Source organism: Capnocytophaga sp. G2, assembly GCF_035282625.1.
In the GTDB taxonomy this organism is placed as follows: Bacteria; Bacteroidota; Bacteroidia; order Flavobacteriales; family Flavobacteriaceae; genus Capnocytophaga.
This window is the reverse complement of the sequence record NZ_JAYKBU010000009.1, coordinates 1-57,671: the sequence shown is the minus strand read 5'-3', so window position 1 is coordinate 57,671 and position 57,671 is coordinate 1. Positions and strand designations below refer to the sequence as shown.

The window sequence follows — 57,671 nt, the reverse complement described above, 5'->3', positions numbered from 1 at the left end:
TCTTGGCTTTTGTAGGATTTATTATGTACTTCTTTGTCATTACTCTTATTGATAAAAAGTATGATCATGAACTGGTAACAGAGGATTATTATGCACAAGAATTGGAATACCAAAAAAATATAGATACAGAAAAACAGACCCTTGCTCAAAATATGCAGGTAGAAATCACCTATACCAAAGGTGCAAACAGAGGAATTCTCTTTGATTTTCCGGTATCCGTAACGGGCAAACCTGTAGTAGGAGTTATTTCCTTCTACCGTCCCTCTGATAAGAAGAAGGATTTCTCTCTTCCCATCACCTCCCTTGAGGAATGTTCCCTTATGGTTCCTGATACATTACTTTCACAAGGGCGTTGGAATATCCGTGTAGAATATGCCTTTGAAGGGAAAAATTATCTCACTCATTTTGATAAAGTAGTTTACTAATGTTATACCTTGCCTTCCTTCTGGGACTGGTGGGGAGCCTTCACTGTGTAGGTATGTGTGGTCCCATTGCCTTGTTACTCCCTTTGCAAAAAAAGCGAAAAGGATTTCGTTGGGTACAAATAGGAAGCTATTTTTTAGGAAAAACCTTATCTTATAGTGCTATGGGAGGACTTTTCGGGCTCTTGGGTGAAGGTCTTTTTATTGCCCATTATCAACAGGAGTTTTCCATTTTTATGGGACTGCTTATGATATGTATGGGTGCTTTTTCATTGCTAAATATCTCCATAAGGTTACTAAGTAATCCCTTTTTGAAGGGATTCTCTCATCTGAAAAATGCTCTAGGCAAACAGTTAAGCAAAAAAACACTGAGTGCCTGTCTCTCTATAGGTTTTCTCAATGGATTCCTCCCTTGCGGACTGGTGTATACCGCTCTATTCAGTGCTCTTGCGCTGGCAAGTATATGGGGAAGTATAACTTATATGTTCGCCTTTGGGATAGGTACTATCCCACTAATGCTCCTTATGTTGCTCTTGGGAAACTTTATTCCCATTCCCATTCGCAGGAAGCTTAATCAATGGCTGCCTATTATCATAATCCTTGTAGGAGTATTATTTGTATTACGTGGGTTAGGTTTAGGGATTCCTTACCTCTCTCCCGCCGATACCCATTTACTTCTACATTCTAAGGCTGACTGCTAACCCTAATAAATGAAATATTTCTATCTATTATTCTTTATCTTTTTCACTTCTTGTGGTATTTTTCACAAAAGAATAGTCCCACCCAATGTCTCCATGTATCCTGCAGAGATTCCCTTAATACATAAGGAGAAAGATTCCCTATACTACTTCAAGGACAATTACCTTATTCGAAACAAACAAGGAATCTGGGAATTATACCTCTCAGGGAATCCCCTGCAATTAGGACTCAACTCAGGAGCTCTTACTCAAAGGCTCTATCACCGGCAAGATAGCTTATTTTTTAATAAGTTAACAGATTTTGTTCCATCTGAAAGACAGCAGCACTTCATCTACAAATTTCTTAAATGGTTCAATCGAGATATTGATAAGAATATCATCCCCGCCTATAGAGCAGAACTTTATGGACAATCTCGCTATTCGGATACGCTCTTTGACTATATTGCTCCCAAATATGAGCGTAGTCTTTATCTACATTCAGCTCATGATATTGGGCATGCCTTGCAGGATTTAATGTTAGTGGGATGCTCTTCTTTTGCAGTATGGGGAGAGCATACCCAAGGAGAAAAACTTCTTATTGGACGTAATTTTGACTTCTACCTATCAGACGATTTTGCTACTGAGAAAATTATCCGTTTTGTACGCCCTGATAAAGGTATTCCTTTTATGTCCTACGCTTGGGGCGGTATGATAGGAGTAATGTCCGGTATGAATCTGGAAGGACTTACCGTAACGATTAATGCCGGAAAATCCAATATTCCCCTTAAGGCTCGTACCCCCATCTCTCTCCTATGCAGAGAGATATTAGAGAATGCCTCCACCACTGAACAAGCTATTGCTATTGCTAGGAAACGGAAAGCATTTGTATCCGAAGCAATTATGGTTGGAAGTGCCAAAGAACACAAGGCAGTAATTATAGAAGTTTCCCCAAAGAAGTTTGGTGTATATGAAGCTACAAATGGCATGCTTCTCTGTACCAATCATTTTCAAAGTATCCCTTATGCAAAGGATAAAAAAAATCTTAAACAAATAAAGCAAACACACACTGCTTATCGCTATAAAAGGATGCAGGAATTAATAGCAGAGAACGACAAACTTACTCCTAAACAAATGGCAGCTATACTCAGAAATACAGAAGGGCTAGGGGGAAAAGCTATAGGATACGGCAACGAGAAAGCTCTGAATCAACTCTTGGCTTACCATAGTGTTATCTTCTCTCCTGAAGAGCGTATTGCATGGGTTTCTACGAGTCCCTATCAGCTGGGAGAGTTTATTGCCTATGACCTCAAGGAAATTTTCAAAGGGAAAACATATCCCCTCCACTCGGTATATCCTCAATCAAACCAAAATATTCCCTCAGATACCTTCGTTAAAGAGAAAGCATATAAGAACTATGAGCAGTATCGGCAATTAGAGCAGCAGCTTACAAAGCAATTAAGGGAGAAAAAAACTGTACGTCCTGCCGATTACCTTCACTTGGTACCTCTTAATCCTAATTATTGGAAAGGATATTACCTGTTGGGAGAAGTATATTGGACAAACCATCAATATAAAGAAGCAAAAGAACAATATGAAATCGCCTTAACAAAGGAAATTCCTTATACAGTAGAGCGGGAACGTATAGGAAAACGACTCAAAACAATAACAAAGTTGCTTAGAAAAAAAGAGAATTATTAGAAGTATTCTATTTGTCGTTCAATAATAGTTTTAGGCTTGCCATCTTGGTATTCAAAACGTCCAATCCAGTTACCATTTCTATCATATTTGTAATGAAAAGTATTTTTTTGTGCAAAATTTCTATTAAGCAAGGAAAGTATCCGGTCATAATCCCCATGTCTATTATAACGATATTTAGCTTTGTTAAGAATATTTTCTCCCTTATTCACTATATGTTGGTCTTGTTCTAAAAGTCTACCCTTATGATCATAAGTAGAATTTATCTTAGCAGAAAAATCCTCTCGAAGAAAGTTACTTTCCAAAGGAAATCCTTGCTCATTATAGACAAAGAAAGCAGAATATTCCAGTTCTCCATTCTGGTTGTATGTTTCTTCCTTAGTAATGCTTCCCTCTCCATTACAGTTGAACAAAGTAAGTCCTACTTTCTCACGTTTGGGATTAAGGTGTAACTTATATTTTTTCACTCCTTGTGCATTATACACGTATTCATAACGAAGAGTTTCCGCATTTTTATCATCAAAATAGATTTCTAAGATAAGATTCCCTTGTGAATCAAAGGTTTTCTCTACATTCATCTCGGCTATAAGGGCTCCCTTTTCAGCCATTGTACCATTTTCTTTGACATGATAGCCTTTTATACGAAGGGTTTTTATTCCTTTATGGAGCCTTTCCCTACTCCAGTCGGTCTTATGTTGACCATAAAAAATAGAGACTATCCCCCAAAATAAGAGAATGTATAGAAATTTGCATGTATTCATTATTCAAAAAAACAAGTTATTCTTTTTCTCTGCGATTTTGTATCATTTTGATTCTTTTCAGCCTCACCATGACTTCTTCCCGGTGAAGTGCCCCCTTAGCAACCTTCCCTATTGTAAGTCCCTGCACTAAGATAGAGAAAAGCACCACAATATAAGTGATTTGTAGCAAAGTTTCCTTAAACCCTCCATGATCTTGGGGAATAGAAAGTACCAAGGCGATAGAAACTCCTCCCCGTACTCCACCCCATACCATAGTGATTAGAGAGCCCTGTGAATAAGTGCTTACCTTTCTAAGGATTGTCTTGGCAGGAATATAAATTGCCAGAGCACGTCCCAGAAGACAAACAATAATAGCTATTCCTCCTAAAAGAAGTTGTTCATTGAGGTTATCTATCAGAAGCATCTCAAAACCAATAAAGAGGAACAGAATAGCATTCATAATTTCATCTACAATCGCCCAGAACTTACTTAAATAATCCCTATTTTCTTCACTATTAGCCTTTTTCCCTACATTACCTATGAAAAGTCCTGCAATAACCATAGCCAGTGGAGAGGAGACATGAGAGTCCTTTGCTATGAGAAAACCACCCATAACCACCGCCAAAGTCACCAGAACACTTACATGGTAGTCATCTACCTTTTTCATCATCTCAGAGGCGACCCAACCTAAGAGAACCCCTAGAAAAACACCTCCACCTGCCTCTATCAAGAAGAGTTTAGTAATCGTATTAAAAGAGGGCTCAAAAGAAGTATCGGTAGCAAGTTTAAGCACTACTGCAAACATCACTACAGCAACTCCATCATTAAAGAGGGATTCACCTGTTATCTTAGCTTCAATACGTTTAGGTACATTTGCCTGCTTGAGAACACCTAAGACCACAATAGGATCAGTAGGCGAGATAAGAGCTCCAAAGAGTAGACAATAGATATACGGAATATGAATCCCTACTAAAGGTGCTATATAAAACAATAGTGCTGAAATAAAAAATGCTGAAAGTACAACACTTACAGTAGCATAAGTAAAAATAGGAAGTTTATATTCCTTTAAATCAGATATATTAATATGCAATGCCCCTGCAAAAAGTAGAAAATTAAGCATAGCACTCATCAGAATTTCTGTAAAATTAAAGCCTTCCAAAAGGGTTTCAAGTTTATGAGAAAGTCCTGTGAAAATAGTCTCCCCAAAAAGGCGTATCCCTACCGATACCATCATAGCAATAACCATAATTCCGATGGTCATTGGAAGTTTCACATATCTTACATTCACATAGGAGAACAAGGCTGCCAATACAATAATTACTGAGAAAGCATAGTATAATTCCATATCTTTTTTAATTTGGGCAAAAATACAAAAATTTTTTTATTCCTTATTAGCGAAAAATAGCTATTTTTGCACTTGATTTATATAAGAAGAAATGCTTAAGAAACTCTCACAAATTCTCATTTCCACACGACTTATGGCAGTACTTTTCTTAGCTTATGCAGCTGCCTTAGCCATAGGTACTTTTGTAGAAACTCTTTATAATACGGACACTGCCAAAATATGGATTTATAATGCTTGGTGGTTTGAACTTATTATGGCTCTCTTTGTGGTAAATTTCATCGGGAATATAGATAGATATCGCCTCTTAAAACGGGAAAATTGGGCAGTATTTGTCCTACATGCCTCTTGGGTATTTATCATTATAGGAGCAGGAATTACCCGATACCTCAGTGATGAAGGAAAATTAGCCTTACGTGAAGGAGAAGAAGCTGATTTCTATACCTCCGAACAGACCTATATCACCGCCCAAGTGGATGGTACCTTCGAAGGAAAACCTTTGCGTAAAGCCAAGCAAGAACCAGTTCTTTTCTCAGAATTCACTTCTAATTCCTATAGTTGGGACTCCGATTTCAAGGGGAAGGATTTTCATATAGAACTCACAAAATTTATTGCTAATGCTGAAGAAACCTTTGTAGAAGATTCCAATGGAGATGATTATCTCAAGATTGTAGAAAGCTCTGGTGATAGTCAGGGACATGAGCATTACCTTAAAGTAGGTACTACCTTATCCCTACATGGAATCCTGTTCTCCCTGAATAAACCTACCTTTGGAGCTATCAACTTACAGATTACTCCCGAAGGAAGCTATATCAGTAGCCCTTTTATAGGGAGTTATATGACTATGAGCGACCAGAAAGTATACGAAGTGGCTAAAGATAGCATGCAAGCCTTACAATACCGCTCCCTGTATAACTTAGCGGGTATGCGTTTTGTATTTCCTCAACCTCTGAAAAGGGGGAGAATGCAACTTACCTCTATTCCAGAAAAAAGAAGATCTCCTTCGGATGAGAGCGCTATTATCCTAAAAGTTACTTCATCAGGAGAGAGTAAAACTATTGGTGTCTTGGGTAGGCGAGATGTAATTAATCCGACTACTTCTGTAGAGGTTGGTGGACTTACCTTTCACTTTAACTATGGATCGGTACGCACTCCCCTACCCTTTAAGATTAAGTTAAATGATTTTATTGCCGAAAAATACCCAGGTACCGAGCGCAGTTACTCCTCTTTCAAGAGTAAAGTAACGGTAAGTAGTCCCGAAAAAACTTTTAAATATGATATTTATATGAATCATATTCTTAACTATAAAGGATATCGCTTCTTTCAAGCTAACTTCTATCCTGATGAAAAAGGAACTGTCCTTTCTGTCAATCATGACTATTGGGGGACCCTTCTAACTTATATCGGTTATACTCTCCTTTATATAGGTCTTATAGCTAGTATGTTCTTTGGGAGGACACGTTTTGTCCAGCTAAGCCAAAAGCTTAGAAAACTCCAAGAAAAGCGTAAAGGACTCATGACCCTCTTTCTCCTATTATTCTCCGTAGGAGTATATGCACAACATGACTCCTTTGAACTGACTTCCAAGCAAATAGATTCTCTTCTAAAAGCTAATACTGTAGATAGAGTTCATGCAGATAAGTTTGCCCACTTAGTCATTCAGGATGAAGATGGTCGTATGAAGCCCATCAATACCTTTGCCTCCGAACTGCTTAGGAAAGTAAGTAAAGCGGATTCCTTCCGTGGCTTGGATGCTAATCAGGTATTTCTTTCCATGCTCCTAAACCGCCAGCTATGGTACAATGTGGATTTCTTCTATATTAAAAAAGATAATGACAGCTTACACAAGATATTAGGGGTAGAAAAGGGACTTAAGCGTGTACGTGCTTTAGATTTCTTAGATAAGGATTATCAGAACAAATTAGAACCTTATCTCAGAGAGGCTTATGCCACCAATAACCCTAATCAATTCCAAAAGGAATTCAAGGAAGTAGATATGAAAATTCACCTTTTGGAGCGTGCCCTCTCAGGGAGTATGTTGCGTATTTTTCCTCTAAGAGATACACTGAATAACAAATGGATAGCTCCTTTGGATCTCTATGAAAATCCCTCTTATGTCAAAGATTCTCTAGAAGAGAACTTTATCAAAAATTCCTTCCGATGGTATCTCACCTCTCTAAAAGAAGCTACCCAAACAGGTAACTATACTCAAGCGGATCAAATACTAAAACTACTGAAGGAAAATCAAAAAGTAGTAGGACGGAATGTTATACCTTCAGAGGAGAAAATCAATGCAGAAATTCTTTATAACAAATATGATGTCTTCAAGAGCCTTTTTAGTTGGTACTTATATGTGGGTACCTTTATGTTCGTTATCTTGATTATTCGTATCTTTAAGGAACGAAAAACCTTGCGTATTCTTTCTAATATATGTACCATTTTGCTTTTCTTCCTCTTCACTTTGCATACCATAGGACTTGCTTTTCGCTGGTACATTTCAGGGCATGCTCCATGGAGTGATGCTTATGAAAGCATGATTTATGTAGCTTGGGCGACAATGGGGATAGGGCTTTGTTTTGCTCGGCGCTCACCCTTGAGCCTTGCTTCTACTGCTTTTGTTACCTCCATGATTCTGATGATTGCCCATTGGAATTGGCTGGATCCCTCCATAGGTAACCTACAGCCTGTACTCAATAGCTATTGGCTTATGCTTCACGTTGCAGTAATTGTAGGTAGTTATGGACCCTTCACCTTAGGAATGATACTGGGAATTATGAATCTGTTCCTTATCATTTTCACAACCCAGAAGAACAAAGAAAAAATTAAACTTGTTATTGATGAGCTTACCATCGTCAATGAACTTTCCTTAACCGTAGGGCTTATTATGCTTACCATTGGAAACTTTTTAGGAGCTCAATGGGCAAATGAAAGCTGGGGACGTTATTGGGGTTGGGATCCTAAGGAAACATGGGCTTTAGTAAGTATCATGGTATATGCTTTTGTTATTCACATGCGTATTGTCCCCTCTTTGCGTGGGGTATGGGGGTTCAATTTTGCTAGCGTTGTGGCTTTTGCCAGTATCCTAATGACCTATTTTGGAGTAAACTTCTACCTCTCTGGACTGCATAGCTATGCCAGTGGAGAGAAGGTAATTACCCCTAACTTCGTATACTATGCTATAGCATTTGTACTTATTTTGGGGATAGTATCTTTTGTTAGGAAGAGAAAAATAACAATAGAAGCCACTACTTGAGAAAATAACCTGAAGATATATGTTCTTTAGAAAAATTTACTGAATAGAAAGAAATAATTCTCTATAGGAATTTTAAGGTACTACAAACGATTGATAAATTGACAATTATTTTGTATTTTTGCAGAGACAAAGTTCAAACTTTTATCTTATTAAATCTATGAAATATACACAAAAAAAACCAGCGATTGTTCTCTTGGAGGATGGTACTCTCTTCTATGGGAAAGCAGAGGGAAAGGTAGGAAGTGCTTTTGGCGAGATCTGTTTTAATACAGGGATGACTGGTTATCAGGAAATTTTCACTGACCCTTCATACTTTGGACAAATTATGGTAGCAGCTACTGTTCACATTGGTAACTATGGAACTCTTGAGGAGGAAAATGAATCCGATGGGGTAAAGATTGCTGGCTTAGTATGTCGTAATTTTAGTGAATTTGGCTCACGCTCTGCCTGCGAGTCCTTAGGTGATTTCTTAGAAAAACAAGGCTTATTCGTCATAAGTGAAGTAGATACACGTGCCTTGGTATCCTACATACGTGACCACGGTAGTATGAATGCTGTACTCTCCACCGAAGTTGACAATATAGAGGAGCTCAAAGCCCAACTCAAGGGGCAACCTTCCATGAAAGGTTTAGCCTTAGCTCCTAAAGTTTCTACTAAGGAGCCTTATTTTGTAGGAGAAGAACATGCTAAATATCGGATTGCAGCATTGGATTTAGGAATTAAACGCAATATATTGCGAAATTTAGCTGCTCGGGATGCTTATATCAAGGTCTTCCCCCATACTGCTACCTTTGAAGAGCTTACTTCTTTTGCTCCTGATGGTTACTTCCTCTCTAATGGTCCTGGCGATCCTGAACCTCTGACCGAAGTAATAGCTCTTACCCGACAACTGATTGAAAGTGGCAAGCCTATATTTGGAATTTGCTTAGGACACCAACTCATTGCGCTCTCTCAAGGGGTACCTACCTACAAAATGCGCAATGGACACAGGGGAATCAATCATCCTGTGAAAAACCTCCTTACGGGGAAAAGCGAGATTACCTCTCAAAATCATGGATTTGCTGTTAATAAGGAATTAGCGGAGAAAAACCCTAATATAGAAATCACCCATCTACATCTGAATGATGGTACTGTAGCGGGCATTCGCCTTAAGAACCATCCTGTATTCAGTGTACAGTATCACCCTGAAGCCGCTCCAGGTCCTCACGATGCCAGCTATCTCTTTGATTTATTCATCAATAATATAGAAACTTACAAAAATAGTAAGAAAATATAAGATTACTTAAGTTTCTTAAGAAATTCATTTAGTTGATTTAACCATTCAGAATAGTATTGGAACCTATCGTTCTCTCTTATCATCCTTTCTGAATAGTCTAGGGCATTCATTTCTTTTATTATTTTTTCAGGAGGAGTGTAACTTTTTATTAATCTATCCAATCTTTTTTCTATAGTATTATTTTTTAGGGAATCCTCTGGCTAAGAACAAAAATTACAGAGTAGTATATCCCCCACTAATTATAATTGTGAGATGTGCTACTTTTACATTTGTAACCCTTGTTTTTAGGAGAGAAAGGACTCTCATTATTCTCTTTCAGAGAGTTGTCTTTGCATATCCATAGTAAGGCGATAGCTCTCCTCCATAGGAACTACTTTTCGGCTAAGAGTCTCTATCTGTTTACCTTCTTTTGTCCAAAGGAAAGGAAAAAACGAAAATGCTTGATTCCCTCTGAGCTTAGTGACTTCCTCCCGCCATCCTTTCCAATAGAAAGGCTCATAGAACTGGTGTACATTTCCTTGTAAAGTCCAGTTAAAGAACTCTGAATAACCACAGTTCATAGGCTCCCAAGAAAGTGTATCTGGAGCTAAGTAAAATATTTTTCCCAAACCTTCTTGACCAAAAGCACCACCATTAATTGCAAATAACCCACCAAGAACATCATCTGCAACCAATAAAAATACAGGAGGTTCTCCATAATGTTCAAAAGTTTTTCCTTTATTCCACTCGAACATACCTCTATTTAATCTTTCAGAGCCGGAGCCTAAGATACGTATCCAGCCACTATCAATAAGAATTCCTCCTGTTTGATAAATAATAGCTCCCATGGGCGAACGTGTAGTTACCTGTGCATTAAGCAGTTCTTTTTCCGCACGCTTGGTATCCCGAGGGAGTACTTCATAGGGATTCGTAGCATTCTGTAACCACTCTTGCACCAAGTTCCAACCAGGCTCTTCTTTATTTATCAGTTCTCCTAATGTTCTCATTCTCTTAGTCTTATAAAAATATTGCCTTACAAGGGTGGGTGTAAGGCAATATTCTATTGATATTAATATAATAATATTCTATTTTACATACTTTTGTGCTACTTCTTTGGCTACTTTGTCCAATACAGCTGTGATTTCATCATTAATTTTCCCAGCTTTAAGCTGCAATAGAGTTTCCTCATGAGTAGCTCGAAGGGTCTCCAAGAAATCTTTTTCAAATTCACGTACACATTCCACAGGCACTTGGCGAAGTAAGTTTTTAGACCCTACATAGATAATTGCTACTTGGTCTTCTACCTTATAAGGGTCATTGGACGACTGCTTGAGAATTTCTACATTACGCTTTCCTTTCTCAATCACATTACTGGTAGCGGCATCCAAGTCAGAGCCGAACTTAGCAAAAGCTGCCAATTCGCGGAACTGTGCTTGATCAAGTTTAAGAGTACCCGCAACCTTCTTCATGGATTTGATCTGAGCGGAACCTCCCACACGGGATACAGAGATCCCCACATTAATAGCTGGGCGCACTCCTGAGTTAAAGAGGTCAGATTCAAGGAATATCTGTCCGTCAGTAATAGAAATCACATTGGTTGGGATATAGGCAGAAACGTCCCCTGCTTGGGTTTCAATAATAGGAAGTGCTGTAAGGGAACCTCCTCCTTTGACAAGATGCTTAATGGATTCAGGGAGATCATTCATATTACGTGCCACATTATCATCCTTAATCACCTTGGCTGCACGTTCCAAAAGGCGAGAGTGTAAGTAAAATACATCTCCAGGGTAGGCTTCTCGTCCAGGTGGACGACGAAGTAAGAGCGATACTTCACGATAAGCCATTGCTTGTTTGGAAAGGTCATCATAGATGATAAGGGCAGGGCGACCTGTATCGCGGAAATATTCCCCAATAGCAACTCCTGCAAAAGGAGCATACACCTGCATAGGAGCAGGGTCAGAAGCATTGGCTGCCACAACAGTGGTATATGCAAGTGCTCCTGCATCCTCTAAAGTCTTAGCTATTCCTGCTACTGTAGAGGCTTTCTGTCCAATGGCTACATAGATACAATATACAGGATTGCCTGCATCATAGAATTCTTTTTGATTAAGGATGGTATCAATACATACTGTTGTTTTTCCTGTTTGTCGGTCACCAATGACAAGTTCACGTTGTCCTCGTCCAATAGGAATCATTGCATCAATAGCTTTAATTCCTGTCTGTAAAGGTTCATTCACCGGTTGGCGATAGATAACCCCAGGAGCCTTACGTTCAAAAGGCATTTCATAGAGTTCTCCTAAGATAGGTCCTTTTCCATCAATAGGTTCTCCTAAAGTATTGATAACTCGCCCAACGATTCCCTCTCCCACTTTGATAGAGGCAATAGTCTTGGTGCGCTTTACTATATCTCCTTCCTTTATCTGTGTGGAAGAGCCTAAGAGTACTACCCCTACATGGTCTTCTTCAAGGTTAAGCACCATTCCTTCTTGTCCAGATTCGAAGTGGACAAGCTCTCCATTTTCTACCTTGGAGAGACCAAAAATACGAGCAATCCCATCTCCTACTTCTAACACCGTCCCTACCTCTTCCAAGGATACAGAAGCATCAAAGTTTGCTAATTGTTTTTTAAGAATCGCTGAAACCTCAGCCGCCTTTATTTGTGCCATTATTTCTATTTATGAATATTCTTCAGTTATGATTAATTATACTCTAACGTATCTTATAAAAGATAACGTGCAAAGATACAAAAAAAAATCATATAAAACATAAAATTAATCAATTGTTTCTTTACGCCAATTCAATCATAAAAAAGGGCAGTTGCAAAATTGCAACCACCCTTCACAATTATGAAAACATCTTTTTACTTATTGTTTTGCAAAAATAAGTTTTTGACCAATAAAGTCTCTATCTCCCATACCCATATCTTTCAAAGCCTTTCGGAAATTAGCTAAGTTAATATTTTTATAAGTCAATGGATATTGAAGGCGTTGAGGAAAATCCACTCCTGATACCAAAGAGGTAAATGTATAAGTGGTTACTACCTCATGTGTTTGAGCATTTGTTACATTCTCTAACAGAGGATTCACATCTCCATTCTTTATAAGAATATTAGGATATCCTGTACGTCGGTATTCAGTCCAAGCCTCATTTGGATTCATATAAAGAGCAATGTACTTTTGAGTCATCACAGTTTCCTCTGTAGCAGCAGGAAGCCTATTTACAAAAGCAGTAATCTTAGTAGCATCTACTCCCCATTTTTCCATAGAAGCCCTTACTCCTTCTTTATATTTGGCATCATCCCAAGCACCTCCTAAAGCATAAGGAGCTTCAGAGAGCAAGAAACATACTTCTGAATATTCCATAAATACTTCTGCATAATTAGGATTAAGGATTTTGGAAGCAAAAAGAGAAACAAGCCTTCCTGAACTGAACTGAGAATCACTATAAGATTCATTTATTCCATAAGGCATTCCTGCATACTTGGTAAGATCATCTGTTTCTTGATAAGAACCTGCCTTTATCACGCTCAAGGAAGTATTCTTAGGAGCACAATATTTCTGCAAACGAGGGTCTACTCCAAAACCTAAACTGGCTCCTCGGGTTCCCTTAAGTATCTCAACAAGTGTATTGGAAGGAGAATAGTCAGTTCTTCTATCTACGAAATAGTTCTTATAAATAGGAGAAGGATTGGTATCATTACTTTCATAAGGAAGTTCCACTGTATCTGCATTGGATTGCATTACAGGATATTTAGCAGGATTGGTTACTGTTATTTCCCGAATAGTTTCCAGAGCCTTATTCTTAAGCTCTGTATCCCTTACTCTTGAAAGATGCATGGCAATACGCAAGCGTAAGGAATTACCAAATCTTTTTAATTTTTCAGGAGTTCTGAAAAGATCATCTCCTGCAGTAAATACATTCTTAATAGCTCTACCATCAGCATCTGTAGTTTTGATTTGGTCTACAGCCTCTTTAAGATCCTCTAAGATATCCATATAAATATCCTTTTGGTCTGCATATTCAGGAGAGATGTATTTCTCCAATTGTAAAGCCTGAAATTTAGGATTATCCTTTCCATGCCAAGAGTAGTAAGGTACATTTCCATAAGTTTCTGCAAGCAGACTAAAGACATATCCCATCAAGATACGAGATGCTGCAATCTGGTTATCATTATTTCCATAGAGAGCTGTCTTCACCTTTGTTGCAGGATCCATATTAAGTTCTATAATTTCCTTATAGTCTCCTGCTACTTGATAACAGAAGCGCCAGATATAGTCTCCTGAATAATCACTATAAAGGAATCGGCTTTCCTTAGTATAAGCGGTCTGTGCAGTATACTGCATCCAAGAGCGCATAAGCTTTCCAGAAGTAGTGGAATAACGAGTGTAATCCATAAGCCTCTTATTAGAGCCATTGAATAAAGCATAGGAAAGAGAGGCTTTAGGCTTATTAGGATTGGTATTGATTTGTTCAAAATCCTTTTCACAACTGGTGCTAAGCAATAATCCTGCTCCAGATAATATAATAGATAATATTCGTTTCATCTTCGTTGTCTATTTTGTTATTATAATTTTAAACCTATACTCATACCAAAGGAACGAGTAGAAGGCAAGGATGTCTCTCCAATACCTTTGTTAGAGGCAGCAATTTCAGGATCCATACCATCCCAGTCAAGACCTGTAGTCCAAAGGTTATTTCCAAAGAGAGAGATATTAAGACCTTTGATATGCTTCTTTTCTGCAAGTGGTACATCATAAGAGAGTGTTACACTTCTGAGCTTAAAGTAAGTAGCATCAAAAATATTCTGAGAGTCCACTCCGCGATAGAAGAGGCTTCCATAGGTTTTAGGACTTATGGATTTATCATTAGGTTGCCCTGCTTTAGGAGTTCCAGGAGCGAATACTCCAGGTACAACAATTCCCCTTTGATCCTTTGTTCCATTTTTATCTATTATATCACGCATACCCTGAATAGTAGTTTCACGTAAAGTACCTGTATACATACCAAGCATATAAGCATTAGCAAAGTATTTTCCTCCTTTTTGGAAATCAAATAAGAAAGATAAAGTTACAGGACCATATTTGACAGAGTTCTTAAGCCCCATAGTATAATCTGGGATGATAGAGCCTAAAGCCTTAGGTTCTGAAGTAAGGTATTTACCATTGGCATCAACCAATCTATTTCCTTTACTATCATACACGAAGTCTCTACCAAAAAGCTGTCCATAAGCCTCTCCTTCAATAGCATAAAGAGAAACTAATCCTGAACTATCATTGGTAATTTTGTAACGAGTGGTTCCTGGATAAAGTTTTAACAATTTGTTATTATTCTTAGCAAAGTTCCAACTTACATTCCAAGAGAATTTACCCATTTTCACAGGAGTTGCTGAAAGAGATACCTCTATCCCTTTATTGGACATTTCTCCACTGTTAACCATCTTATATATATATCCGTTAGCTCCATCCACAGGAAGTGGAATAATAAGGTTCTTAGAAAGAATATCATATACAGAAACATTGGCTGAGAGGCGATCATTAAAGAAACGCAATTCCAAACCAGCTTCTTTGGTTTCCTTAATTTCAGGTACCAAGTTAGGATTATTCTGTGTAAAAGGATGTAGGTAATTAGGATTTCCATTAAAAGGCAACCCTATAGTAGGGTAAGTAACCAACTGGTAAGGAGCGGTATCATTACCTGCCTGAGCCCAAGCTGCACGTATTTTACCATAAGAGAACCAAGAAGGTTTGCTTTTCCAAGCAGAGGTAAACACGAAAGAACCTGTTACAGAAGGATAGAACACAGGTTCAGATACTGTAGAAAAGTAATCCTTACGCCCTGTAGCTTCTACGAATACCATTCCTTTGTAACCAAAAGAAACCATTCCAAAGATACTATTGGTACGTCTCCAGTTACGGTAATTAGTAGAAGAAGGTTTTTCCACACTGTTTTCCAAGTTATAGAAATTAGGAAGGACTAATCCACCATTGGTTTGCCCCTTTACCCACTGATATCTTCCTTCACGACGTGCTAATCCTACAAAACCGGTCAAAGTAAAATCTTTACCAAGTTTTGGTGTGTAGTGCAAACGTGTTTCATAGTTGAAATCAGAATTGGTATAATTAGCTGTTTCATAAGAAGATTGTTCCTTAGAACCTACTGCCACTCTTTTTTCTGTATTCAAGTTATAGATATCTCCATAGATTTTTCCTACCCAATAGAGGTTATCTGTAAAATTATAAGTAAATCCTATATTTCCAAAGAAACGATGGCGCTTATCATTACTTGTATTTTCATACAGTGTCCAATAAGGGTTATCGGTATAACGAGGCGATCCATCAGCTGCTGATTTTCTATTCCATGTACGTTGGTTTCCGTTAGGATCTTTATAATAATTCTCTAAGTTTTTCACGTCCAATTGACGTTGACTCCAAGCATAAAGCACCTTAGAGATAGGATTCTTCATTGTATAAGAGTTCTCTGGGTTATCACGAGAGGTAATAATATAGTTAAACCCTCCTTCACTTTTCAATTTCTTGGTTAAAGTAGAATTAAAACTGAAAGATACATTTGTTTTCTGAAGTTTAGTATTGGGAACAACTCCTGTTACTTCATTATTTCCTAAAGAGAAACGCAAGTTTGTACCTCCTATAGCACGGGATACAGAAACAGAGTTAGCTACATTAAGCCCTGTTCTAAAAAGCTTATCTACATCATTCTTAGGAGCTCTCCAAGGCACTTCCTTCAAGTAATGCTGAGGGAGGTATTCCTTATCAAAAGCGTACCAAGGAAGGTATGGTTGATTATCATATTTAGGACCCCAACTTTCATCACTTTCATAAGCGGGTACATTATAATCTCTCCCGTTCACAGTATAAGTACGGAAAGAAGGAGATCTACCTCCACCATACTCATTTTGTAACTTAGGAGCGATGTAATTTCTTTCAAAAGAAACAGAAGATTTTACATCAATAGCTGTCTTTCCTGCCTTACCGGATTTGGTAGTATAGATAATTACTCCGTTTCCACCACGACTACCATAAAGGGCAGTAGCTGCTCCTCCTGAAAGGACTGTTACAGATTCAATATCCTCAGGGTTAATATCTCCAGCAGCATCCCCAAACTTACTATCAGAATCTCCCACGGTTGCCATAGGCACTCCATCAATAACGATAAGTGGTTGGTTACTACCGGTAATACTTCCTACTCCACGAATAGTTACATTGGTATTCCCTCCCATAGAAGAAGTTGTAGAGGTTTGTACCCCAGCAACATTACCGGAGAGTCCCTGGTCAGCTTCTGTTTTCTGAGTGGCATACCCTACAGCGTTTTTATCACGCTTAATTCCTAAGGCTCCTGCTTCTCCACCATCTTGAGCTACAGAAGGAAGGAGTACAGCATCAATAGTAGAGGAAAGTCCTACCTTAACTTCTACACTTTTATACCCTGCTAAGGTGAATTGTAACACTTCCCCCTCTTTGGCAGAAATGGAATACACCCCATCAGTGTTAGTTTTAGCCATGCGGGTAGTTCCAAACACAGTTACATTGGCACCCGCTACAGGTTTCCCTGCACCATCTTTTACGCTCCCAGAGATCTTCTGTTGAGCGAAGGTCATTGTCGTTACGACAAAGCAAAACAATAAGAATAATTTTTTTAAATTCATATCTCTTGTATGTTCATTAGTGGCGCAAATTTACGATTTTTCTACCAAATCTGAAACCTTAATCACATATTTTTTTGATATAAAATATTGCGTTAAATAATATAAAAATATATAAATATTTTATAATTTATAACTATATTTTTTAGAAGGATTCTCTTGAATAACTATAAGTTACTTTCATCCTTTATAATTTACCTTTTCATTACAAAAGATTATTAATGAATCCATATTTCTCCATTAAAAAAACGGGTTATTCAAGAAATTGAATAACCCGGCTTTTATTAGCTTAAATTGATATGATTATTGAACACTTAGTACAGAAAACATTCCTTTACTATCCACTTTATGTGCATCTGAATTCACAACCACAGTATTATCAGCTACATTTTCCAAATCAACATCTGGAGATACACTTGTATCTTTAATTTTTCTTATACGGATACCTTTATTACTAAGGCTATTTCGACCTCCTATGTTATTCATGATACGTAGTGCCATATCCATATTCTCTTGACCTTCAGGAATCTTTGCATTTAAGGTTATTTTATTAGCTCCATTGAGAAGCTTATCCAAATCCGCCTTAATAGTAATTTTAGCATTTCCTCCTTTGGCAAGAGAGAAGTTATCGGGCAAGTCCAAGACAATATAACGGAAAGCATTACGGCTACTTTGTTTCCATTTTCTCTTTACTTCTTTGCCATTAACTATATTCACATCTACCCTATCTATTCCTTCTTTGGCATTCCAAGTAGAATGTAATTTCTTTCCTTCTTGTCCATTTCCTATGAGGACAGCAAGATCATTGCTACCTCCATAAGTACCCTTAATCTTTGCGAAGAGGAAATTATTTGACCATGCCCATTGCATATCTTGTTCTTGGGAAAGGCGATAGAAAGCAGGAAACTTAGTTCTAGCTTCTTCAAGGTCATTCAAGTTTTCCTTTATTCCTAATCCAAATCGGATTGTTTTGTATTTAGCTGCCGCCATTGTATCTAGGACGAAGGTCTGAGAAGCCTCAGCTGCTTGACTGATAATATATCCTGCTTTATCTAAATTCTCTTGATTATATACCACTTCTGTACCATCCTTGGTTATCATAGAGATATTAGTAATTACATACTTTACTTCTGAAAAAGAAACCTGTTGTCCGTTAGAGGTGTAAGAATGATTAAGTTGAAGAGGTTCATTCCCAAAATAATTCTTAAATTCCAATGTTACTTTTCCTACATCTTGTACAGGAGGTAGTGTATAGTCCTCTTTAGGGTCCTTATTACAAGAAGAAAGTACTGTAGCGGCTGTCGCCACTGCAAAAAATATTTTTAAATTTTTCATTATCTTTCAAATTAATTTGTTTTTAATTTTCTTCTATATATATTTGAATACCTGTTTAATAAAAGAAGCTGTTTTCTTTTATCCAGCTTCTTTTATTTCATTATTTAGCGGCGAATACCTCTATCAAAAGCGAGCCTTTTGGTCATGATATCTGTAGTCATTCCCATAGATTTCAAGGCATTATCATAATTCTCTTTATTGATTACTTTATATGCCACAGGGTAGTATATACGTTCAGGAATATCATTTACATCTGCTACTAAGGACTTAAACACATACTTTGTTTGTCCTGCTTCTGTAGGAATATTCAAGTCTGTTTCTTCTCCTACCTTTATCAAAGTATGAGGATAACCTGTACGGCGATATTCTGCCCACGCTTCATTAGGATTCATGTAAAGAGCAATATACTTTTGAGTAAGTACATTTTCTTCATTGGCTGCTGCGAGTGTACTTAAGAAACTTGTTCTTTTTGCAGTATCCACGCCCCATTTTTCCATAGAAGCTTCTACTCCTTTTTTATACCAATTATTATCCCATCCATTGGCTTCAGAGAGTAAGAAACATACTTCAGAATACTCTATAAATACCTCTGCATAATTTGGTTGAAGTATTTTACTACTGAAAAAAGAAACCGCAGCTCCTGATTTGAATTGGAAGTCAGCCATACTTTCATCCATACCATAAGGCATTCCTATATAATCATCTAAGTTATTACTTTCAGTATACCTTCCATCTCTGGCTTGATATTTAGTAATTCCTTTAGGAGCAAAATATTTTTGCAAACGAGGATCTACTCCAAAATTACCTCTTTGTCCTTTTAGAAGTTGTACAAAGCTATTGGATGGAGAATAATCCACACGATTATCTACAAAATATTCTTTATAGATAGGAGCAGGGTTGGTATCGTCACTATCAAACTGTAATTCCACAGTATCACTATTGCTTTGCATTACTGTAGCTCCTCCTTTAAGTTCATTGAGAGCTTCATTAGCTAATGATTGAAGTTCACCATCTTGAGCATTATGTAAACGTACGGCAAGGCGCAAACGTAAGGAGTTAGCAAAACGTTTCATTTTCTCTGGAGTTCCAAAGATGTAATCACCTTCTTTGAATACATAAGCATCATCTACTATTTGAGCAGCGGCATCCTTCAACTCTTTAAACAAATCTGTATAGATTTCCTTTTGAGTAGCATATACAGGAGAGATATGCTCATTGAGTTGTAATGCTTGGAATCTTGGATTATCACGGCTTCCCCAAGAATAATAAGGAACATCCCCAAAGGTTTCCACTAAGATGCAAAAAGCATAAGCCATCATGATACGAGCAGCTGCTATTTGATTCTCATTTTTCCCATAAGCAGCCATGAGTTCCTTCGTTTTAGGATTGGTATTAAGTTCTATGATATCCTTATATCCACCTGCCACTTGGTAAGGGAAACGCCATAAGTAGTCCCCTGCATAATCACGATATAGGAAACGGCTTTCCTTAGTATAAGTATCCTGAGCGGTATATTGCATCCAAGAACGAAACATCATTCCTGATGTTGTATAATTTCGCGTATACTTAAGCAGAAGCTTATTAGAACCATTGAACAAAGCTGTTGGAAGTGGCTGTTCTGGTTTATTAGGATTGGTATTGATTTCTTCAAAATCCTTCTCGCAACTACCTAAAAGTAGTCCGACTCCACATAAAATAATTGTTAATATTCGTTTCATATCTTGTTCTATATTATTTTTTATAATTTTAATCCCACACTCATACCGAAGGAACGTGTGGTAGGAAGAGAGATTTCTCCAATACCTTGGTTAGAAGCAGCTGTTTCAGGATCCATACCATCCCAATCCAATGCGGTAGTCCAAAGGTTATTACCAAAGAGAGAAACATTCAACCCTTTGAGATGTTTGGTGCTTGGTAGAGGTACATCATAGGAAAGAGATACACTTCTAAGTTTTAGGTAAGTAGCATCAAAAATATTCTGCTTATCTACAGCTCCTTGGAAGAATCCTTCTCCAAAGGTTTGTGGGTCAATTATCTGATCATTAGGTGTTCCATCTCTCTTAACTCCCTTGAGGATAAGCCCTCTCGCCTCTGTTATTCCATTTCTTCTTATGAGTTCACGTATTCCGTTGGCAGCTGTTTCTCGTAACATCCCTGTACTCATCCCTGTCATGTGAGCTGCTGAGAAATAATCTCCTCCTTTTTGGAAGTCAAACACAAAGGATAAATTCAAACGACCATAAGTGAAACTATTGGAAAGTCCCATAGTATAGTCTGGAATAATATTTCCTAAAGATTTAAGTTCGGAAGTTGCATATTTCCCATTAGAACTTACAACTCTTTTACCATCTTTGTATACAAAATCTCTACCATAGAGTTCTCCGAAAGGACGACCTTCTATCGCATAGAGAGATACTTGTCCATATTTATCTGAATTTACCTTATAATTCTTAATCCCTGGAGCTAATTTTTCTAGCTTATTTTTATTTTTAGAGAAGTTCCAACTTAGGTTCCAGTTGAATTTTTCAGTTTGTATAGGGGTAACAGAAAGCGTTACTTCTACCCCTTTATTGGACATTTCACCACTATTTACATACTTCCAGTTATATCCGTTAGCTGCATCCACAGGAAGTGGTATGATAAGGTCTTTAGAAAGAATGTTATATACAGAAGCATTAACAGATACTCGGTCATTAAGGAAGCGAAGTTCCAATCCTACTTCTTTGGTTTCCTTAATTTCAGGCACCAAATCAGGATTATTAGCTGTGTTAGAACGAGTATAGTCTGGGCTACCTCTAAAAGGAGGATTTACTGCAGGATAGTTTATTAAGCGATAAGGTCCTGTATCATTTCCTGCTTGTGCCCAAGCTACCCTTACCTTACCATAAGAGAGCCAGGAAGGTTTGCTCTTTATTGCAGAAGTAAATACAAAAGAACCTGTTACAGAAGGATAGAATACAGGCTTGGAAACTGTGGAGAACCAGTCCTGACGTCCGGTAACTTCCACAAAAGCCATACTCTTAAATCCAAAAGAAGCCATTCCATAGACACTATTGGTACGTTGCCAAGAAGCATAGTCAGAGGCACGAGGAGTTTGCTTACTATTAGCCAAATTATAATAATTAGGTACTACCAAGCCTCCTACGGTTTGTCCTTTTGACCAGCCATATCTGCTTTCACGTCGGGACATTCCTATAAATCCTGTCAAGGAGAAATTATCGCCTAATTTAGGTGTATAGTGCAAGCGAGTTTCATAGTTGAAATCGGAATTAGTATATACTGTTTTTTCATAGGAAGGTGTGTCATAAGCACCAACTGCAGTTCTTTTTTCCTTAGTATAAGAATAAATATCTCCATATATTTTACCTACTAAGTACAAATTTTCTCTGAAATTATAAGTAAGTCCTATATTTCCGAAGAAACGATGTCTTTTATCATTACCATAGTTCTTATATACTTGCCAATAGGGGTTATCTGCGAACTTAGGATCTGCATTATTCCAAGCAGTTCTGTTCCAAGTACGTTGTCCACCGGCAGGATCTATATAATATTTTTCCAAATTCTTTACATCCAATTGTCGCTGGCTCCATCCATAGAACACATTAGCCAAGTCATTTTCTACGGTATTAGCAAAGTCAGGATTGGTACGTGAGGTAATCACATAGTTAAATCCTCCTTCACTCTTAAGCTTATTGGATAGTTTTGAAGTAAAGCTAAAAGAAAGGTTTGTTTTGTGAAGATCAGTATTAGGTACAATCCCTTTTACTTCATTATTTCCTAAAGAGAAACGAATGTTAGTTCCAGACAATGAACGAGAAACAGAGAAAGAATTAGAAAGCCCTATCCCTGTACGATAGAATTTTTCTATTCCGTTTTTAGGTGATTGCCAAGGCACTTCTTTAAGGTAATGTTCTGGCAAATACTTTTTATCAAAAGCATACCAAGGGAGATATGGTTGCCCTTTATATTTAGGACCCCAGCTTTGGTCAACAGCATATCTGGCAAGATTATATTGCTGTCCATTAATAGTTGCTCTTTCAAACTGTTGAGAATCCCCACCTCCATATTCATCCTGTAGTCTTGGTGCAATATAGGCAGTTTCAAAAGTAACTCCTGATTTTACTTCAATAGAAGTTTTTCCGGCCTTACCGGATTTGGTAGTGATAAGGATTACCCCATTTCCTCCTCGGCTACCATAAAGGGCTGTAGCAGCACCACCGGAGAGTACACTTTGGGATTCAATATCCTCAGGGTTGATATCACTGAGAGCATCCCCTGCATTCTTAACATTTGTACCATCTCCTACAGTTGCCATAGGTACCCCATCAATTACAATCAAAGGTTGATTACTACCGGTAACGGTACCTACCCCACGAAGAACAATATTAGTATTTCCACCCATAGAAGAGGAAGTACTGGTTTGCGCTCCTGCTACAGCACCAGAGAGGTTTTGTCCACCTTCTGTATTTTGAGTATTATACCCTACGGCGTCTTTATTTCGTTCAATCCCTAAGGCTCCTACCTGTTGCTTTTCATCTGAAGGAGGAAAAACGGCATTGATTGTGGTGGAGAGTCCCACTTTGATTTCTACATTCTTATACCCCTGAGCGGAAAAAAGCAATGTTTCCTCAACCTGTGCTTCAATAGCATACATCCCCTCGGAGTTAGTGGTTGCATTTCGGCTGGTACCTACCACTTTTACAGTAGCTCCTGCCACAGGCTTCCCTGCACTATTTTTCACGCTCCCTGAGATAGTCTGTTGCGCAAAAGCCATTGTTGTAGTGGCAAGGAAGAACAATAAAAATAATTTTTTTAGGTTCATATCTCTATATGATGTTTGATTAGCGACTCAAAGATACGTTTTTTTTCTTATAAATGAGAAACCTTTTATAAAAAAACAAAAAATATATATTATAACGCATATTTACAGATTTATATTCTCAAATATATGAATTATTCTATACTAATTATAAGATTATTTCATCTTTTATATATGTTATACTTAATCGTTCAACTCTTATAATTTTCATAAAAACAAGAAAAAGCAGCCGGTTTTGGCTGCTTTCATGAAATAAAGTTTTATTTTCTTAGTTAATTCCTTGTAGCAAAGATCAACTTATGTCCTCTTAAATCCTCTAAAATACCCATATCTTTAAGAGCTTGTTTATAATTAAGATTAAGTCCTGTATAAGTATCAGGGTAACTCAAGCGGTCAGGTATCCCTGATACATCCACCGCTGAAGGATCCTTTTGGAATACATAGAAAGGAGGGTTAGCAGCAGGGAGATTGGCTCTTACCCTTTCTCCTACCTCAATAAATGTTTTAGGATAGCCTGTACGGCGGTATTCTGCCCACGCTTCATCAGGGTTCATATAAAGAGAAATATACTTTTGCGTAAGTACATTTTCCTCTGTAGCTGCTGGAAGAGTGCTCATATAATCGGATTTTCTTGTTCCAGTTATTCCCCATTTGTCCAAAGAAGCCTCCACAGCTTTCCTATACAAAGCATTGTCCCAACCTCTGATTTCAGAAAGGATAAAGCATACTTCACTATAATCCATAATTACCTCTGCTGCGGTAGAGGCTAATACTTCTTGCGAAAAGAGAGAAACTGCTTCTCCACCTTTATATTGGTCTGCTGTAGCTCCTTCCTGCATTCCATAAGGCATTCCCACATATTTGGTGGTATCAATAGGGGTGGACTGATCCAATGTATAACCATAGTATATATCCCATTTTCCTAAGCCCACAGGAGCAAAGTATTTTTCTATACGAGGATCTACTCCAAAATTCAAACCTCTATTATTGGCTTTCTTATTGTTTCCAGCAAGAAGCTTTATAAAGTTACTGGACGGAAGGTAATCCACACGATTCCCTACATAATAATCATAATAGATAGGTGCTGGATAGGTGTAATTATCTTCAAAAGATAATTCTACACTTTTGAAAGTAGTATCCAACAATTCATCTTCATGTCCTGCCCTGTAATAATCTATAATGGTTTTCACCTTACCAGCTAATTCTGAGCCCAACACTGCCTCATTGGCTCCTTTTAAGTGGTTAGCAATACGCAAGCGTAGGGAATTGGCGAACTTTTTCAAGTTCTCAGGCTTTCCGAAGAGAAAATCTCCACTGGAAAACACGTAGGAATCAGGCTCTATCTGTACTATAGCAGCTTCCAGTTCCTTGAGAATATCCAAATAGATTTCTTTTTCAGAAGCATATACAGGAGTTACGTACTTGTCGGTTTGTAAAGCTTGGAAATGTGGATTTTCACTATCTCCATAGGAATAATAAGGGACATCTCCGAAGGATTGTACCATGATGCTAAAAATATAAGCCAGCATGATACGAGCAGCAGCTATCTGGTTATTATTCTTTCCATAATCCAGAACGATATCCTTTGTTTTAGGATCTGTATTAAGCCTTATAATTTCCTTATATCCCATAGCTCTTTTATACGCATTGAAATAAAGTGTACTAGAACCATTAGGGTCACGCAAATAGCGGCTCTCCTTTGTATAAATAGGTTGGGATGTATACTGCATCCATACACGCATTTGCTTCATATTATCATACCCTCTTGTATTATTCAAAAAAGCTTCATTATTACCATTGAATAAAGCATAGGTAAGATATTCCTCTGGTACATTTGGATTCTTATTAATGTCTTCAAAATCCTTTGTACAACTTGCCAAGAGGAAACCTACTCCTAAGGTTGTTATTAGAATTCTTTTCATCTTGATCTGATTTTAGTTTATAGTTTATAATTTTAATCCTACACTAAGTCCAAAACTTCTGATAGTAGGTAAGGAGGAATTTCCCATTCCTTGATTGTAGATAGCACTTTCAGGATCCATACCATCCCACGCCAAAGCAGTAGTCCAGAGGTTATAACCTGAAAGGGTAAAGTTCAAACCTTTGATACGTTTGTTATCAGGTAGAGGCACCTCATAAGTAAGAGATACACTTCTGAGTTTTAGGAAAGTAGCATCAAATACGGCAGGCGCATCTATCCCTTTGTAGAAGGTACTACCATACGCTTTAGGACTAATTCGTTTATCATTAGGTTTTCCTGCATTAGGAGTTCCTGGGGCGAACACCCCTGGAAGGAGCAATCCTTTTTGTCCATTAGGACCACGGGGATCTCTCTCACGTATACCACCGTCAACTGTTTCACGGATGGTACCTGCATACATACCCAAAGCATAAGGACCTGCATAATAGCTACCTCCTTTTGAGTAATCAAAAGTAAAGGATAAGGTTAGGTTCCCATAGGTAAGAGTATTGGTAAGTCCTGTAGTATAATCTGGGTTGATATTCCCTAATACTTCTTTTTTAGCTGAACGAAGATAGAAACCATTTTCATCCACCAAACGATTTCCATTGTCATCATATACATAATTACCTCCGTAGATTTCCCCAAAAGGACGACCTTCTACCGCATATAGTTCCACATTTCCATAATATTCCCAAGTAACCTTATAACGGGTTAATCCAGGGGCTAACTTCAAGAGTTTGTTTCTGTTCCTAGAAAGGTTCCAATCAATAGACCAACTAAACTTATCGGTCTGCACAGGCGTTGCAGAAAGGGTAATTTCAAATCCTTTATTGGACATTTCTCCACTATTTACCTTTTTGTAAGTATATCCGTTAGCCGCATCCACTGGCATGGAAAGGATAAGGTCTTTGGAAAGGATATCATAATAAGAGAATCCTATAGAGAGGCGACTGTTAAAGAATTGTAAATCTACTCCAGCTTCTTTGGTTTCCTTAATTTCAGGACGCAAGTCAGGATTATTTTGTTCGTTAGGCACCAAGTAACTTTGTGCTCCTTTGAATGATTGTTGAACATCTGGATAGGTCTTAAGTACATAGGCGGAAGCATCGTTTCCTACCTGTGCCCAACCTGCACGCAACTTACCATAGCTCAACCAAGAAGGCAAATTCTTAAAAGAATTGGTAAATACATAAGTGGCTGTTACAGAAGGATAGAAAATAGAAGTAGATACGGTAGAGAACCAGTCATTACGTCCGGTAACTTCCACAAAAGCAGTTCCCTTATAACCGAAAGAAGCCATTCCATAGACACTATTGGTACGTGTCCATGAGGAGTAAGTTTCTCCTTTAGGTCTTTCTTTACTATTGGCAGCCGAATAGTAGTTAGGGACAATCAACCCTCCCTGAGTAGCGGCACCTGCATAATCATATTTGTTCTGAGCACGTGCCGCTCCTATGAATCCTGTAAGGGTGAAGTTGTCACCGAGTTTAGGATTATAATGCAAACGTGTTTCATAGTTAAAGGATGAATTTTCATAGATGTACCTTTGATATTGAGAAGTATCATGAGAACCTACAGCCGTTCTTGATTCTGTAGTAAGTGCATAGATATCTCCATACATTTTACCTACCAAGAATAATTCATCTGTAAAATTATAAGTAAGACCAATATTACCAAAGAAACGGTGACGCTTATCATTCTGAGTAATCTCATTAAGCATCCAGTAAAGGTTATCGGCAAAGTTAGGGGTAGGATTCTCCCAACTAGTTCTGTTCCAAGTACGTTGTTTCCCATCAGGCGACTTGTAAAAACGTTCCAAGTTCTTCATATCCAACTGTCGGTGTGTATAACCATAAAGTACTGTAGAGAATCCCCCATTATCATTGGCATCAGCATAAGTATAGTTTGGATTATCACGAACAGTAATAGCATAGTTAAGTCCTCCTTCTGCTTTCAATTTCTTAGATAAGTCAGAGGTAAAGCTAAAGGCAAGGCTAGTACGTTGTAATTTGGTAGTGGGTACGATTCCTGTAGTTTCTGTATTTCCTAAAGAGAAACGCAAGTTCGTACCTGAAATAGAACGTGTAATAGAAGCAGAGTTATTAATACTCATCCCTGTTCTGAAGAACTTATCTACATCATTCTTAGGAGCCTGCCAAGGTACTTCCTTAAGGTAATGTTCTTTAAGATATTTTTCATCAAAAGCATACCAAGGTAAATAAGGGGTGCCATCGTACTTAGGCCCCCAACTTTCATCTACCTCATACTGAGGAAGGTTATAAGTTTTTCCATTAATAAGTTGTCTTGTAAAATCCAAGCTAGAACCTCCTCCATATTCATTTTGCAATTTAGGAGAAATATAAGCATTGTCAAAAGTTATGGAAGAGTTGATATCAATATTGGTTTTTCCTCCTTTACCAGATTTGGTAGTATAGAGGATGACTCCATTTCCTCCACGACTTCCATAAAGGGCTGTCGCAGCACCTCCGGTAAGTACAGTTACAGATTCTATGTCATCTTTGTTAATTTCACTGGCAGAATCCCCATACTTAGTTCCCATATCCACCATAGGGACTCCATCAATGACAATCAAAGGTTGGTTACTCCCGGTAACACTTCCTTTACCGCGAAGTTCCATTTTTGATCCTTGCATTCCTCCAGTGGATGCAGCGGTAAGTCCTGCTGTTTTTCCTTTAAGGTCTTCTCCACCTTCCAAGGTAGTATCAGTATACCCTGTAGCATTGGCATCACGTTCTACTCCAAGCGCCCCTACTTTTTTAGCATCTTCAGTGTTTAGTGCAAGGGTTACATTAATGGTTGTTTCAAGTCCTACTTTCTTTTGTACATTTTGATACCCCTGAGCGGCAAATTGCAATGTTTCCTCAGCCTGTGCTTCAATGGAATATACCCCGTCGGAGTTAGTGGTTGCATTTCGGCTAGTTCCTACCACAATTATGGTAGCACCTGCCACAGGCTTCCCTGTACTGTCTTTTACGCTCCCAGAGACGATCTGTTGCGCAAAAGCCATTGTTGTAGTAGCAAGGAATAGCCACAAGAATAATTTTTTAAAGTTCATATCCCTTATGATATTTTGATTAGCGAGCCCAAAATTACGATTTTTTTCTTATATAAGTAACACAAAATACTATTTTTTTCTGTTCTATATGTTAAAAAGTCAAATTTTTTCATAACTCATTCAAAATTAAAGAATAACGATTAATTCTAAATAATCATTAAAACTAAATATAAAATACTATTATAATATCTTTTCAAATAATATCTATTTACTTGCTTTTTGCTCTACTTAAAAGTAGAGAAATCGCTTTTCCTTTTGTTATCAACAAGTTCACTTGTTGATAACTGAGTTAATAACTTATCCTTTTTTGTGGAAAACTCACCTCATTTCTCCTTAACTTTGCTAAACCACAAAAGAAAAAATAGAGATGATACACTATTCTGACCTACAAATAGTTCTACAAGAAGTCCCCGGACAAATCAGTTTATGCTTTAGCATTACAGGTTGTCCCCTACGCTGCAAGGGCTGTCATTCCCCCTTTTTATGGAAAAAGGGAATGGGAACTCCTCTTACAGATGAGACATTTGTCCATCATATTGAGCGTTATAAAAGTATGATTTCTTGTGTCCTTTTCATGGGGGGAGAATGGGAAGAGGAGGATCTTATCCACAAATTACAAATCGCTCATACCTATGGGCTCTATACCTGCTTATATACAGGATTGAATGATGAGGAAGTTTCTCCATTCATCAGAGAAGAACTGACTTGGATTAAAACAGGAAGATGGAGGGAAGAACTCGGGGGACTTAAGGAAAAAACTACGAACCAGCGTTTTGTAGAGGTACAGACCGGGGAACTCCTAAATCATCTTTTTCAAAAATAAATAATTATACCATAATATATAAATAGAACTCTTATGATTAGACTTACACAAAATCAAATCCAGCAGAAGATTGACTTCATCGCACAGTATCTGCAAGCAAGTAATGCGGCTTCCGCTTCACAGGTAGATGCCAATGCCAATGTAACGAGCAAGAATATCGCTACTATGGAGGCTGAAATAAACAAGGATATCAATATCCAAATCAATCGTGAGTTAGTACGCCGTAAAATTGAAACACTCTTTGGAGAAGAACTTGCCAAGGAATACATCCGACAGATAGAATCCCATGAGATTTATGTACATGATGAGACTTCCCTTAAGCCTTACTGTGTCTCTATCAGCATGTATCCCTTCCTATTAGATGGACTTCTAAAACTTGGAGGAGAAAGTCGTGCTCCCAAACACTTAGAGAGTTTCTGTGGAGAGTTTGTCAATTTGGTTTTTGCCATTAGCTCACAGTTTGCAGGAGCCTTGGCTACGGTGGAGTTTCTGCTATATTTTGATTACTTTGCTGCTCAGGACTATGGAGATGACTACCTTGAAACTCACTCTAAGATTATTGAGAATCACCTCCAACATGTAATATATGCTATTAACCAACCTGCAGCCGCTAGGGGGTACCAATCTGTATTCTGGAATATCTCTCTTTATGATGAGCCCTATTTCAACAGCATGTTTGGAGATTTCGTATTTCCAGATATGACCCGCCCATCCTTTGACCGCCTTTTCAAGCTCCAGTATTTCTTCCTTAAATGGTTCAATGCAGAGCGTCTCAAAGCGATCCTTACTTTCCCTGTGGTAACAGCAGCGATGCTCACCGCTAAAGGTAAGCCTGTGGATAGTGATTTTGCCAACATGTGTGCAGAAGAACTTAGTGAAGGGAACTCCTTCTTCATCTACCAATCCGAGAGTGCTGATAGTCTTGCCTCTTGTTGTCGCTTGCGTAATGAAATTAGTGATCATACTTTCAGTTATTCCTTAGGAGCTGGAGGGGTAGCTACAGGTTCTATCAATGTGATTACCCTAAATATGAATCGCTTGGTGCAACAAAAACGCAATCTTGCGGAAGAAGTACGCAAGATACACAAATATCAAGTAGCCTTCCGTAAACTTATAGAAGAATACAAGGATGGAGGTTTGCTTCCTGTATATGATGCAGGCTTTATTTCCTTAGATAAACAGTTCCTCACCATTGGTATTAACGGTATGGTGGAAGCTGCTGAGTATTTGGATATTTCCCCAAGTAATAACCCACAATATAAGGATTTTGTAAGCCACTATCTTAAAATCATCTATGATGAAAATAGAAAAGCACGCAAAGAGTATGGCTATATGTTCAATACGGAATTCGTTCCTGCAGAGAACTTAGGGGTAAAAAATGCTTTGTGGGACAAGAAAGATGGCTTATTTTCTCCTCGTGAATGTTATAACTCATACTTCTATGCCGTAGAAGATGAACAGGTAAATGTATTAGATAAAATCATACTCCACGGAAAAGAAATCATCCAATACTTGGACGGGGGCTCTGCCCTACACTTGAATTTGGAAGAAACTCCTAACAAAGAAGGTTTCTTAAGATTACTCAATGCTACTGCGCTAGCAGGTTGTAACTATTTCTGTTTTAATATTCGTATTACTATCTGTAATGAATGTAACCATATAGATAAGCGTACACTCTTTGAATGTCCTGAGTGCCATAGCAAAAATGTAGACCACGCCACACGGGTTATTGGTTACCTCAAGCGAGTATCCTGCTTTAGTAGTGCAAGGCAGAAAGAACACAAGTTACGACATTACCATTTATCTCCTAAGCGAGTCAAAGAAACTGTTGAACAATAAGTCTAAAAAGAGGCTGTCCGAAAAGGGATAGCCTCTTTATTTTATATCTTTTTTCTTCTCTCTATTCACCTTTTCCCTCTTTTGAAGGCATAAAAAGCTTAATAAGGATGGGTGCTGTGGTAATCAATACAATAAAAAGTACAATAAGTTCCAAATGTTTTTTGAGGTCTATTCCAAACTGATCAATGAAAAGTTTATCCAAATAATGCCCTATAAAGACAAGGGAAAAAGACCATCCTACGGCACCTATAATATTATAAATCATGAACTTTCCTCGTCTCATCCCTACAATACCTGCTACAATAGGGGCGAAAGTACGTACAATAGGCAAGAAACGCGCAGCAATTACAGCCACCGCTCCATGTTTTTCATAGAAAACATGTGCCCTTAAGAGATATTCTCTCTTAAAGAAGAATGAATCCTTACGTTCATACAATCCGTGACCACTCCGCCTACCAAACCAGTAACTGACCATGTTTCCTGTAATTGCCGCTAAGGATATAGAAGAAGCTATAATAGTAGTGTCCAAAAGGTCGCTTCCTGTAATTCCAAAAGTATCCTTCACCATAGGTACAGCATAAATTCCTGAAATAAAGAGCAGGCTATCCCCTGGCAGGAAAAAACCTACAAACAAACCTGTCTCTGCAAAAATAATAAATAACACCAACCAATATCCTCCTAACTTAATATAGAATTCAGGATTGACAAGGTCACTCCAACTTTGAAAATGTTCCATCTCTAACTATTTATCGTCTTTTTTACTATATTTTGTACACGTTTGTCTAAGAAAATTTTCGGATATTTTTTATCAAAATAAGGCAACCATTCCTTTGCTTTCTCAATAGCAGTCGTTAAATAAAAAAGCATTTCCTTTTCCTCTGATAAGAAAAAATAGGCAATCCCTGCACGGTAATAAGCACTTAACTCCTTAGGATATAGCTGCAGAGTGCTAAGGGACAACATAATAGCTTGCTGATAATGTCCCTCTTGTAGCAGTAAGTCCGCTAAATCATTCCGTATTTCTGGCGAATAGTCCCCTAAATCCATAGCTTGAGTATAGATTTGTATTGCCTCCTCTCCACGCCCCACATAAGCATATATTTCAGCACAACGACGCAAGAAAGAAGGGTTATCTCCTTCATTGAGTAGTACTTTAGAGACATATTTTTCAGCCTTCTGATAATCATTCTCACGTGCATAATAGTCCACTAGGGCAAGCCATGCCTTGCTGGATTGAGGGTCTTCATGTACTGCCTTAAAATAATACTGTTCCGCCATAAGACTATCCCCTAACTTCTCATAACATATAGCAATACGCAAGTAAGCAAAGGAAGAAGGATCATCCAAGGAAAGAGTTATTTTGTAATTCTCAATTGCTTTCCTATAATCCTTAAGGCGCTCCAATACTTTCCCTTTCTCAAAATAAGCTCCTGTAAAAGTATCATCACTAATAATGGCATAATCAAAAGCTTTCAGTGCTTCTTGCAGATTATTTTGCATTACATACTGTCGCCCCAAGTTATGCCAAGCTACCTCACAATAAGGATTCCTATCTAAATAGGCAGTAAGAAATTGTATTGCTTGTTGATTTTCATTTAGAAAATCAAAGCAGTGTAAGAGTTGTTGCAAGGAGAAGTAATCCTCAGGGTCTTGATCTAAGCATTTTTTAAAGTACTTTTTAGCTAAGGTATACTCCTCCATATACACATACTCCATAGCAATAAGTGAGTAGATATCAGACACTTCCTCTGTAAGAGAAATAGCATACTTAAGGAGTTCTATCGCTTTTGAATGATTATTTTTTTTGGAATAAAGATTGGCTCTCTGTACATGTACCTCTGCATTATAGGGTTCCTGGTGAATAATTTCATCCAGGATATCCCCTGCTTGCTGCAAGTTATCCTCATAGATAAGCATCTCCACCTGTAATAAGCGCAAGGAAGAAACAGAAGGATGTTGTTCTAAAGCGAGTTCTATAGCTTGCTTAGCTTTGGCAAATTTGCAGTTTTCTAAATAATAGAGGATGATGTCCTCATATTGATAGCTATCAAAAAAAATAGGACTATGTTCGTTCAGGATAGTCTCATAACGGGAGACCGCTTCCCATCGTTCGTCATTTCTTGAAAACATCTTTATAAGTAATTATACTTAAACATCTATCTATCAATAAAATATATTATTAATAGCTCATATTCTTTCAAACGGCTAATTTACAATTTTTTAGACAAACAGTAATAACAATGATTATAACTTTTCAATTTGTTGATAACTTATGAGAAAGGTTAAAAAATTGGCTATCTATCATCGCAAAATTCCTAAAAAATACAAAAATTGCCAGCACTTACTTCGCTGGCAATTTCCTTATAAGTCCTTATGAGACTATAACCATTTTACTAAAGCAAAATCCTGACGATGAGGTAATAACTCATGCTTAGGATAGAGGCGCAGAGCTATCATAAATAAGCCAGCATCCTCGGTAGACGCCGTTAGCCTATAGGTGGCTACCCGTCCTGAGAAAGAGAGAAGCTGAGCTTGTATGAGTTGAGCTATCTTCATTTGATCCTCTTCTTTCTGTGCCACTACCAGTTCCAGACCTATATCCTCTGGCGTAAGTTCACTTAAGTAAAGCTCAATAGTAGCTTCATAAGTATTCCCTAAGGAGATGAGCTGGTTGTTATGCTTAGGTGCCTCTACTTTTTCTACACGAATATTTCCCCACTCTTGACTTATTTTCTTCTTCCATTGCGAAAGTTCAATGGCTTTCTCAAAATTATTAGCTCTAAGAAGCTTAGAACGTTTCTCTTGAGGAAAATAATATTGTCGTTCATAATCACTTAGCATACGATAAGTAGTGAAATGAGGAGCTACTTTTCCGATAGTATTCTTGATAAAATTACACCATTCTATGGAAACACCCTTACTATCCTTGTTATAAAATGCCGGAGCTATTTGATCCTCTATAATGTTATAGATAAGCTCTGCATCTAATTCATCTTGATAGAGCTGGTTCTCATAAGTACGCTTTTGAGGGAGTGCCCAACCTGCATCTTCACGATACCCTTCTACCCACCAACCGTCCAATACGCTAAAGTGCATCACTCCATTCATTGCTGCCTTTTCTCCACTGGTACCTGAAGCCTCTTGCGGACGTGTAGGTGTATTCATCCATACATCTACTCCTTGAATAAGGGTACGTGCCAAGTCCATATCATAGTTGGAAAGGAAGATAATCTTTCCAAGGAAACGAGGCTGTTTGGAAATCTCCACAATATGCTTAATGAGATCCTGCCCTGCCTTATCTGCCGGGTGTGCTTTCCCCGCAAAAATAAACTGTACAGGGCGCTTTGGATTATTGACAATTGTATCCAACTTATCCAAATCGGTAAAGAGCAGATGTGCCCGCTTATAGGTAGCAAAACGACGGGCAAAGCCAATAGTAAGTACATCATCCCGCAAGGTATCAAAAACTTCTACTATTTCACGAGGAGTAAAGTAAGTAACATTTCGGCTATCTTGCAGATTTCTCTTTATGCGATTAACAAGCTTAGTACGAAGCTGATTCTTAATCTGAGCAACTCTTTCATTAGGAAGATTATAAATACCCTCAAAAGAAAAGGCAGAATAACTTCCTCCTATCTCTTTCTTGAAATATTTCTGCTCCACTTCCTTCCACAAAGGAGAAGTCCATGTAGGGCGATGTACTCCATTGGTTACATAGCTAATATGCAATTCTTCTGGGAAATATCCCTTCCATAGGTTTTTAAATATATCCCGACTGACTTCTCCATGGAGCATACTTACTCCATTGATCTCTTGGGAGAGATTGGCAGCCAAGAAACTCATAGAGAATTTTTCCTGAGGGTCATGTACGTCCACCTTACCAAGAGCTAAGATTTGTTGCCAATCCACATGAAGTTTTTCAGCATAATCCCCTATAAAAGATCTAAGCATAGTTTCCTCAAAGGCATCATGTCCTGCTGGCACAGGGGTATGGGTAGTAAATAAGGAAGAAGCACGTACCACCTCAATTGCCTCAGAGAAGGACAGATGAAATTCATTTATAAATCGGTTCAAGCGTTCCAGACCTATCAAAGCTGCATGTCCTTCATTACAATGATACACATCGGAGGAAATGCCTAATTTTCTAAGCATCTTAATACCTCCTAAGCCTAAGAGCATCTCCTGTTTGAGTCGGTTTTCCCAATTTCCTCCATAAAGGTGGTGGGTAATAGTACGGTCTCCTTCGTTATTATCCTCAAAATCCGTATCCAAGAGATAGAGTTCTATACGTCCTACATCTGCCCGCCACACACGTGCATAAAGAGTGCGTCCTGGTAGGTCTAAAGATATCTGTACCCACTTTCCTTGTTCATCAGCAACTGGAGTTACAGGAATTTTGGTAAAATCCTGAGCTTCATATTCAGATTCTTGATTCCCAAAAGCAGATATTTTTTGAGTAAAATAACCATAACGGTAAAGCAAACCTACTCCTGTAATTTTCACTGCTTTATCACTAGCTTCTTTTAGGTAATCCCCTGCTAAGATACCCAACCCTCCTGAATAAATTTTAAGGGAAGAATGTAAGCCGAATTCCATACTAAAATAGGCAATAGAAGGACTTCCCATTTCTTTTTTCTTTTCCATATAGGAAAGGAAGTTTGCATAGACCTGTGTTAGGCGTGCCATGAAATGTGTATCATTTTCCAAAGCTCTGAATTCACTCATTGAGATAGTATCTAGAAGCATAATAGGATTCTTATGTACACGGTACCATTTCTCAGGGTCTATACTCTTGAATAGTTGTTCTGCCTCTTCATTCCAAGACCACCAAAGGTTTTTGGCAAGCTCCTCTAAAGCCCTGAGCTTTTCAGGGGTAGAGCGATGTACAATCACACTACGCCAATAAGGTATATTGACCTCCTTTGACTGTTCCCAGTATAAGGAAGCCTCGGTATCGGTAAGGGGGAACTCCTTCATACGAGGTTCCATCTTGGTAAGTACACGGGTATAGGCTTCCTGACAATAGGTAATAAAATGTTCCCACAAGGCAGCTCTACCTATCTGTTGTACATCTTCCCAAAGCGATTCATAAGCAGTAGGAGAAAGTTGAGCTATTTTCTCTATCTGCTTTACCACCCCTCCAACTACTTCTTCATAATTACTATCATCACGGGAGAGTACCTTTATGGCAAGTTCCTCATTAGGGAAATGTCTTTTCGCCCAAGAACCAAATCCTGCCAAAGTAGTTGTAACTGTTGGAATTCCTAAGCATAAACTTTCTAAAGGAGTATATCCCCAAGGCTCATAATAGGAAGGAAATACAGTAAGATCAAAACCTGTAAGTAAGTCATAATAAGGTAGGTCAAATACGCCATCATTACCCAACAGATAACAAGGACAATAGAGAACCTTCACCTTATCTTGCTTTTGGTTAAAGAGCTGCGATTCCTTTATCTTAGAGAGAATTGCATTCTGAGAAATATCCTTTATCTGATGAGTGGTATGTGAAGGCACTGAGGGATGTACCCCTTCATGTTCTGAAGGAATAAGAATAAAAGCTACCACTTCTCTGTTAAAGGAAGGGTCTTGGTTAATATGCTCAAGTGCCGCAATAAAGACATCTATACCTTTGTTTCTGAACTCATTACGACCACTAATTCCCACAAAGAAAGGTTTTTCTTCAAAAGTTTCCCCAGTATACTTTTGGGCTACTTCCAAGAGTTTAGTCGTTGCTCTTTTATGCTTACCAAGAAAACTGGTTCTATCCATAAGGTAAGATTCATCAAAACCATTAGGAGTAATGACCTCCGGTGTACGTTCTAAGAAGTGTGTACATTCGCGAGCTGTAATATCACTTACCGTGGTGAAGATATCCACCTGTTGCGCTATCTTAGCCTCCAAAAAGTGCTTATGCTGTACTGAAAAACGATAAGCGAGTTCTTTAGGATTATAGCTTTCCAAATAATTATACAAAGCCCAACCATTTCCTGCTATACTACGTCCCAGCACTGTAGCATGAGTGGTAAAGATAGTTCCTACATGAGGAAGCTCATTTTTTACATAAAGGGCTCCTGCTCCACTCATCCATTCATGGAAATGGGCAATTGCACGTTCCCGTGCTCCTACTTGAAAATTCACAAAGCTCTCCAATACCTTCCCTACCGCATAGCCAAAGAGCACATACTCTGTATAGTCCCATGAAGCATCAAGGGAATCCACCTTTTGAGTGTTCCAGTAATAGGTGAGTATATCATTCTTTTCATTAATATAATGAGAAAAATCCACCAGAATGGTGATTGGCTTTCCTTTTATATTCCAATATCCTGTACGTACCCGTAATCCTTCTTGCTTAGAACGGTTTAACCATGAAGGAAATAGGGTTTCATCCTCTATAAATTCAGGATTTTCCTTATGCAACCACAAGTCAGCTCCTATGGTAATATACCTATCCGCTAATTTCTCCTTGAGTAATGCTGCCCGTGTTGCTAATACTGTGTGTATGCCTCCTATCTTGTTGCATACTTCCCAACTAATTTCAAACAAATAATCGGGATACTTTGTTGTTTCTCCTTTCATTATTACAGTTTTAAACACTTTGCAAATATAACTAATATTTTACAAGAAAAAAATAAAATTACTGACTTTTAATTATTTTTTATTCATTTTTTTTCAATCTATTCTAAATAAAACAGTTGTATTAGATATTAATTATTCACTACTATTTTTAGAATGGTCGTAGTTTGTCCAGTTGCCTATCTTTGCAGCGAAAAAGGGCAGGAAAGTAACTCCATAGAATTTTATAGACAAAAAGGAAATACATGTCATAAAAATTTTGTATATTTATCGCAAATTTTTAAAACAAAGATATTTGAGATAAATGTACTATAAAACAAGGATCTAATTTTCTTGTATTATCCTTATTATAATAAAGGATTTTGTCTTTGGAAAAGAGATTTTGGTAGTAAAAAAGAACAATATAAGTCCATTTTTCTTGAATCTTTCTCTGAAGACTTTGAATGGGTTGAAGATAGCACAGATTATATTATGAAATTAAAGAATAATTCTTTCTCTTCAGGAGTAGGCAAATTTATAGAGTCAGGCTTCTCAAAATATGAAGTAGTTGAGAAACTTACAAAAATACTTCAGAAATACACTAACAAACCAGAAATTGTAGCGCTCTTCAAAAAAATAAATGAAGCCTCCGAACAATAAAACTACAAACCTCCCCACTCCTGAGAAAAGTGGGGATATTTTGAATAAAAAATATTACATATGGTCATAACTTGTCCAGCTTCGTGTATATCTTTGCACCAAAAACAGAGAATTAACAATTATCAGGTCATAGTTTGTCCTTTTAGCATCCTACCTTTGCAGCGAAAAATGAGGAATTAACCATTAATGACTATGCTTTATTTAGATGACCTTCGCCCTACCCCAGAGGGTTTTGACCGTGTTTATAGCTACCAGGAGTTTGTGGCCTATCTTGAGAGAAAAGGCTTACCTGATTTTATTTCCTTTGACCACGATTTAGGGGAAGAATTCTCGGGCTATGACTGTGCTAAGTACTTAGTAGAGTACTGCATAGCACACCAGCTTCCCCTGCCCGATTATAAAGTGCACAGTCAAAACCCTGTAGGCAAGGAAAATATAGAACACTTATTGGAGAACTTTAGAAGTTTTGAGTTGATTCCTCCGTTGTAGGTATGGATAGAAGAAATTTTTCACTCTAAACTTTTCACTTACTTGGTCGTAGTTTGTCCACTTAATATCTTATCTTTGCACAAAACTAAAAACAAATGGCAAAAACAGAACAAATATTTCGTTTGGTTCGTATCATCAAAGAGTTAGAGAAATTCAAGGAAAGTGGAGGGCTTACCTATGAGGAACTTAAAAGTCGCCTGAAGAATATCCATGAGAACGAATATGATGCAGGACGTTTGCAAAATGAGTCCTTTCGCTTTAGTGAGAAAACTTTCCAGCGTGACCGACGTCTCTTGGAGTCACTCTTTGAGGTGGAGATTGTTTTCGAGAATAAGAAATGGCACTTGGAAGAGAATGACTTTGCTAACAAATATGCGTTCTTTGACAATCTCCTACTTATGGACGCTTATCGCCGCAGCAAGGAACTTTCTAATATTCTCCTTTTCGAACGACAACAGTATAGCTCCCTGCGATTCTTGGAGGATATCATTGAGGCAATACAGGAAAGTGTAGTAGTCAGTTTCAATTACACGAAGTTCTGGGAGGGAACCCCTCACTTGCGTAAGGTAATCCCTTATGCGATCAAGGAATACAAACGCCGTTGGTACCTAATCGGAGAGGATTATGAGGATGGTAAGCAACTCAAGAGTTTTGGCTTAGACCGTATCTCCAATTTAGAGATTCTGTACCTCCCTGTAAAACGAAGAGAGGTAGATTTTGAATCTCTCTTTCGCAATACTTTTGGCATATCTATTACTACAGAGGAGAAGCCACAAGAGATTATTCTCTCTTTTAACCATGAACAGGGACAGTACATCAAAACTTTACCTTTGCATCCTTCTCAAGAAATCTTAGAAGATAATGAGCAGGAAGTTCGTATTCGCTTGAGGCTCATTCCCACTTATGATTTTGTAATGGAAATATGTTCTCGTAGCCAGTATGTAAAGGTGCAAGCACCTTCCTCCTTAGCTAAGCAAGTCAAGGAACTCCTTAAAAAAGGATATGAACAATATTGCTAATAAGCCAACTAGGTAATTTACTTATCAGAAAATCAGTGAACTGATAACTTAAAAAATGAACAACTCTTCAAGGAACTAAATACTTATGGATTTTATCACTAAAATACACATTCCCTCGGTGGCGGATTCTTTCAAAATTTCCTATACTGATTCCATTATAAGTATAGGCTCATGCTTTGCTTCCCATTTACAAGAGAGGCTTGACTATTATAAGTTTCCTTCTTTTAAAAATCCTTTTGGAACACTCTTTCACCCTCTCTCCATTGAAAAAAGCCTTCAACGGACATGTTTGGAACAGCCCTTTACTGAGGCAGATTTCTTTCTTCAGGACGACCTATGGCTGTCCTTTGATCTGCATTCCCAGTGGGCAAGCTCCTCCCTCCCTACTCTACTAAGTCAGCTAAACACTTCATTGATTGATTTTAGCAAAGCTCTTACAGAAGCTTCCTTTTTAATCATTACGCTGGGTACCGCATGGGTATATGAACATTTGCCTACAGGAACTATTGTGGCTAACTGTCATAAACAACCTCAGATCATTTTCAAAAAACATTTACTTTCTCTATCAAAAATAAGAGCTTCTCTCAAGCATATCGTGCAATTGGTACAAGAAAAACAGCCCAATATAAGAATCATTTTTACGGTTTCTCCAGTAAGGCATCTCAAAGATGGGGCTCAGGAAAATCTGCTAAGCAAATCCTTGCTTATCTGTGCAATACATGAACTTTTAGGAACTGGAGGGAAGAACAAATCAGGAAACCTCCTTTACTTCCCTTCTTATGAAATCCTAATGGATGAACTTCGGGATTATAGGTTCTACAAGGAAGATATGCTTCATCCAAATGAACAAGCCATACAATACATTTGGGAACGATTCGCCGAGACATTCTTTACTTCTTCTACCCAGTCCCTTATGCAAGAAGTAGCAAATATTCAGAGAGCTTTAGCACATCGCCCTTTTAATCCTGAAGGAGAAAAATATCGCCAATTTCAAGCAAACCTCCAACAGAAAATAAAGGTTTTACAGGAAAAATACCCTTACCTAATGATAAATGACAAATTCCCTAAAACTACAAAAGGAGACAATGAATGATTAATGGAATAAGGAAAAAATCAAACATTAATATCAATGATTATAGTTTGTGAAGATTAATATTATTTTATACTTTTGCACCTAAAAAAAGACAATTATAATCCATGAAAAAACTATTATTAGGGCTTCTTCTTGGGGTTATTGTAGTGCTTTTGTGGCAATATTTCTTTAAGAAAGAAGAAGACCATAGCAAGCTCTCAGAGAATACCACCCTTATTGAGCAAGAAATAAAAAATGTTGGTAAATTGGTTGTTACCGAAGGTTATTTTTCAGAAATACTAACCTATCAAGATGCTAAAAAATATCTTAATAACTGGATTTCTTTTGACAAAAAAGCTCTCGTGGTGATTAATGCAGAGGCTACTATCTCCTATGACCTACATCAGCTTCGCTATGAAATAGATGAGCCTCATAAGGTAGTTCGCCTACTCTATATTCCCAAAGAGGAACTCAAGATATATCCCAAGATACAATACTATGACATAGAGGAGAGTTCCTTCAATCCCTTTACCGCTGAAGACCATAATAAAATCCATAAGCGAGTAATAGAACTTATTTCCAGAAAAATAGAGCAGTCCTCTTTTCGTAGTAATGCTCAAAATCGTTTGCTTACAGAGCTTTCCAAGATTTTTATTCTTACCCATTCTATGGGATGGACCTTAGAATATACAGATATTCCTATAGAAAAAGAAAGCGATCTTTTAGCCCCTATTAAAAAATAAATATATTTTATGAGCACTATTACGATTTTTTTTCTATCTTTGCAGCTTAGTTTGTAAAATATTATTTTATAATGTTATCTGTTGATAAAAAAGCAAATGGAATTGCACTGTTGCCCTTAATTACTTTTGTAGCTGTTTTCTTGTGGAGCGGTGTCCAGTATGGAAGTTTCTATGAATTTCCTGCTCCTATTGCCGTATTGGTAGGAATTATTGTAGCTTTTTTCATTTTTCGTCGTAATGGTATTAGTCAAAACGTCAATAACTTTATCAAGGGGTGTGGAAATCACAGCATTCTAATGATGTGCCTCATAGCACTACTATCAGGGGCTTTTAGTGTAGTTACCAAGCATATTGGAGCTACAGAAACCTTTGTAGAAATTACTAAGAACTATCTCTCTTTACAATACCTATATGCAGGTGTATTTGTAATTGCCTCTTTTCTTTCTTTTGCTTCAGGAACATCCGTAGGAGCAGTAGTGAGCTTAGCCCCTATCGCAGCAGGCTTTGTTGCCTTACCTAATGTTAATGTAGAACTTATTGCAGGAGCACTTTTAGGAGGTGCTATGTTCGGAGATAACCTTTCTTTTATCTCAGATACTACTATTGCATCCACCCAGTCACAAGGCTGTGAAATGAAAGATAAGTTCCGTATGAACGGAAAGATTGCTCTTCCTGCTTCCCTGCTCACCATCTTAATCTTGATTATTATAGGAGTTTCACTTCATCCCAGTGGTCACTTTTTAAGTAACGGGGAAACTCAGATTCAGTGGTTAAACTTACTTCCATATATTACCGTTATTGTACTTGCCATAATAGGGCTCAATGTATATGTTACCTTTCTCATCGGTACCTTTATTTCTGGTATATTGGGATTCTGGTATGGTTCCTTTGGATTTTTAGAATATTGTAAAACTATCTATGAAGGTTTTTCCTCTATGAATGATATCTTTTTAGTATTTCTTTTTACAGGAGGTTTAGCTTCTATGATAGAAAGAGAGGGAGGTATTTCCTTCCTTACTCAAAAAATAGGGAAATTCATCAATACCAAAGGACGGGCTATTGCAGGAATAGGTTTCTTAGTAGCACTCATTGATGCTGCTGTAGCCAATAATACCGTGTCTATTGTTATTAGTGCTCCCGTGGCAAAGAATATTAGTGAAAAATATGGCATTTCTCCTATACAAACAGCTTCCATTTTGGATATTTCTTCTTGTATTTTACAAGGAATAATCCCTTATGGAGCACAAGTATTATTACTTATCAAACTGTTGGATGTCAATGTGGATTACTCAAATATGATTACTCAGACTTATTACATTTGGCTACTGTTACTCTGTACTATCCTATTTTTTGTAAGACTCTCCCTACAAAAAGGATACAATTTACTTAAATAATTTATAAATTATACTCATGAAACTATTTATCTTATTCTTTTGTACTGTTTTTGGAGCTATTGCCCAAGAGAGAAACTACCAAAGTACAGAAATTAGTATTGATCCAGAAATCAACGGAACGCTTTTAACAAGTGGAAACCATAAAAATGCTTCACTGGCTATCTTGATAGCAGGTTCAGGACCCACTGATCGCGATGGCAATCAATCACAACTAAAAAATAATTCCTTAAAATATCTTGCTGAAGGATTAGCAGAGAAGGGAATCGATGTATTCCGTTATGATAAGCGTATTATTGCACAGATGAGTAAGGGTGTTGTACAAGAGGAGAAACTCACTTTTGAAGATGAAGTAAATGATGCTTTCTTAGTGGTGAATCATTTCAAGAAAAAGTATAAGAAAATTACTCTTATCGGACATTCTGAGGGAGCTCTAATAGGAATTCTCGTAGCTCAAAAGGCACCAATCTACAAGTTTGTTTCTCTTTCTGGAGCCGGCAATAGTAGTGCTACCCTCATTGAAGAACAAATAGAGAAGAATGCCCCTCAACTCAAGGAAGAAAGTCAGAAAATCCTTAATCAATTAAAGAAAGGAGAACTTGTAGAAAATGTTTCTTCCTATTTAGCCCCTATCTTTAGAAAGAGTGTACAGCCTTATCTTATCTCTTGGTTCAAATATGAACCTACCAAGGAAATTGCAAAGCTAAGGATCCCCATACTTATCACACAAGGTACTTATGATTTACAAGTGGAAAGTAAGGAAGCAAAATTACTCAAAGAGGCACAATCCAGAGCACAACTCTTGCTCATAGAAGGAATGAATCATGTGTTGAAAGAAGTAAAAACACCACAAGAAAACCAGCAATCTTACCTAAATCCAAATCTGCCCATCTCTCATAAACTTATAGATGGTATTGCTCAGTTCATCAAAGAGTAAAGATCCTGTCTTTAGAATTCCTTTTTATAGGGTATTTTTATGGGTTAAAGAACTGCACCAACAAAAAGAATAGCAGGCAGTGATTCATTGTCAGCAACTCAGAACTATTCCATGTACTGTCTTTCTATTTTCCTCTCAGGATGTAGGCAGAAGGTATATAAGCAAAGCAAAAAGAACCATTCCAAAGGTTTCATAAGCAGATAAGTAATATTAGAGGCAATGGGAGTCTTTATTTTTTGGGAGAGGTCATACCCATACTTATCATAATTGGTACGCAAGAAGTGGTGCAGGACAGGGGAAAAATCAGCGATGAGTTCCTCAAAGGCATTAGCTATCTGTAACTGACGATTCACAATAATAGGTCTGCCTCCTCGCTTACCCCAACGTAAGGGTTTCACTAAGCGTGGACTGCCACAAGCAGCTACTGTACAAAGGTAGTGCCCACTATGGTCTAAATAAGGGGGATGCTCCTTCTCTGAGAAAGCCCAAGTGGTTGTCTGAGTAAAGCCTTTTACCACAGCATCATAGTCTTGACCAAAAATCATAAGCAGTAAGGTCAGGAGTACAAAGATGGGGAAAACCAGAACAACTGACCAAGTAAGCACCGTAAAACGTGAAGAAAGGAATGTATTGAGCTTATTGAGTAACCGATTCTTAAAGGTTTTTGTGGAGAGTTCTTCTCTGACAGCCATAAGCGAGCGACCTATGACCAATATCGCTATAAAGGTGCTGAATATAGGAAAAGAAGCTAATTCTTTTTGAGATTGCTCCCCTCCTATGAGTTGGCTGGCGATACATACATTCAGTACAATCCCTATATACAAAAAACATGAGCAAAGTACCAAGGGAAGTGGCGGCAACTTTGCCTTACGTACCCAAAGTGTCCAAAGCGCTATATGATACAAAAGGAAATAGATCATAAAAGTAAGCCCATACTCTCCTGAAATAAAGGCATAGCCACCATCTATAGGATCTATAGCGGTAGCATATTCAGCACCAAAAAGCGAACTGAAAAATAGGAAGAACAAAAGACATAACACATACAATAGGGCTATAGGATACTGCCAAAGAGGGACATTCCGCTTATGCAAATAGACTCCTATATAGAAAGTTACAGCCAAAAAGGCTATAAGAATGACAAGGACAAATACAAAACCAAACATAAGCTATCAAATATTAAAAACTTCGCCTTGCAGAAGTTCATTTTACACAATGACACTCCACAAGGCAAAGTAATGAAAATTAATTTAAAAATAAAAACAAATGAATAAAAAATCCTTATTTTATAAGTTTCATTTCATTGATTAGATGACTAGCTCCTGCATATTTATCTATAATAAAGAGCACATAACGAATATCCACCATGATATTACGACATAGCTTAGGATCATAATGAATATCACTCATAGTACCTTCCCATACACGGTCAAAATTCAAACCGATAAGGTTTCCATTAGCATCTATAGCAGGACTACCTGAATTACCTCCTGTGGTATGACAGGTAGAAAGGAAGCAAAGAGGCATCTTACCATTCTTTCCATAACGACCAAAATCTTTCTTAGCATATAAATCACGAAGATGTGCTGGCACATCAAACTCATAATCACCAGGTACATATTTTTCCATGACTCCTTCTAAGGTGGTACCAGCACTATAAGTAATAGCATCCGCAGGAGAGAAACCAGCTACCTTTCCATAAGTTACACGTAAAGTACTGTTAGCATCAGGGAATATCCTGTCAGAAGGTTTGGAGAATTCCAAAATGGCCTTCATATAAGTACGTTGTAAAGCACGAATCTGAGTATTAAGGCGATTGTAATTAGGATATACTTGATTTTCATTCATATCCATTAGTTCACGAGCAAATTGAACTCCTACATCATTCTTTAACTGATTTTTAAACTCAGTAGGAGAAAGAGCAAGTACCTTTTCCACTCCTTCATAAGAAGTTAAGAAAGACCCACCATAGAGTTTATCTGACAACTGTTTAGCATCGAAGTTATGCAAACTACTAATAAGCAGGTTCTTAGGAGTATGTTCTGCATAGAATACAATTACTTTTTCAAAAACTTCTTTATCTACTTGTTTTACATTGTCCTTGAATACAGTTTGGAAGGTACCCAATAAGTTTTTCTTTCTATCATTGAAAGCCTGTTCACCTTTGGTATCTAACACTTGTTGAAGTTGTAATAAACGTACTCCATTGGCAAGGAAGTCTACATTACGGAACATTAATTCATTGTACAAGTTATAAGCTAAGTTATAAGGTTCTATTTCTTTGTACAAACGGTTGAAATCAGTAAGGAGATTACCATATTGAGCTTGTTTGTTTGCTTTTTGAATAGCTTGTTGGAATTTTATTTCTTGTTGTTTCTTTAGAGCCACTGCATCAGATTTTTTAAGTCCCTTAGTTTCTCCAATCCATTTTTTCCAATAGTTAGCAATACGTGCATACTTAGATGCATATTTTATCTTGATACCTTGATCCTTACGCATAAAGCCATCTTGTACCTTTAGAGCTGCATCACGAATGCCTATTCTGGCAGGATTAATTACATTTTGGATTTGCTCTACAGCTACTGAAGGTAAATATTCTTGAGTAGTTCCAGGATAACCAAATACTAATACAAAATCCCCTTCTTTTACTCCCTTAAGAGAAATAGGGAAGAAATGTTTAGGTTTATAAGGCACATTATCTTTAGAATATTCAGCAGGACGATTATTCTTATCAGCATATACACGGAAAAGGGAAAAATCTCCTGTATGACGTGGCCATACCCAGTTATCAGTATCAGAACCGAACTTACCAATAGAAGAGGGAGGAGCTCCTACCAAGCGAACATCTTTGAATGTTTCTGTAACAAAAAGAATGTATTGATTTCCATCATAGAAAGCCTTTACACTATTGTCTTGCCATGCTTCCTTAGGGGCTGTTTTAATAACATCTGCAATGTTCTTTTCAATAAGTTTTGCTTTTTGAGTTTCATCAGAGATATTTGCAGTACCTGCAAGTACTTGTTTGGTAACATCGTCAATACGAACAATAAAAGTAACTTTCAAGTTCTTGTTAGGGAGTTCTTCAGCAAAACTCTTTGCCCAGAAACCATTAGTAAGATAGTCATTCTGCAATGAAGAATGCGATTGAATTTGTCCATAACCACAGTGGTGGTTGGTAAGAAGTAATCCCTTATCGGAGATAATTTCAGAGGAACACCCTCCATTAAAGTGAGGAGCTGCGTCCTTAAGGCTTGATTTGTTCACGCTATAGATATCGGCAACGGTCATTTTCATTCCCAATGTCTTCATCTCTTTAGCGTTCATTCCTTCCAATAATGAAGGAATCCACATTCCTCCCTGTTGTGCATAAATCACCGATGCACTTAATAACAGGGCAATTTTAAAAAATCTTCTCATATAGTACAATTTATTCTTTTACAAAAGGCAAAATAAGATCACGCCATTTAAAATACGCCTTCCCTACCAAATGAAGTCCATCATTGGTATAGGCAGGATCCAGTAACTGTGTTCCTGGTGTTACAAATTCCTTATATAAGTCAATGTACACAAGTGCATTCTCCTTACAAAGATTCTTTATTTTTTCATTCAAATCTGCAATAGACTGATGCCTCATATATCCTGAAGGATATATTCCAAAGGTATTATTAGTAGGCAATATACTTTGTACGTATAACTTAGTTTGCGGACTGTCCGTACTTATTTTTTTAATAATATTTTTGATTCCTTCCGCCACAGTCTCCACTGAAATATTCTGTCCCAAATCATTAATTCCTATCATCAAGAAAATTTTCTTAGGCTTTCCCCTAAGAATATTCCCCAGACGGGCATATACACCCTTTGTTGTATCCCCACTAATTCCTCGATTCTTAATGTTCTTATCCGCAAAAAGTTCCATCCATTCTCCTCCATCAGTAATACTATTCCCTAAGAAAATTACATCATCCTGTGAAATAGGAAGTACTTCAAAGAGACTTTGACGCTGTCCATAATAAACTCCAAAAGAATTAATAATGGGAGCTGGCGTTGGATATTCCTTAGGAGGATCAGCTTTTTTTGTATTGGGAGGTATTTTATTTTCCTCTTGTCCGTTCTCCTTTTTTGAGCAAGCAGAGAGCAAGAGGGATACTATAAACAGTATTTTAGCCCAAGAATGTAATCTGTTCATACCTTATATATTGTTTATATTTTCTCCACTTATGCCTTTACCATCTTATAAAGCTTATCAGAAGGTCGGGTGCGAAACTCTGTAAAGATTGTACAGGAATCTCCTTTTTTAGCACTTTCGGCAAGAATATCATTGACATACATATCCTCTAAAACCCATTCCTTAACTCCTGTTGTGGGACCCGTAATAAGGAGCTTATCCCCTCGCTTTATATCAAAGGCTTCTATCTTAAATTCAGAAATGCCTGTTTTCGGAAAGAAATGCATTGCTTTGCCTATATATACCTTTTTCTGCGTAGCTTGTGAACCAGGTACTCCACTCCATTCCCCTAACTTCTGACCTAAATAGTATCCTCCCCAGAAACCTCGATTATATACTGTAGAGAGAGCTTCCATCCATATTGAAACTTTTTCTTTCGTATAAGTTCCTGCATAATAAGCATCAATAGCCTCACGATATGTTCTCACAACAGTAGCCACATACTCTGGGGCTCGCCCTCTACCTTCTATCTTAAGAACCTTGGCACCCGTATCTATCACTTGATCAAGAAAGTCCAAAGTACAAAGGTCTTTAGGGGACATCATATATTCATTATCCAGTTCTATTTCAAAACCACTTTCTTGGTCTATTACTGTATATTTCTTCCTACAGTTCTGTTTGCAAGCTCCCCTATTAGCTGAAGAGTTATGAGAATGCAAACTCAGATAACATTTTCCTGAAACTGCCATACACAAAGCTCCATGACCAAAAACTTCTATCTCCACCAGGTTTCCAGAAGGTCCCTTCACCTGTTCTCGTTCTACTTGTTCACATATTTTCTTTATTTGTCGTAAAGAAAGCTCCCTACTCATCACCATAGTATCCGCAAAAAGGGCATAGAACTTTACTGTCTCTATATTGGTAATATTAATTTGGGTAGAGATATGTACCTCCATTCCTATCTGTCTTGCATAAGCAATCACTGCTTGATCCATCGCAATCACTGCAGTGATATTTGCCTGTTTGGCTCTGTCCAATAGCGTTTTTATAATGGAAAGGTCATGGTCATAAATAATTGTATTGAGGGTAAGGTAGGTACGAACATTTTTTTGAGTACAGCGGCGGGAGATTTCGTCCAAGTCGTCCAAAGTAAAATTAATACTAGAGCGTGCCCTCATATTAAGTTGTTCTACTCCAAAATATACAGAATCCGCTCCATTATCCAAAGCAGCTTGTAAAGATTCAAAGCTACCTGCAGGAGCCATAAGTTCTATCTTTCCCGTTGTTGTCATTCTCTCTCGTTAGACGTTACAAATTTACAGTAATTTATTTGAATATCAAAATTTCAATTTAAGTTTTTTCTATTTAGGAATAGATTTTTTATACTTTTTAACCTAAAAGAAAAATATAATATTTTTAATACTGTTTCTATTATTTTTTATTTAGAACTATTTATTTCTCAGTCTTATTGATTTTATACTACAGATGGTCTCTATTCCTTTTCTTCCCTTTTTAGGAAGTCTGTGATGGAACCTTTATGTAGGAGGCTATCTTTGGAAGCTTGCATTAACTGTTCTATCTGTTCTGGAGTGTCTTTAGGATTTTTAAAGGCAAGATATTCTTTTATCAGTTCCTTATAGAGAAGTTGTGCCACTTTTTTGGATCCTCGTGCATTAAAGTGTGTATAATCCTTTCCTGCTAAAGGGGGATTAGCTCCTACCCACTTGAGCATAGAACCTTCTCCTCCCATGAGCTTATACAGATTAATAAATCCTGAATGCGTATCTTTTGCATACGCTTGTTGTGCTAAGGAAAGAGGCTCTACGGCTGTATCTGTCTTCATTTCCATACCATACTTGGAGGACTTATCTGCCGTAGAAATAATCAAAAAAGAAGCCTCTGGAAAGCAAGTACGTAACTGATTAATAACCTTTGTCATTCCTCTTTGATACCAACTATAATCCAATGTGCCATAATTTAACACATTTGCTCCAAAATGTAGCACTATTAAATCATAATTACCTAAAGCTGTATCAAAATCTTGCATCAACTTCGTATTGAAGAGAGACAACGGTAGTCCTGAATTTCCTCTGCTGGAAAAATTATCAATATGCACTCCTTCCGCATTTGTGGAATTAACTCCATAGATAGGAATGGAATCTGCTCTGAAAAAGTTTATTCGCAATCCTTTTACATTTCCTTGAGCTAAGGTAATTGTATTCAATCGCTTATCTGCTATTAAGGGCTTTATCACCCGTGTAGTATCTCCATTATAACGGATCTCTATATACCCTTCTGTATTTCCTGAACTTCCATAGAATAATGTAGGAGTATACATTTGAGAGATATGAGGTTGCCCGGAGGCTTTATATTCTACCCAAGTAAGAGTAGGACTTTTAACAAAAAACACCTGTCCTGCAATTCCGAAAGGACGTGTAGGTCTTTTCACATTCACATAGGACTCTCTCTTCCAATTATTTGAATAAGTGTGTCTTACACTTCCTCGTGAGGCTGCTGACTCTGAAGTAATGGGAATAAAGCCCACCCCACTTCCTCCAAAAGTTTCTTGGAAAAGAGCCCTTAAATCCTGTACAATATAATCCCCATCCGTCATGGAGTCTCCAAAATAGCCAATGCGAATATGCCCTCTTCCTGTGGATTCCAATTGCTGCAATTTCCTAAAAAAAGGTTGCAAATTATCATTATCCAATGTATTTCCTTTTAGCGCGTCCGTAAAGGACTGCTTAGGAATATCTTTTGTAGAAAGAGTATCCACATTTTTGCTTAGTACTTCATCAATATCCTTACCTGCTAATGCCTCAAGCATAAGGCTATCTACCACTATATTAGGAGAAGAAAGCTTCCCTTCTGGGAAAATACGTGTAGGCAAATATGGTTTTAACCCTACAAAGAGAAGAGTGGCTAAGAGTAATATACAGAAAGATTGCTTAAAATAAGACTGATTCACAAAGAATATAACTAACTTCTATTAGGGCGCAAAAATACAAAATTAATGATGAATGGTTAATGATTAATCTGTTAATTTTTTACTTGATAATTTTGCATCATATAAAAAGCAAAGTGTGTCTACTTGCAAGAACGTACAACACTGTCTTTGAATATCTTACTTGTTCAATTCTTATAGGTAAGAAACAACTGATAGCACCCATACGTCTCATAAAAAACATCGGTATCTCCATAGACACCATTTGTAAGGACAAACACTCCCCTACCCTCCTGCAATACAAAAGTATTGGAAATATTAGTAACCAAAAACCTAACAAGCCAAGTAGTCCTCAGAAAAAATACTTTAGAATTCTGAAGATTATTCTTCTATTCATAACGACCTTTATAGATTTTCTTGGCTATTTGTGTATACTTTTTTATGAAATCAGTCTTATGAGCAGTATAGGCATCTCTATCATGCTCATAAGGTTTCCATAAGGAGATTTTAAGTGCTTCATATTGCCTTGCCACTAACAAATGTTCTTGCAAATAATCTCGAAAATATAATTCATCATTATCACCCACATAGCGTAAATGCAAGTGAAATACTTTGTCCGAAAAGCCTTGTAAAGTATATCCTTTGTTAAACGAAATCCTTGTAGGTGCCTCACTCATGGGAAGATAATCTGCCTTAAGAAGTATTTTCTTTATATTTGAAAATGAAGTTGTTACATCCAATTCTACAAGAATATCTACAATAGGCTTTGTCCATATTCCTCCAATAGCAGTACTACCTATATGACTAATTCTCTGCACCTTATCAGAAGGTAATCGTTGTAAAAGAAGTAACTTTTCTTCTTCAAACCATTCTTTCCGAAGTGGATCAAAAGGCGAAAGAATGATTGGAAATAATTCCCATAGTTCAGCAAGTGACATTCTTAGCAGTGGATTGGAGAGTTCATCTTTGATCATTAGTCATTATTTAGTGTGCTTCCAACCAATTATTTCCTGTTCCTATTTCCACGATAAGAGGAACGATAAGAGTATAAGCATTTTCCATCTCTTCACGAATAAGAGCCTTCGCTACTTCCAACTCTTTTTTAGGAACATCAAAAAGAAGTTCATCATGTACCTGTAAAAGCATTCGAGTAGCAAGTCCTTCCTTCTGAATACGCTGAGCGATGCGAACCATAGCTATTTTAATAATATCGGCAGCACTCCCTTGTATAGGAGCATTCACAGCATTGCGTTCCGCAGCTCCTCTAACTACTTGATTTCGCGAATACACATCTGGAAGATAACGCCTGCGTCCCAGGATAGTTTGTACATAACCATGTTCACGAGCAAAGAAAATCTGCTTTTCTATATAGGTTTTGAGTTTAGGATAGGTTTGATAATAAGTGTCAATAAGTTCCTTACTTTGGCTACGACTAAGGGAGGTTTGCTGGCTCAATCCTATAGCAGATACTCCATAGATAATTCCAAAATTAACCGTCTTGGCATGGCTACGCTGCTCTTTGGTTACCGCCTCCAAAGGCACCCCAAAGACCTTAGCTGCAGTGGAGCGATGAATATCCTGCCCCTCAAGAAAGGCTTCTATCATGTGATCTTCCTCACTTAATGCTGCAATAATACGGAGCTCTATCTGAGAATAGTCCGCAGAGAGAAGCGTATAATCCTCATTACGAGGCACAAAGGCTTTACGAATTTGACTTCCACGAGGGGTACGAATAGGAATGTTTTGCAAATTAGGTTGGTTGCTGCTAAGCCTACCCGTAGCAGTAACTGCTTGCATAAAAGTTGTATGGATACGTCCGGTATGAGGATTTACCTCACGAGGAAGGGCTTCTATATAAGTACTTTGGAGTTTTTGCAAGGCACGGAATTCAAGTACATTAGCAACAATTTCATGCTTGGAAGCCAACTCGGAGAGTACCTCTTCAGAGGTCGCATATTGTCCAGTTTTAGTCTTTTTAGGCTTACTTAGTAGTTTCAATTTTTCAAAAAGGATATCTCCTAATTGCTTAGGGGAAGAGAGATTAAAAGATTCTCCTGCTTGAGAAAAAATAGTTTTTTCAAGTCCTATAAGGTCTGCTGCTATCTCTTTAGAGAGCTGGGCAAGGAAATGAGTATCTACACGAATACCTTCATATTCCATTTGAGCCAATACTTCTACCAGGGGAGCCTCCACCTTCCTAAAAAGTGAAAGCATTTGGTCTTTCTCAAGCAGAGGAAGGAAAACATGCTTAAGTTGTAAGGTTACATCCGTATCCTCTACCGCATATTCCTTTTGTAATTCAGCAGGTACAGCCCGCATGGTAAGTTGTCCCTTTCCTTTCTTGCCTATGAGGGTCTCAATAGAAATTGGGCTGTATCCCAAGTAAGCCTCCGAGAGCAAATCCATATTATGACGCATATCTGGATTAAGTAGATAGTGAGCTATCATAGTATCAAAGAACTCTCCTTTGACCTCTATACCATAATTTGCTAATATTTTGAAATCATACTTAAGATTCTGTCCTATTTTAAGGATACTTTCATTCTCAAAAAAAGGTTTTAAGAGTAAAAACCATTGTTTAGCAAGAGAGAAATCCTCTGGGAAAAGAATATAATAGCCTTTATGCATCTCATACGAGAGCGCTAATCCTACAATTTGTGCTTCCATTTCATTTAAAGAAGTAGTTTCTGTATCAAAACATACCTCTTTTTGTGCTAAAAGCTCAGGTAATAAGGCTTCTACTTCCGTCTGTGTTGTAAGTAATTGATACTCATGCGGCACTTCCTTGATTGTTTTTAGCCTCTTTATATTTTCCATATCAAAGAGTGTAGGATTAGTAATCATACTACTATTGGTCGCTTTTTGTCCTATAGAAAATAAGTTGGGTTGAGTTTCCTCTTTTGTGAAAGCCTTTTGCAGAGTAGTGAGCATGGTACGGAACTCTAACTGGTCAAAAAGAGGGATGATCTCCTCCATCTTAGGAGAGGAAAGTTCAAAGTCTTTTTCATCAAAACTTACAGGAACATCCAAGATAATACGTGCAAGTGTTTTGGAAAGAATGCCTTTATCCTTATTTGCCTGAATATTTTCACGTAGTTTCCCTTTGAGCTTATCCGTATTTGCTAAAAGATTTTCCATAGAACCGAACTCTTTAAGAAGTTTTTGAGCCGTTTTTTCTCCTACTCCAGGCAGTCCTGGTATATTATCTACCGCATCCCCCATCATCCCCAAAAGGTCTATTACTTGTTCAGGGGTATCTACACCAAAATTCTCCTTAACTTCTTCTACTCCCCATATTTCAGTATCCTTACCTCCTCGTGCAGGCTTATACATAAAGATATTAGGACTTACCAATTGTCCATAGTCCTTATCAGGAGTTACCATATATACGGTATATCCTTGTTTTTCAGCTTGCTTGGCGAGAGTACCTATAATGTCATCAGCCTCATAACCTTCTTTTTCGATGATAGGAATCTGCATCGCCTTAAGAATCTGATGGATATAAGGAATCGCAAAACGAATTGCCTCTGGTGTTTCCTCTCGGTTAGCCTTATATTGATCAAAGATAGCCAAACGCTGTTGGCTACCCCCCTTATCGAAACACACTGCCAGAAGATGAGGTTGTTCCTTGCGAATAACCTCTAAAAGGGAGTTCATAAAACCTACTATGGCAGAGGTATTCATTCCTTTAGAGTTGATACGAGGATTCTTGATAAAGGCATAATATCCTCTAAATATCAAGGCATAAGCATCTAACAAAAATAATTTTTTCATTCTTAAGAGGCTATTTAGTTAGTAAATAATAGTTACATTAAGGGAGAAAAATTTGTCAATTGCCTTATCTCCCAAATAATCAGAGAAACTCTCTGCAGCAAAGCTTACTCCATATTCGGTTCTATCTATAGAAAGAGAGGCTTGAAAGCTCCGGTTCGCAATAGCAGGGGAAAGGGAAAAAGTAATCGGTTTGGTAACCCCTCTGATAGTCATTTCTGCCTGCACTTGATAGCTTTTATTAGGTTTTTCCGTAACACCCTTCATCACAAGAGTGGCTACAGGGTACTCTTTTGTGGCAAAAAAATCACCAGATTTGAGGTGTTCCTCTAACTTATTCTTACGATTATCCGTAAGATCAAGTACTTCAATAGAGGTCATATCCACCAACAGGCGACCTCCTTTGAGCTTTCCTTCCTTAGTAAGAAACAAATGTCCTGATTTGAAAGAAAGTACTCCTTGATGTGAAGCCCCTATTACTTTCTTTCCTGTCCATTGTATACTACTTGATTGTATATCTATAGGATAAGAAACTGGTTTTTTAGAAACTACCTTCCCTCTTTTTCCTTTATTAGCATTGGAAGTAATTGTTTTTTTAGGATTTCTTTTTTTATCAGTTTGGGATGTTCTGGGCTTATCTTTTTTTTTCACTTGTCCTTCTACAGAGTAGCAAAGTAAAAAAGCTGTTAATAGGAATATATTAATAATCTTTCTCATTATTCAATAGGGTTAGAATGAAATACCTTTGGTAAAAGTTCTTACCAAAGGTTTTCTTAAATATGAAAAACTCAATAAACCAATCTAATTTACAGAGAGATATACATAAATAGTAAATTTGTCCTCAATCGCCTTATCTCCTAAATTAGAGAAGAAGCTCCCTGAACCATACTTAATACCAAACTGTGTACGATCAATATCAACAGTTGAAGAAAGCCCTTCTGTAGCCGTTCTGAACAGTTCAAAATCTAAAGGTTTTGTAATCCCTTTTATAGTTAACTCACCTTGAGCCTTATAGCCATTCTGGATCTTAGTTACCTCCTTAATCACCAAAGAAGCAGTGGCATACTTCTTCACGGAAAAGAAATCATTGGACTTAAGATGCTTTACCAAATTAGCCTTCCCTTTGGCATCCATTCCTTCATCGGTAATTGCTAAGGAATTCATATCCACTATGAGAGAACCTCCTACGAGTTCGTTATTTTTGTAGATAAGCTCTCCGGACTTAAAGGTAAGTGTACCCTTATGTCCACCGGCTATTACTTTCTTCGCTTCCCATCGAAGGTTACTACTTTCCAATTGAAGTTTTTTTGTTTGTCCCATAGCAACCGTTGCTATAAGTAAAATCAAAATGTTTAGTAATTTCCTCATAAAAATCTATAATTTATTATCTTTGGCAAAGGTAATAATAAAAATGAAACTAACAAATGCTTATTTGTTAAAAGTCAGTTTCCGGACACCGTTGCTTTTTCAAATTCCACTTTAAAGTTCTCTGTTACATACCTTTGTATCTGTCCCTTATGTACTTCATCAGAATAGAGTAGCACTGCTTTAAGTTCCTTATGTTCTTTAAGGAATGCCTTGGCTACCTCCACCCCTCCCAAAGCCATAAGCGTTGTAGCATATCCATCGGCGAGCATAGCCGAAGGAGCTATCACAGTAGCACTCAGCAGGTTACTTGGCTGTGGACGACCTGTCTTAGGATTAATAGTATGCACATACTTCTGCCCGGTGAGCGAATCCGTCCATAGCTTACGATAATTACCCGAAGTAGCCAAACCACAATTAGTTAGCTCCACTGTGGCGACAATTTCCCTGTCTTCATCAGGTTCTTGCAAAGGATTGTCTATACCTATCGTCCAAGACTTGCCTTTGAGGGTATTTTGCCCATGAATAACAAGCTCCCCTCCTACCTCTACAATAAAGTTGGTAATGTGCTTGGAAAGAAAATAATCAGCAATCACATCGGAGGTATAGCCTTGCGCTATCGCATTGAAATTCAATTGTATATAAGGATTATCCTTCTCTATAAAGGTACCCTTGGAGGTAGACACCACATGTACCTTATCCATGCCTGTAAGGGAGAGTAGACTATCTATATGCTTTTGAGTTGGCGGAGTGTGGTTCTCCTTTTTGCCAAAGCCCCAAGCGTTGATCAACTGTCCTATAGAAGGGTCAAAGGCGCCATTGCTCTGTTTATATATATCAAAAGAAGCTGAAATAACCTTTTCAAAATGTGGATCTATAGGTAAGTTCTCCTCTTTGTTGATCCTGCTAATCAGCGAGTTGTCTATATAGGTAGACATGGATAAGTCTATCACTCGCAGAATAGAATCCACCGCAACTTTCTCTATAGGTCTCTGAGCAATATAGGTAATCCCATAGGTGGTACCCTGTGCCTCACCACGTATATAATAGACATTTTCCTTATTTGTATGTTGACAAGCAAGTAACAACACTGTTACCAATAGGCAGTACAGATATTTCATTTATTCAATCTTTAATAATCCTCTAAATTCTACTTGATATGATTTTCCTTTCTCTAAGGGAGCCTTTTTGTCCGATATATCATAGAGCCCAACTCCTGCCCAATAGGTATCCGCCTTATGTTCTTGAGCCTTTCGGCACACTACCTCCATCAGAATAGGGTCATACACATCAGGATCGTCTCCCTGCAAAATAGGTCGTACTATGATAAAGCTCCTTTGCCCTTGGGGGTCTATACAGACAAACTGAGGGTTCTTTTTGCGGTTACTATTGACCAAGAGAAACTCCCAGCCCAGCTCCTGCAAAGCCTCCCCTACGATATTCATCGCTAAATTATGTAACTCTTGTTCGGTAAGCGGCATCCTTATTAATAATTAATGACAGACCACGGACTACTACCCTCTGTGATCAAAGGGCAAATGTACGAAATTAATAGATAATTACCACGAAAAACTGCTAATTTTTTGTACCTGCCAATTCCACCTCCAAGTGAAATTTTTCAGCTTGCCTTTTGGTAGAACAAATCTTTAGGTTTTTTAAAGTTTAAT

The 57,671-nt window shown here is 37.7% G+C and carries 40 protein-coding genes (1 of these 40 running past the window's edge); 14 read left to right on the top strand and 26 right to left on the bottom strand.

Translation table 11 applies throughout. The features are described 5' to 3' along the window. The 3 genes in view from VJJ03_RS06565 to VJJ03_RS06555 are tightly spaced (at most 9 nt apart) and all read left to right on the top strand, a layout consistent with a single transcriptional unit that may run on beyond the window. Nucleotides 1-425: the 3' portion of a FixH family protein gene (locus VJJ03_RS06565; RefSeq protein WP_040358260.1), read on the top strand. 37 nt of this gene lie to the left of the window's left edge; the window shows 425 of its 462 coding nt (coding positions 38-462); its start codon lies beyond the left edge, outside the window; the stop codon is at nucleotides 423-425. Further along, nucleotides 425-1,123, top strand: a complete 699-nt coding sequence (locus tag VJJ03_RS06560) for a sulfite exporter TauE/SafE family protein (RefSeq protein WP_323974541.1) — start codon at nucleotides 425-427, stop codon at nucleotides 1,121-1,123. The genes VJJ03_RS06565 and VJJ03_RS06560 overlap by 1 nt, the downstream gene beginning before the upstream one ends. A gap of 9 nt (nucleotides 1,124-1,132) precedes the next feature. Next, on the top strand, nucleotides 1,133-2,797 hold the full coding sequence (locus VJJ03_RS06555; protein WP_323974539.1) for a C45 family peptidase: 1,665 nt from the start codon (nucleotides 1,133-1,135) through the stop codon (nucleotides 2,795-2,797). Here the strand turns inward: VJJ03_RS06555 and VJJ03_RS06550 are convergent. Beyond that, nucleotides 2,794-3,555 carry a hypothetical protein gene (locus tag VJJ03_RS06550; protein ID WP_009745274.1) on the bottom strand — a complete coding sequence of 254 codons (762 nt, stop codon included), beginning with the start codon at nucleotides 3,553-3,555 and terminating at the stop codon, nucleotides 2,794-2,796. The two genes, VJJ03_RS06555 and VJJ03_RS06550, sit on opposite strands and share 4 nt — an antisense overlap. Nucleotides 3,556-3,571: 16 nt before the next feature. Continuing rightward, nucleotides 3,572-4,879, bottom strand: a complete 1,308-nt coding sequence (locus VJJ03_RS06545) for a cation:proton antiporter (RefSeq protein WP_009745273.1) — start codon at nucleotides 4,877-4,879, stop codon at nucleotides 3,572-3,574. 91 nt (nucleotides 4,880-4,970) lie between these two features. On the opposite strand from VJJ03_RS06545, the gene ccsA reads away from it, so the two are divergent. Both ccsA and carA read left to right on the top strand, forming a co-directional pair. Continuing rightward, nucleotides 4,971-8,129: a cytochrome c biogenesis protein gene (ccsA, locus tag VJJ03_RS06540; protein WP_323974537.1), complete on the top strand. Its 3,159-nt coding sequence runs from the start codon at nucleotides 4,971-4,973 to the stop codon at nucleotides 8,127-8,129. Nucleotides 8,130-8,286: 157 nt separating this feature from the next. Then, complete coding sequence (carA, locus tag VJJ03_RS06535; RefSeq protein ID WP_323974535.1) at nucleotides 8,287-9,405, top strand: glutamine-hydrolyzing carbamoyl-phosphate synthase small subunit; 1,119 nt, start codon at nucleotides 8,287-8,289, stop codon at nucleotides 9,403-9,405. 305 nt (nucleotides 9,406-9,710) lie between these two features. On the opposite strand, the gene VJJ03_RS06530 is transcribed toward carA, so the two are convergent. The 9 genes from VJJ03_RS06530 to VJJ03_RS06490 all read right to left on the bottom strand — a co-directional run bounded on the left by VJJ03_RS06530 (nucleotide 9,711) and on the right by VJJ03_RS06490 (nucleotide 28,237). Continuing rightward, complete coding sequence (locus VJJ03_RS06530; RefSeq protein ID WP_009745270.1) at nucleotides 9,711-10,391, bottom strand: DUF2625 domain-containing protein; 681 nt, start codon at nucleotides 10,389-10,391, stop codon at nucleotides 9,711-9,713. A 78-nt stretch (nucleotides 10,392-10,469) separates the two neighbouring features. After that, on the bottom strand, nucleotides 10,470-12,050 hold the full coding sequence (gene atpA / locus VJJ03_RS06525; RefSeq protein WP_323974533.1) for a F0F1 ATP synthase subunit alpha: 1,581 nt from the start codon (nucleotides 12,048-12,050) through the stop codon (nucleotides 10,470-10,472). A 198-nt stretch (nucleotides 12,051-12,248) separates the two neighbouring features. Next, nucleotides 12,249-13,928, bottom strand: coding sequence for a SusD/RagB family nutrient-binding outer membrane lipoprotein (locus VJJ03_RS06520; protein WP_323974532.1), 1,680 nt, complete (start codon nucleotides 13,926-13,928; stop codon nucleotides 12,249-12,251). A gap of 20 nt (nucleotides 13,929-13,948) precedes the next feature. Further along, on the bottom strand, nucleotides 13,949-17,047 hold the full coding sequence (locus VJJ03_RS06515) for a SusC/RagA family TonB-linked outer membrane protein (RefSeq protein ID WP_323974531.1): 3,099 nt from the start codon (nucleotides 17,045-17,047) through the stop codon (nucleotides 13,949-13,951). Nucleotides 17,048-17,347: 300 nt separating this feature from the next. Next, nucleotides 17,348-18,379, bottom strand: a complete 1,032-nt coding sequence (locus tag VJJ03_RS06510; protein ID WP_323974530.1) for an MbnP family protein — start codon at nucleotides 18,377-18,379, stop codon at nucleotides 17,348-17,350. A gap of 104 nt (nucleotides 18,380-18,483) precedes the next feature. After that, complete coding sequence (locus VJJ03_RS06505) at nucleotides 18,484-20,097, bottom strand: SusD/RagB family nutrient-binding outer membrane lipoprotein (RefSeq protein ID WP_009745265.1); 1,614 nt, start codon at nucleotides 20,095-20,097, stop codon at nucleotides 18,484-18,486. Nucleotides 20,098-20,117: 20 nt separating this feature from the next. Next, nucleotides 20,118-23,201: a SusC/RagA family TonB-linked outer membrane protein gene (locus tag VJJ03_RS06500; protein ID WP_009745264.1), complete on the bottom strand. Its 3,084-nt coding sequence runs from the start codon at nucleotides 23,199-23,201 to the stop codon at nucleotides 20,118-20,120. Between the two features lie 269 nt (nucleotides 23,202-23,470). After that, entirely contained in the window at nucleotides 23,471-25,120 is a 1,650-nt protein-coding gene (locus VJJ03_RS06495) for a SusD/RagB family nutrient-binding outer membrane lipoprotein (RefSeq protein ID WP_323974527.1), read from the bottom strand. Nucleotides 25,121-25,144: 24 nt separating this feature from the next. Beyond that, nucleotides 25,145-28,237 carry a SusC/RagA family TonB-linked outer membrane protein gene (locus VJJ03_RS06490; protein WP_323974525.1) on the bottom strand — a complete coding sequence of 1,031 codons (3,093 nt, stop codon included), beginning with the start codon at nucleotides 28,235-28,237 and terminating at the stop codon, nucleotides 25,145-25,147. A 367-nt stretch (nucleotides 28,238-28,604) separates the two neighbouring features. On the opposite strand from VJJ03_RS06490, the gene nrdG reads away from it, so the two are divergent. Together nrdG and nrdD are read left to right on the top strand one after the other, a co-directional pair. Then, complete coding sequence (gene nrdG, locus VJJ03_RS06485; RefSeq protein WP_009745261.1) at nucleotides 28,605-29,060, top strand: anaerobic ribonucleoside-triphosphate reductase activating protein; 456 nt, start codon at nucleotides 28,605-28,607, stop codon at nucleotides 29,058-29,060. Nucleotides 29,061-29,093: 33 nt separating this feature from the next. Continuing rightward, nucleotides 29,094-30,899, top strand: a complete 1,806-nt coding sequence (gene nrdD, locus VJJ03_RS06480; protein ID WP_009745260.1) for an anaerobic ribonucleoside-triphosphate reductase — start codon at nucleotides 29,094-29,096, stop codon at nucleotides 30,897-30,899. A gap of 61 nt (nucleotides 30,900-30,960) precedes the next feature. Here nrdD and VJJ03_RS06475 read toward each other — a convergent pair whose 3' ends face one another. The 3 genes from VJJ03_RS06475 to glgP all read right to left on the bottom strand — a co-directional run bounded on the left by VJJ03_RS06475 (nucleotide 30,961) and on the right by glgP (nucleotide 37,475). Continuing rightward, the gene (locus VJJ03_RS06475) at nucleotides 30,961-31,635 is read right to left on the bottom strand and encodes a DedA family protein (RefSeq protein ID WP_009745259.1); all 675 of its coding nucleotides are present in this window, start codon (nucleotides 31,633-31,635) and stop codon (nucleotides 30,961-30,963) included. Nucleotides 31,636-31,637: 2 nt separating this feature from the next. After that, nucleotides 31,638-33,029, bottom strand: a complete 1,392-nt coding sequence (locus tag VJJ03_RS06470) for a tetratricopeptide repeat protein (RefSeq protein WP_323974523.1) — start codon at nucleotides 33,027-33,029, stop codon at nucleotides 31,638-31,640. Between the two features lie 249 nt (nucleotides 33,030-33,278). Beyond that, complete coding sequence (glgP, locus tag VJJ03_RS06465; protein WP_323974521.1) at nucleotides 33,279-37,475, bottom strand: alpha-glucan family phosphorylase; 4,197 nt, start codon at nucleotides 37,473-37,475, stop codon at nucleotides 33,279-33,281. 468 nt (nucleotides 37,476-37,943) lie between these two features. Between glgP and VJJ03_RS06460 the strand changes: the two genes are divergently transcribed. The 7 genes from VJJ03_RS06460 (at nucleotide 37,944) to VJJ03_RS06430 (ending at nucleotide 43,762) form a co-directional block, all read left to right on the top strand. Further along, entirely contained in the window at nucleotides 37,944-38,111 is a 168-nt protein-coding gene (locus tag VJJ03_RS06460; protein ID WP_162859668.1) for a hypothetical protein, read from the top strand. A 186-nt stretch (nucleotides 38,112-38,297) separates the two neighbouring features. Further along, on the top strand, nucleotides 38,298-38,600 hold the full coding sequence (locus VJJ03_RS06455; protein WP_009745254.1) for a cyclic-phosphate processing receiver domain-containing protein: 303 nt from the start codon (nucleotides 38,298-38,300) through the stop codon (nucleotides 38,598-38,600). Nucleotides 38,601-38,695: 95 nt separating this feature from the next. Further along, nucleotides 38,696-39,619 (top strand): helix-turn-helix transcriptional regulator, encoded by a 924-nt coding sequence (locus VJJ03_RS06450; RefSeq protein WP_009745253.1) that lies wholly within the window; start codon nucleotides 38,696-38,698, stop codon nucleotides 39,617-39,619. Between the two features lie 85 nt (nucleotides 39,620-39,704). Then, the gene (locus tag VJJ03_RS06445) at nucleotides 39,705-40,712 is read left to right on the top strand and encodes a GSCFA domain-containing protein (protein WP_009745252.1); all 1,008 of its coding nucleotides are present in this window, start codon (nucleotides 39,705-39,707) and stop codon (nucleotides 40,710-40,712) included. A gap of 104 nt (nucleotides 40,713-40,816) precedes the next feature. Beyond that, a complete protein-coding gene (locus tag VJJ03_RS06440) occupies nucleotides 40,817-41,434 on the top strand; it encodes a DUF4230 domain-containing protein (protein ID WP_323974519.1) in 618 nt (205 codons plus the stop codon). Between the two features lie 71 nt (nucleotides 41,435-41,505). Next, nucleotides 41,506-42,828 (top strand): Na+/H+ antiporter NhaC family protein, encoded by a 1,323-nt coding sequence (locus tag VJJ03_RS06435; protein WP_323974517.1) that lies wholly within the window; start codon nucleotides 41,506-41,508, stop codon nucleotides 42,826-42,828. Nucleotides 42,829-42,844: 16 nt separating this feature from the next. After that, on the top strand, nucleotides 42,845-43,762 hold the full coding sequence (locus VJJ03_RS06430; RefSeq protein WP_323974515.1) for an alpha/beta hydrolase: 918 nt from the start codon (nucleotides 42,845-42,847) through the stop codon (nucleotides 43,760-43,762). 104 nt (nucleotides 43,763-43,866) lie between these two features. Here VJJ03_RS06430 and VJJ03_RS06425 read toward each other — a convergent pair whose 3' ends face one another. The 12 genes from VJJ03_RS06425 to VJJ03_RS06370 form a co-directional block, all read right to left on the bottom strand. Continuing rightward, nucleotides 43,867-44,925, bottom strand: a complete 1,059-nt coding sequence (locus VJJ03_RS06425) for a DUF6688 domain-containing protein (protein WP_323974513.1) — start codon at nucleotides 44,923-44,925, stop codon at nucleotides 43,867-43,869. A gap of 115 nt (nucleotides 44,926-45,040) precedes the next feature. Next, on the bottom strand, nucleotides 45,041-47,176 hold the full coding sequence (locus VJJ03_RS06420; protein WP_009745247.1) for a S46 family peptidase: 2,136 nt from the start codon (nucleotides 47,174-47,176) through the stop codon (nucleotides 45,041-45,043). Nucleotides 47,177-47,186: 10 nt separating this feature from the next. Continuing rightward, the gene (locus VJJ03_RS06415; RefSeq protein WP_323974511.1) at nucleotides 47,187-47,945 is read right to left on the bottom strand and encodes a GDSL-type esterase/lipase family protein; all 759 of its coding nucleotides are present in this window, start codon (nucleotides 47,943-47,945) and stop codon (nucleotides 47,187-47,189) included. 29 nt (nucleotides 47,946-47,974) lie between these two features. Continuing rightward, nucleotides 47,975-49,216: a peptidase U32 family protein gene (locus VJJ03_RS06410; protein WP_009745245.1), complete on the bottom strand. Its 1,242-nt coding sequence runs from the start codon at nucleotides 49,214-49,216 to the stop codon at nucleotides 47,975-47,977. Nucleotides 49,217-49,416: 200 nt separating this feature from the next. After that, complete coding sequence (locus VJJ03_RS06405; protein ID WP_323974509.1) at nucleotides 49,417-50,892, bottom strand: hypothetical protein; 1,476 nt, start codon at nucleotides 50,890-50,892, stop codon at nucleotides 49,417-49,419. Between the two features lie 164 nt (nucleotides 50,893-51,056). Then, entirely contained in the window at nucleotides 51,057-51,197 is a 141-nt protein-coding gene (locus tag VJJ03_RS06400; RefSeq protein ID WP_323974507.1) for a hypothetical protein, read from the bottom strand. A 60-nt stretch (nucleotides 51,198-51,257) separates the two neighbouring features. Continuing rightward, nucleotides 51,258-51,842 (bottom strand): GrpB family protein, encoded by a 585-nt coding sequence (locus VJJ03_RS06395; RefSeq protein ID WP_009745242.1) that lies wholly within the window; start codon nucleotides 51,840-51,842, stop codon nucleotides 51,258-51,260. A gap of 10 nt (nucleotides 51,843-51,852) precedes the next feature. Further along, nucleotides 51,853-54,642, bottom strand: a complete 2,790-nt coding sequence (gene polA / locus VJJ03_RS06390; RefSeq protein ID WP_323974505.1) for a DNA polymerase I — start codon at nucleotides 54,640-54,642, stop codon at nucleotides 51,853-51,855. An 18-nt stretch (nucleotides 54,643-54,660) separates the two neighbouring features. Beyond that, entirely contained in the window at nucleotides 54,661-55,356 is a 696-nt protein-coding gene (locus tag VJJ03_RS06385; RefSeq protein ID WP_009745240.1) for a YceI family protein, read from the bottom strand. An 84-nt stretch (nucleotides 55,357-55,440) separates the two neighbouring features. Beyond that, nucleotides 55,441-56,007 carry a YceI family protein gene (locus tag VJJ03_RS06380; protein WP_323974503.1) on the bottom strand — a complete coding sequence of 189 codons (567 nt, stop codon included), beginning with the start codon at nucleotides 56,005-56,007 and terminating at the stop codon, nucleotides 55,441-55,443. A gap of 74 nt (nucleotides 56,008-56,081) precedes the next feature. Continuing rightward, a complete protein-coding gene (locus VJJ03_RS06375; RefSeq protein WP_323974501.1) occupies nucleotides 56,082-57,125 on the bottom strand; it encodes an FAD:protein FMN transferase in 1,044 nt (347 codons plus the stop codon). Continuing rightward, nucleotides 57,126-57,485, bottom strand: coding sequence for a hypothetical protein (locus VJJ03_RS06370; protein WP_009745237.1), 360 nt, complete (start codon nucleotides 57,483-57,485; stop codon nucleotides 57,126-57,128). Nucleotides 57,486-57,671: the final 186 nt, after the last annotated feature.

Coding starts and splice junctions, on each gene's coding strand:
- VJJ03_RS06520 (WP_323974532.1), bottom strand. CDS start 13,928: ATGAAACGAATATTATCTATTATATTATCTGGAGCAGGATTATTGCTT.
- VJJ03_RS06380 (WP_323974503.1), bottom strand. CDS start 56,007: ATGAGGAAATTACTAAACATTTTGATTTTACTTATAGCAACGGTTGCT.
- ccsA (WP_323974537.1), top strand. CDS start 4,971: ATGCTTAAGAAACTCTCACAAATTCTCATTTCCACACGACTTATGGCA.
- VJJ03_RS06515 (WP_323974531.1), bottom strand. CDS start 17,047: ATGAATTTAAAAAAATTATTCTTATTGTTTTGCTTTGTCGTAACGACA.
- polA (WP_323974505.1), bottom strand. CDS start 54,642: ATGAAAAAATTATTTTTGTTAGATGCTTATGCCTTGATATTTAGAGGA.
- VJJ03_RS06370 (WP_009745237.1), bottom strand. CDS start 57,485: ATGCCGCTTACCGAACAAGAGTTACATAATTTAGCGATGAATATCGTA.
- carA (WP_323974535.1), top strand. CDS start 8,287: ATGAAATATACACAAAAAAAACCAGCGATTGTTCTCTTGGAGGATGGT.
- VJJ03_RS06495 (WP_323974527.1), bottom strand. CDS start 25,120: ATGAAAAGAATTCTAATAACAACCTTAGGAGTAGGTTTCCTCTTGGCA.
- VJJ03_RS06505 (WP_009745265.1), bottom strand. CDS start 20,097: ATGAAACGAATATTAACAATTATTTTATGTGGAGTCGGACTACTTTTA.
- VJJ03_RS06560 (WP_323974541.1), top strand. CDS start 425: ATGTTATACCTTGCCTTCCTTCTGGGACTGGTGGGGAGCCTTCACTGT.
- VJJ03_RS06530 (WP_009745270.1), bottom strand. CDS start 10,391: ATGAGAACATTAGGAGAACTGATAAATAAAGAAGAGCCTGGTTGGAAC.
- VJJ03_RS06430 (WP_323974515.1), top strand. CDS start 42,845: ATGAAACTATTTATCTTATTCTTTTGTACTGTTTTTGGAGCTATTGCC.
- VJJ03_RS06375 (WP_323974501.1), bottom strand. CDS start 57,125: ATGAAATATCTGTACTGCCTATTGGTAACAGTGTTGTTACTTGCTTGT.
- VJJ03_RS06410 (WP_009745245.1), bottom strand. CDS start 49,216: ATGACAACAACGGGAAAGATAGAACTTATGGCTCCTGCAGGTAGCTTT.
- nrdD (WP_009745260.1), top strand. CDS start 29,094: ATGATTAGACTTACACAAAATCAAATCCAGCAGAAGATTGACTTCATC.
- VJJ03_RS06445 (WP_009745252.1), top strand. CDS start 39,705: ATGGATTTTATCACTAAAATACACATTCCCTCGGTGGCGGATTCTTTC.
- VJJ03_RS06475 (WP_009745259.1), bottom strand. CDS start 31,635: ATGGAACATTTTCAAAGTTGGAGTGACCTTGTCAATCCTGAATTCTAT.
- VJJ03_RS06435 (WP_323974517.1), top strand. CDS start 41,506: ATGTTATCTGTTGATAAAAAAGCAAATGGAATTGCACTGTTGCCCTTA.
- VJJ03_RS06555 (WP_323974539.1), top strand. CDS start 1,133: ATGAAATATTTCTATCTATTATTCTTTATCTTTTTCACTTCTTGTGGT.
- VJJ03_RS06425 (WP_323974513.1), bottom strand. CDS start 44,925: ATGTTTGGTTTTGTATTTGTCCTTGTCATTCTTATAGCCTTTTTGGCT.
- VJJ03_RS06490 (WP_323974525.1), bottom strand. CDS start 28,237: ATGAACTTTAAAAAATTATTCTTGTGGCTATTCCTTGCTACTACAACA.
- VJJ03_RS06395 (WP_009745242.1), bottom strand. CDS start 51,842: ATGATCAAAGATGAACTCTCCAATCCACTGCTAAGAATGTCACTTGCT.
- VJJ03_RS06415 (WP_323974511.1), bottom strand. CDS start 47,945: ATGAACAGATTACATTCTTGGGCTAAAATACTGTTTATAGTATCCCTC.
- VJJ03_RS06440 (WP_323974519.1), top strand. CDS start 40,817: ATGAAAAAACTATTATTAGGGCTTCTTCTTGGGGTTATTGTAGTGCTT.
- VJJ03_RS06420 (WP_009745247.1), bottom strand. CDS start 47,176: ATGAGAAGATTTTTTAAAATTGCCCTGTTATTAAGTGCATCGGTGATT.
- glgP (WP_323974521.1), bottom strand. CDS start 37,475: ATGAAAGGAGAAACAACAAAGTATCCCGATTATTTGTTTGAAATTAGT.
- VJJ03_RS06460 (WP_162859668.1), top strand. CDS start 37,944: ATGAAATTAAAGAATAATTCTTTCTCTTCAGGAGTAGGCAAATTTATA.
- VJJ03_RS06455 (WP_009745254.1), top strand. CDS start 38,298: ATGACTATGCTTTATTTAGATGACCTTCGCCCTACCCCAGAGGGTTTT.
- VJJ03_RS06450 (WP_009745253.1), top strand. CDS start 38,696: ATGGCAAAAACAGAACAAATATTTCGTTTGGTTCGTATCATCAAAGAG.
- VJJ03_RS06470 (WP_323974523.1), bottom strand. CDS start 33,029: ATGTTTTCAAGAAATGACGAACGATGGGAAGCGGTCTCCCGTTATGAG.
- VJJ03_RS06510 (WP_323974530.1), bottom strand. CDS start 18,379: ATGAAAAATTTAAAAATATTTTTTGCAGTGGCGACAGCCGCTACAGTA.
- VJJ03_RS06500 (WP_009745264.1), bottom strand. CDS start 23,201: ATGAACCTAAAAAAATTATTTTTATTGTTCTTCCTTGCCACTACAACA.
- VJJ03_RS06550 (WP_009745274.1), bottom strand. CDS start 3,555: ATGAATACATGCAAATTTCTATACATTCTCTTATTTTGGGGGATAGTC.
- nrdG (WP_009745261.1), top strand. CDS start 28,605: ATGATACACTATTCTGACCTACAAATAGTTCTACAAGAAGTCCCCGGA.
- VJJ03_RS06385 (WP_009745240.1), bottom strand. CDS start 55,356: ATGAGAAAGATTATTAATATATTCCTATTAACAGCTTTTTTACTTTGC.
- VJJ03_RS06545 (WP_009745273.1), bottom strand. CDS start 4,879: ATGGAATTATACTATGCTTTCTCAGTAATTATTGTATTGGCAGCCTTG.
- atpA (WP_323974533.1), bottom strand. CDS start 12,050: ATGGCACAAATAAAGGCGGCTGAGGTTTCAGCGATTCTTAAAAAACAA.